The following is a 48,551-nucleotide window of genomic DNA, read 5'->3' as shown; positions in this document are numbered from 1 at the left end:
TCATGCTCAAGACCAGCCCCAGTGCGCCCGAGGTGCCCATGGCCAGCGCCCGCGTTTGGGCGCTGCGCCTGGCTGATGGCTACAAGGCCTGGGAAGGCTTTTCCGACGCGCTGGGTTACTACCACGCAACCGGTCTGGAAGTTGGAGTGGCCTACCAAGTTACAGCCATTGACCTGGCGGGAGGGCACAAATGCACCGCTGGCGGCCCCGTGATCGCAGTGAAGCCGTCCTAAATCCGTAGATTCTTCCAGCTTATAGGGGGTAGAGGTGGCTGTCTTCGATGGAAAACTCGTCTTTACTGCCCCAGCGGATGGGAGCGGGAAGCTGGTTTTTGGGGAGGAATTCCCCTCAGACTGGATGGTAGTTTCCAGTGTCAAAGTGTGGAATGGCAGCGCGTGGGTTCAACGGAATCTGCGAGTTTTTGATGGGGTGGCTTGGCAGACTGTGAGCCTAAAGATCTGGATCGGGGGCTAGCTCTGCTCTGCAGGCGTCCGCCATCTGATCCTCCCCCGCGTAGGGTTAGACGCAAGAGGCTGGGCCCGGGATCATGCGATCCATGCCCAACCAAATCCACGACTCCACATCTGATGTGGCAACCCCATGGCTGCAAGCGCTGGGCGCAAAGCTCAATGTTTACGCAGCCTGGTTTTTAAGCCTGTTCGGCACAATGACGCTGGACAAGCTGGTTGCTCTGTCTGGTCTGGTGCTGGGTGTGGCCGGCTACCTGATGAACCGGCACTACCGGCGCAAGGAGGACCGCCGCCAGGCGCTACGGGCCAAGCGCGACGACGAGCAGGCCCGACGCCTGCACATCAGTTGGGTGATGGATATGCGCTCCAAGCACTCGGAGTCGTACCTGGTGGCGCAGTTGGGTGAGAACTGGGCAGACTTCATCAAGCTGCCACCCAGCGGCGACACGGATCTGGGGGCACTGTCATGAGCCGCATTCCGAACGCTTTGCGCGCCGGCCTAATGGCCCTGGCCGTGCTGACTGCAGGCGGTGGCGGTTACGTGGCGCTCGAGCGCGAGCAAGCAGCCGCCCATGCCATGGCAGAGCGCAACGAGTACATCCAGGCTGTGGCGGCCGACCCTGGTACTTCCCAGGCGGTCAAGATCGCCATGGTGATGGGGAGCTACTACGAGAGCAGCTACCGCCACATTGGCACGCCCTACGTGGACAAACTGGGCAAGGGCCAGCCGCTGACTGTCTGCAACGGCATCACCGGCCGGGCCGTGGTGGCTGGTCGGTACTACACGCCGGCCGACTGCTACGCGCTCGAGCGCAGCCGCTACCTGGCGGCCGAGCGTACTGCCATGGGCATGTTCCGCCTATGGGCCACCTACACGCCGCTGCAGCAGGCCGTGTTCATCGACTTCATCCATAACAAGGGTGAGGGCGCGCTGTACACCTCGACCATGCTGCGCAAGGCCAATGCTGGGGACGTGATCGGTGCATGCCGCGAGAACCCGCGCTGGAACCGGGGCACGGTCAACGGTGTGTCTGTGGTGCTGCCCGGCCTGCAGGCCCGGGGCGACGCCAATGGCGAGATCTGCGAGGTGGGACGATGAAACCAGTGATGCGAAAAAACGATGAGCTGCTGCGCTTCAAGTGCCCGGGGTGCAAAACCTCGCACGCAGTCCAGCATGGAAGCGACTTCGGGCCCAGCTGGGGCTGGAATGGCTCGCTGGAGAAACCGACGCTTACGCCTTCGGTGCTGGTGACTTACCCGGGCGCGGATGCTGGCCGCGATGGCGCCCCGCCTGCTGTGTGCCATTCCTTTGTGACAGATGGCCGGATCCAGTTCCTGGGCGATTGCACGCATGCGCTGGCTGGCCAGACGGTGGAGCTGCCTGAGTGGCCTGAATGGGTGGCACCATGACCTCGCAGATCAAGCTCATCCTGGCCGCCGTCATCGCTGCGCTGGCCTTCTCCGCTGGCTGGACGGTCAAAGGCTGGCAGGCCAGCAAGACCATCGCCGAGCTGCGCGCCAAGCAGGCCCAGGGCACGGCCGCCCGGGCCGAAGCCGCCCGCACCGATGAAACCCAAACCGCGATCAAGGAGAGCAAGCATGCCCAAGACACGATCTACAACGCCGACAGCCTGGCGGCTTTCTATACCGGCATTGCTGATGTGCAGCGCCGTGAGCTTGCTTATGCTGAGCGGGTGCAGCGCGGCGCCGCAAGTCGAGCCGCCACTTACAACGCGCAAGCCCAGGCCGACGCAGCTGCCCGCAGCGATCTTGCAGATAAAACCGCAGCCCTCGACCGCCAGCTTGCAGAAGGCCTCGGCGTGGTCGCAGAACTCGGAGGTCATCTTAGACGGCGAGACGCCGAAGTAGCCGCGCTGTGCGACCAGGTGAACATCGAGCGCCGGCTGAGCGGTGACGACAGCGACCAGGCCTGCAGCCAGAAATAGAAAGAGCCTCCCCGGCGCCACTACGGCACTGGGGAGGCTCTTTTTTCGTTTACTCTTTTGGCCAAATGCCTTTAGTTTTGAGTGTGAATTCTGGGTAGCGTGGCGAGTTCCAACTGTCAATTTCAATGCCACAAGTACGGCAGTCAAAGCTGTCAGAATCCCTTGTCGGCATATGCCGGTAGACAACTCCATAAACCGCACCGCACTGCCGACATGTTACATCTGCACTAGGCGTTGAGCCCCACGTTGCCATAGTTGCCTCTTAAACACTATTGATGTGCATAACTATAACGCTGGCGTCCCTGCATTGCGCAATCATGTTGTCTGTGCCGCGACCACCAGGAAAGGCTACCAACCCGTCCAGGCCGTAGGCCACCATCTGACCATTGCGGATTGGTCCGGCGCCGCGCCCGTGCGCTTCCCAATTGGCTGGGAATTCTTTGGTTGGAACATTGCGAGACTTCGCCCACTGTCCAGCAAGACGATCCGCTCCAGGGGCGGCGCCATGGACTAATTCGGTGATTGGTCTCTTTGCATGGATACGGTCCAGTGTGTGGAAAGCCAGCTCTTGGTCGCTGAACACTCGGCCACCGCAAACGCAAAGGATAAATCTTGGGTGCATGGCCTGGGCCTCCAAAAGTTCTTTACAGGATCGCTTCGCGACTCTCAAAACGGCACATCAGGGGCGAGGCTGTCGTACAGATCTTGGTCCACCGCGACCGAAACGGTGTGCAGCACCATTGTGCCCAGGATCGGCATGGCCTCTGGACGATCCAGCTTGATGCCGTCCCAGCGCTCATGTTCCTGGGTCTCGGACCAATCATCCCCATCCTTAATGTGCCACCGCCAGTATCTTGATTGAAACATAGACACCTCCAAAAGACTGTATATTTATACAGTAAATGGAGCAAGCAATGGAAGCAGTCAGGAAATTTGAGCCGGAGGATTTGCCGGGCATCTACAGGACCGTGGCGAGCCCTGGAACGCCAACAGATCTTGATGGCAGGTCTAGGGTTGGGGTGGACCTATACGTGCTGCAGCTTCAGTTTTGCGGCGCGTACCTTTGCTCCTCGCTCTTGAGAGGCAGGGCGCCGACCTTTGGGGTGGTGATTTCATCGCAAACACCCTTTAACGGCTACCAGGCAGGGATCTACAAGCGCGGGGATCTGATGAAGCTGGTGAACTATCCGCTCGAGCAAGCGGAGGTTTGGAAGAAGCGAGAGGACGGCACCATGCTGCTGCGCGGGGAGCAATGGGATGAGGGGGAGTTCAGCCGGTGGCCGCAGACTTGGATATGCGGGCGCAACCCATCAGCGGTCACTGCGGCACTTCGTGGGATGTCAGCCTGGCTGGATAGGGAGTACGCGAAGGTGAAGCAGCCTCCCTATGCGAATGATCGACCGAGGTAGTGGGAATCCTGGGAATAAACCATCAAGAGCCGCATGGGTGCTGGGTCATATGGAGGAGAAATATTCCCATAATCGCCCGGCAGGCCGCGCCAGAGCTTGATTGTTTGGCGGACTTTTAATCCGTTGGTCGCGAGTTCGAATCTCGCAGGACCCACCATATAAAATTTAAAGAAATCAAGCCCCTGTGCGAATAGCGCAGGGGCTTTTTTCTTGGCGGCTGATCCGTAATGCTCGGCAGTGTTGCGCAAGGCGTTTGCCGCGTTTGATCAGGCGTGTGACGCGGAAAAAAAAGCCACCGGCTGGGGGGGCTTGAATGCCCGCAGGGTAACGGGCGGGAGGGAGCTGTGCAAAGGGCTGATGTGGCAGCCAGCCCGATGACTTCAGCTGATCCTATGCAAGCGCTTGGGCAGGAGTTTGTCCCGGGTGTGAAGCACCATGTAACTTTTTGAAACTTTGGCAGTTTGCCCGAAGGAGCCCCGTCTCGCCTGTGCATGGGCAAGGTTGCCGTGTTCAATATGGGAAAGTGCGCTAAGCGGAGCCGTGGGCGCTTGGGCGCAGTCAGGAGGGGCAACTGGTACGAGCCCTTGTCCATGAGCATGCCACGCGGAGGGTGGGCGTTGCAGTCCATCGGCGGTATGGAACGGCCGTGATGGCGGTGCAGGGATTTGCAATAGCCAAAGCCATGAATGCGATGGCAAGACAAGGGTGCGGGCTTGTAGATATTGGGTTGGCCGCAAAGCGCCGGTCTGCGCAAGGCCTCCAAGCGCTATCGCCCAAGCGCAGCCTTGGCTATTTGAGGTCGTGCCGCCTCAGGGCATTCTGGGTGCGTCTGAAAAAGGGCAGGGTTCTCGATGGCTGGTCCAGATCGGCCTGCGCAACATAGGCCTGCCGGGGGGGCGCATAGCGCTTGCCAGGAAACAGGCTTTCCTCTATTTTTCTAAAGGTCCTGGGGCCCACGCTGGGCATTTGCAGAAGCTTTTCCGGGTAGCTCTGGGCTACCTGTTCAATGGTGGTAATGCCATTTCTTGCGAGCACTCGCCACAAATGAGGCGGAAGCAAGCCTTGCAAGGTAGTGGCCGCATGGAACGATGGGTGTGCAGTGCTGGTATTCATCTCTCGCCATCCAACAAAGTGGAACTGATACTCAGCAGCCGCCTGCACGCGGAGGTGAAGGGCTGCTGAGTTTGAAGCATAGAGAGAGTGCGTAACAATTGTTATCACTGAAAATAGTGATTTTGTTATTGCCGGCGCAGAAAGACGCAGCACGCCCGGGCTGGGATGGGCACTGCGGACGCAGTGTGGCTGTGCGCACGCTGGAGGCTTTGCGGCGCTTGCCCGCAACGACGGACCGTCCACCACCGGTGCTGCCCAGCCTAAGGCACAAGTCGGCAACCCGCTCAGCAGGGCTTCGGTTTGTCGGTATCTAAGGCTCCAGCCTGGCAGATCGGGAGAGCTGGTCGGTCAGGGTCAGCAGCGATGGGATTCTGTGCGCGCCCGCCATGCTGGCGACCCAGGCACTGGCTACCTGCGGGCTGACGCCGATCGCAGTCACAAACAAGGGACGCTGCGACTGGCCACGGCGCACTTGAACCACATCCGGGCAGGATGCAACCCCATGGAAGGCGGTCTTTGCGACGCCGATGACCGGAGCCGCGCCATCCAGCGCCTGGTAAAGGTGGGCACCCAGGCCGGCACGCTTTTCATCACCCAGCCACACATAGCCGTCGATGACGATGGCCTGGGGCAGTGAGGGTAGCGCTTGCAGAACCCTGAGCAAACAAGGAAGCTCGCGCTTGTAAAAGGCGCCAGGTTCATAGTCGTGTATGGCGTCGATGTGGGCGATGTAGTGGTGCAGCGCGGCTGGCGATGACCAGCCGCTCGCTGTGGCACAGGCCGCTTGCGCTGTTTGGCCCTGGTAGTGGACATCCAAGATGGCAATCATCGAACGAGCTCTTAGGTTGCGCTACGACTATAGCTGATTGCTCGCATGCTTTGGATTGGCTTGAGCGCTGCGGAGCAAGCCCATCCCTTATCCCAGCTCCAGGCGCTGTTTGGCCGTGCTGGTACAAGCGGTGCGAGGGGCAATAGGGCGACGATTGGGCGCTTGATCACTGCGGAAGTTCTGCATACCCTGGCCGCAAAAAAAGGCCACCCGAAGGTGGCCCGAGGCGCTGTAAAAAGCCGTTCCTGATCGCTCAGGCATGTTCATGCAAATATAGAGAGGGAGGGAGGATGGTGCATGAATCCGGCAAAATCATTAGATATATTCTATAGATTGATATAAATCGATTTTGCAAGGGTATTCCCTTGGATTGCAAAAAAAAAGAGCCTGCGTTCAGCAGGCTCTCAAGGAATGACTAGCTAATACTTCGTTCTGGCACCCTCCCTATATCCATAAAATCATAAGCTATACCTATTGCCAGCGGGCCTTTGCAAAATAAACAACTGTCACGGCAAGCGTGTCAGAGTGTGAACTTGCGGCAGCGCAATGGCCGGCCTCACAGACCTTAGACTGCTTTCTCCGCTGAGGCCAGCCATTCCCAGGCCCCTTGGCACATCCATGCCGGTGGAGCTGGCTAGCGAGCCCTCGTGTACCCCTGGATGGGTAACAGCTCCTTGGCCTGGCTTGCGCCACCAGCAAACACGGTACTAGGCAAAAATCAACCCAGCAGCAAGCTGCCTGCGTCGAGGGCAGGCGGTCGCAAAAGATCGTCGTTGACCCCCATGGCCAGGCTTGCGCGCTCGATGGCCTGCCAGAGGTTGGGGGGCATTTGCAGAATTTCTTCGGGGGAGCTGGACTGGTCAATCCAGGCGCTGATCTCGCCATGTTGGTCGTGGGTGAGCAGGTCCAGGCTCAGCATTTCGTCGATGGTTTTCATAAGGCTCAAGCGGTGTGCATGGCGAGATAACCTGAGTCACTCGCCCGTCGCAATCAAAAGGGGAATCCGGGCGGCGCGGAGAAAGGGCTAGGCCTGCTGCGAGTGCCAAGGAGGTGCTGCGGACGCAGGCTGGTATCCATGTGCTTGCGTGTCCGGGCTGCGGTTGCGTTGCGCTTGGGTGACCATGGAATCCTCCTTGAGCTATGCCCCACTGTAACCGGTTCCGGCTTGCGTGCAGGCGCATTGGCTGCCATGCAACACAATCGGAGGCAGCGGCGTCTGGGAACGCTGGCGCCAGGCGCGATACAGACCCTGCGCTAGCGCAGGGCGATGCCCATGAACAGGTGGCATTTCGCCCGACAATAGCGGCTGTAGAAAGACAAGGAAAAGCTGTGAGCCCTTCCCAAGAACATGCTGCGTTGATGGCCAGCTACCAAAAGCTGGTGGCCGAGGTGAACCAGAAAACGGCCCTGGTGCGTGTCGCATCGCTCAAAGGGCCTCAAGCCATGCGTGCTGCGATGGCGACTGCTGCAAAGGCTGAACGCCGGCGCGATGTGCTGGCCTCCAAGCTGGCAGCGCTCGGGGTCGTAGTGGGTGACTGACGCCAAACTGGCGCGTGCAGCCAAAAATCTGCCCGTGCCGGCAATGAAGGCGGTGCTGCAGCAAAAGCGCATAGGCGCTTGCCTTGGCGCAGCGATGCGCAAGAGCGGCATGAGCCAGGCGCAGCAGACCGGCACTTGCGGCCAGCGCGCAATGCCCGCAGCGCTCAGGCTGGCGTGCGAAACGCCCGGTTGGGGTAGAGAATATCCGTGAGCACATGGTGTCCACGGGTCTGCAGCAGGTAGGTGCCTGGCCCGCCGTCAGCAATGGCCTGCTCCAGCAGTTGCAGGAATTGCTGGCGATGGTGGGCGTCATCGGGCAGCCAGGCAGAGGCGGCCACGGCGTTGTCCGCGCCGCTGCCTTTGGAATTGATCAACCTAATCTCTTTCATGTTGAACAATTCTCCATACGTGATTGACATTGTGCAAGCAGTTTTTGCTTGAGTTAGCAATGGTTAAAGAATCTCCGAATGAGAACATTCACATGCTGTCAGGTTGTGACAGCCCCATAAGCCCCTGTGTATTCAGCGTTTTTTGCGTTTTCTTGGTTTTTGATCAGCTTTCTGGGCAGTGATGATGGTGGTGGATTTTGATTGCGGATGTAACAATAAAATCTGTGGGCTGAACCCGCTATGCCGATCTTGGCTGGGCCTCAATGTGTTTGGGCAGCGCTGAATGCGCGCGCGGCAGGATTTTTCGCGCACAATGCTGCCTCTCGCAATGGCGTGCTTGTATTCTGGGCTTTGTGATGGCCGCTAGGCTGTTGGCAAGGGGGCAAGCACGCGGCGGATGCCGGGGTGCGCAGGGTTCCATCTGATGGATGCAAAAAATGCATCTAAAAGGAGAAGGGCTCAACCACTGCTTGCGGTGGCTTTAGAGGCATTTGCACACATTTGGTGCAAAGATGCCGATGGATGCCTCGCATAGGTGCAAAGGTCACTGTCTGCTAGCACATACGTGACATATTTGGCAATCCTTGGCATCCCTCTTGTGAGAGTTGGTTAGACCTATATGCTGTCTCCGCATCGCACTTGATAGTTGCTCTATTGGCAATGATTGCGATCCATAGCTTGATTAAAAAAAGGATTCCGATATGAAGGTACCGTTTCGCCTCAACTCGATGGTGGTTGCATTTGGTTTGGCCGGCAGCATGCTGGCTGGCGCCGCCCAGGCTCAAAATATCAAGATTGGCGTGGTGATTCCTGCGACGGGTCCGCTGACCCAGTACGGCGACATGGTCAAGGAGGGTGTGGATACGGCGCTGGAGCAGATCAATGCCGCTGGCGGCATCAACGGCAACAAGCTCGAAGCGGTGATCGTTGACGACGCCTGCGAACCCAAGCAAGGCCCAGTGGCTGCCAACCGCGTGGTCAACGCCAAGATCCATTACGTGGTCGGCCCCGTGTGCTCGGGCGCTGCCATTGCTGCAGCTCCGATCTACAACAACGAAGGTGTGGTGGTCGTGACCCCATCGGCCACGTCGCCCGCACTGACCGAAGGCAAGAACTTTAGCTCGATCTTCCGCACCATTGGCCGTGACGACCAGCAAGGTCCTTTCGCTGCCAAGTTCATTGCCCAGAACGTCAAGCCCAAGAAGGTTGCCGTGCTGCATGACAAGCAATCCTACGGCCAGGGCATTGCCACGGCCGTGCGTGACACGCTCAAGGCCGACGGCGTGAACGTCGCGCTGTTCGAGGGTATCAACGCCGGTGACAGCGATTACTCGGCCGTGATCACCAAGCTGAAAAGCGCTGGCGTGGACTTTGTCTACTACGGTGGCTACCACCCAGAGATGGGCCTGCTGCTGCGCCAGTCGGCCGAGCAAGGCCTGAAGGTCCGCATCATGGGCCCTGAAGGCGTGGGCAATCCTGAAATCAACGCCATCGCCGGCCCTGCCGTGGAAGGCATGCTGGTGACCTTGCCTGCGGACTTCGCTTCCAACCCCAAGAACGCCGCCATCGTGAAGGCCTTCAAGGACAAGAAGCGCGATCCTTCCGGCTCGTTCCAGATGGGTTCGTACACCGCCGTGCAAGTCATTGCTGACTCGATCAAGGCCGTGGGCAATGATGGCGCCAAGGTGGCCAAGCACCTGCATACCGCAACCTTCGAAACCCCACTGGGCAAGCTCGCCTGGGATGCCAAGGGTGACCTGAAGTCCTACGACTTCCAGGTGTTCAGCTGGCACAAGGACGGCAGCAAGTCGCCTGCAACCAAGTAAGTGTTTGGCAAAAGCATGGCTCTAAAACATAGAGCCATGCTTTTTTATTTTGGCGGCCACAAGCGCCAATGGAATTGGGTTGGTACGGTATGAACGATTTTTTGCCCCAATTCATACAACAGTTGTTCAATGGTTTGTCACTGGGCGCGATCTACGCGCTGGTGGCCATTGGCTACACGATGGTGTATGGAATTATCGGAATGATTAATTTCGCCCACGGCGAGATTTATATGATTGCGGCCTATATCGGCCTGGTGACCTTGTCGGCCATCGGCACGCAAAGCGGGCTGCCGGTCTTTGTGGTGATTGGTGCCATGCTGCTGGTGGCCGTGGTGCTCACCGGGGTCTATGGCTATGTGGTCGAGCAGGTGGCCTACAAGCCCTTGCGCAGCAGCCCCCGTCTGGTGGCCCTGATCTCGGCCATCGGTATGTCGATCTTCTTGCAGAACTGGGTGGCCCTGGGCCAGGGTGCGCGCGATATGGCGGTGCCTTCGCTGTTGCCTGGTGCATTCAACTTTCACATGGGTGATTTCGAGGTCTTTGTGCCTTACACCCGCGTCTTGATCATTGTGGTGGCCGTGGTGCTGATGGCCGCGCTGACCTTCTACATCCGCCACTCGCGCATGGGCCGCGCCTCGCGCGCCTGCTCGCAAGACATGCAGATGGCCAATCTGTTGGGCATTGACACCAACAAGGTGGTGTCGTTCACCTTCATCCTGGGCGCGGTGCTGGCTGCCGTGGGCGGCGTGCTGATTGCGCTGGCGATTGGCAAGCTCAACCCCTATATCGGTTTTGTCGCGGGCATCAAGGCCTTTACTGCAGCCGTGCTGGGCGGTATCGGCAGCATTCCGGGTGCGATGCTGGGCGGCGTGCTGCTGGGCATTGCCGAGACCATGGCTGCCGCCTATATCTCGTCCGAGTACAAGGACATCGTCGCCTTTGGTCTGCTGGTGCTGATCCTGCTCTTCCGCCCCACGGGCCTGTTGGGCAAGCCTGAAGTGGAGAAAGTCTGATGGTGAAAGCGAACATCAAGAACGCCATCATCTCGGCCGTGCTGGCCGCTTTGGTGGTGGTTCCCATCTTTGGCCTGCACCTGGAGCGCAAGGGCGGCCAGAACTACATTGAGCCGCACTGGAACCTGGTGATCTGGGGCTTTGTCATCGTGCTGGTGCTGCAGCTGGTCAAGCCACTGCTGGGTAAGCATATGGCCCGGGTGCAGGCGCCGCGCCTGCCCGAGGTCAGCGCCCGCATGCGCATGACATTGATGTGGCTGGTGATTGTGGCGGCCATTGCCTGGCCGTTTTTCAGCGGCCGCAACGCGGTCGATATCGCCACCCTGGCGCTGATCTATGTGATGCTCGGCCTGGGCCTGAACATCGTGGTCGGCTTTGCCGGTCTGCTGGATCTTGGCTTTGTCGGCTTTTATGCCGTGGGCGCCTATACCTACGCCTTGCTGTTCCACTGGGCCGGCTGGTCGTTCTGGGAAGCGCTGCCGCTGTCCGGCGCAGCCGCTGCCTTGTTCGGCTTTTTGCTTGGCTTTCCGGTGCTGCGCCTGCGCGGCGATTACCTGGCGATCGTGACCTTGGGCTTTGGCGAAATCATCCGCCTGCTGCTGGTCAACCTGGTGGACTTCACCGGCGGGCCGGATGGCATCTCGAGCATTCCCAAGCCCACCTTCCTGGGCTTTGAGCTGACCCGCTCGGCCTCGCAAGAGGGTGCGCAGACCTTGCAGCAGTTCCTGGGCATCGAGTTCAACACCATGCACATGGTGGTCTTTCTGTACCTGCTGGCGCTGGGCCTGGCCCTGGTCACCTTGTGGATCAGCAACCGCCTGATCCGCATGCCGATTGGCCGCGCCTGGGAAGCGCTGCGTGAAGACGAAGTCGCTTGCCGCTCGCTGGGCATGAACCCCACCAAGATCAAGCTCTCGGCCTTCACCTTGGGCGCGATGTTTGCCGGTTTTGGCGGTGCATTCTTTGCCGCGCGCCAGGGCATTGTCAGCCCCGAGTCGTTCAGCTTTATCGAGTCGGCGCTGATCCTGGCCATCGTGGTGCTGGGCGGCATGGGCTCGCAGATCGGCGTCGTCGTGGCCGCGATCCTGATCACGGTGCTGCCCGAGCTGGCACGCGAGTTCTCGGAATACCGCATGCTGATTTTCGGCCTGGTGATGATCTTGATGATGGTCTGGCGTCCGCAGGGCTTGTTCCCGATGAAGCGCCACCATGAAGAGTTGAAGCAATGACCGTAAACACGGAAAACGCAAACAGGGAGAAGTGTTTATGAGTCAAAGCATATTGAAGGTTGACGGCCTGTGCATGCGCTTTGGCGGCTTGCTCGCGGTCGACCAGGTCGCGCTCGATGTCAAGCCGCAAGAGGTGTTCGCCATCATTGGCCCCAATGGCGCGGGCAAGACCACCGTGTTCAACTGCATCAGCGGTTTCTACAAGCCCACGGCCGGTACCGTGTCGCTGGGCGGGCAGTCGATTGCCGGCCTTGCCAGCCATGAGGTGGCCAACCACGGCGTGGTGCGTACCTTCCAGAACGTGCGCCTGTTCAAGGGCATGACGGTGCTGGAAAACCTGCTGGTGGCCCAGCACCAGCAGATCAAGCGCAATCTGCTGTCGGGCCTGTTCAAGACCAAGGCCTACCGTGCGGCCGAAGAGCACGCCAAGGAGCAAGCGGCCCACTGGCTGGATGTGATGGGCCTGCGTGCCTTTACCAACCGCGAGGCGGGCAACCTGGCCTATGGCCACCAGCGCCGGCTGGAGATTGCGCGCTGCATGATCACCAAGCCCAAGCTGCTGATGCTCGACGAGCCTGCAGCGGGCCTGAACCCGCAGGAAAAGGTGGAGCTGCAGCACCTCATCGACCGCTTGCGCCGCGAATACGGCGTGACCGTGCTGCTGATCGAGCACGACATGAGCCTGGTGATGGGGGTGTCCGAGCGCATCCTGGTGATGGAGTATGGCAAGCCGATTGCACTGGGTGTGCCGGAGGTCATTCGCAATGACGAACGCGTGATCAAGGCATACCTGGGAGAGTCCTGATGCAGCCGATGTTGGAAATCAAGAATATCAGCACGCATTACGGTGCGATTTGTGCAGTCAACGATGTGAGCCTGCATGTCAATGAGGGGGAGATCGTCTCGCTGATTGGCAGCAATGGCGCGGGGAAGACCACCTTGCTGATGAGCGTCTGCGGCAACCCCTGTGCCACCACGGGCTCGATCAAGTTCGAGGGCGAAGAGCTGGTGGGCCAGTCCTCGCACCTGATCATGCGCAAGGGCATTGCGATCTCACCCGAAGGCCGCCGTGTGTTCAAGGACCTGACCGTCATGGAGAACCTGCAGATGGGCGCGTTCTTCTTGAACAAGCAGGAGATTGCGCACGGCATTGACTATGTCTACGGCCTCTTTCCCCGCCTCAAGGAGCGAGCCGACCAGCGCGCTGGCACCATGTCGGGCGGCGAGCAGCAGATGCTGGCCATTGGCCGGGCGCTGATGAGCAAGCCGCGTCTGCTGCTGCTCGATGAACCTACGCTGGGGCTGGCGCCGCTGATCATTGCGCAGATCTTCGAGATCATCAAGGCCGTTCGCGAGCAGGGCGTGACCGTCTTCCTGGTGGAGCAAAACGCCAACCAGGCGCTGCAGATCGCCGACCGTGGCTATGTGCTGGAGACCGGCAAGGTCACCTTGGAGGACTCTGGCGTCAACCTGCTGCGCAACCAGGACATCCGCAAGGCCTACCTGGGCGGCTGATCCGCGCAGCGGCACGCTCCCGCTACCCAAAGCAAAACCGCTGCTGACTGCATGGCCAGGAGCGGTTTTTTTATGGGCCGAACGCTGCTTTAGCGCTGGTAGTAGGCTTGGATGATGCGGCAGGCCTCATGCACATCGTCGGTGATGTGGAACAGCTTGACGTTCTCAGGCGAGATGGTGCCGTACTCGATCATCACATCGAAGTTGAGCATGCGCGACCAGAAATCCACGCCAAACAGCACAATCGGCACGCCCTTGGCCTTGTGGGTCTGCACCAGGGTCAGCACCTCGAACAGCTCATCCATCGTGCCAAAGCCGCCGGGAAACACCACCAGGGCGCGCGCGCGCATCATCAGGTGCATCTTGCGCAGCGCAAAGTAGTGGAACTTGAAGCACAGCGCCGGCGTGATGTAGCGGTTGCCCGACTGCTCATGGGGCAAGGTGATGTTCATGCCGACATTGGGTGCGTGCTCTTCGGAGGCGCCGCGGTTGGCCGCTTCCATGATGCCGGGGCCGCCGCCGGTACAGATATAGAGGCGGTCTTCGAGCTTCTGGGTTTCGCTGAACTTGGCCACCAGGCGCGCAAAGCGGCGCGCGGCATCGTAGTAGCGGCTGGTGGTGACGGCGCGCTGCGCCACGGCAATTGCCTGGGCATCGCCCTGGGCCTGGGCGGCAGCCAGCAGTACCTCGGCCTCTTCGGGCGCGACAAAGCGGGCGCTGCCAAACACCACCACGGTGTTGTTGATGCCCTGGGCGGTCAGCTCCAGATCGGGCTTGAGCATCTCGAGCTGAAAGCGGATCGAGCGGGTCTCGCGGCGGCTCAGAAACTCGGGGTCGGCAAAGGCCAGGCGGTAAGAGTCGCGCTTGGCAGCCTGCTCTGGCGGCATGTCGGCGCCGAACAGGTTCCAGTCATGCGCCATGACTTGTTCGTCGAGTTGGGTGTTGGCGTCCATGGTCTTCTCCAGCTTTCACAATGCCAGTGCCCGGCAGGCACCAGCGTTCACAAAAAACACAAGCAGCGCAAGCGGGGCCTGCGCTGCTACTGAATATAGAGCGATTTGGGCATGCGCTTGCGCCAATGCCTTAAAAAATACGCCTTGAGGATCCTCAGCGCCCGCCCCACAGCGCCTGGCCGGTCGCCAGGCCCAGGGCTGTCAAGGCCAGCGAGCCCAGCAGGTGCAGGCTGCATTGCAGCAGCGCCAGGCCGTAGCGCTGGGCCTGCAGCATCGATACCGTCTCGGCAGAGAAGCTGGAAAAGGTGGTGAGGGCGCCCAGAAAACCGGTGATCAGCACCAGGCGCCAGACCGGGTCAATGCCCGGTGCGTTTTGGAACAGGGCCACCAGCAGCCCGATGGCATAGCCGCCCACCAGGTTGGCTGCCAAGGTGCCCCAGGGCAGCAAGGCATAGGGCTGGTTGAGCCAGCGGCCCAGTTGCCAGCGTGCCAGCGCGCCCAGGCAGGCGCCAATCGATATGCCAAGTACATTCCACATGGCAGGCAGCTTAGCAGGGCGCAGCTGCACTGCGTGAAAATCGGTGCCAGGCCAGTGATGCTCACCAGCTCAGCGCGTTTGCACAATGTCCTGCCAGGCGGCATAGGCGGCCAGCACCGCAGCGCGTTGCACGGTATGCGCAAATACCAGCGCATCGCCCACCACCGTCTGGTCCGGGAACTCGGTGATCAGGCTCACGGGGGCCAGGCCATGGTTGTCGACCTGCATGGTGCAGGGCGTGCCGTGCCGCAGCTCAAATGGCTGGCGGCCGGAATGGCGTTGGTACAGCGCCAATTGGCGGCGGTTGTATTCTGGCAAACCTTCTACCTGCAGCAAGGCCTGCGCGACCCGCTCGGCGAGAGCCTCTGCCTGCGGCTGCCAGTCTTCCTGGTAGCGCAGAATCAGGAAAAAGCCCTTGGGAATGGTCCAGAGGTCAAAGCCCTGCGGTACATAGCCAGACAGGGGCCGCGTCCATTCATTGGCCGGGTAGCCATGCAGGCTCAGGTGCAACTGCGCGCCACTGGCGGCAATCGCATCACGCCGCAGCGCGCCTTCATACCAGGGGGCATGGTCGCGGTAGGCCAGGTCATCGCCCAGCGCGGTGTAGCGCGCTGCATGGTGCATCTGCTCGGGGGCATAGCGGCAGTACCACTGGTGCAGGTCGTAGCCGTCGGGGTTCTCGACGGGGATATAGGCAAAGTGGCTGTCCGCCTGCTGCGCCAGTGCCAGCGCACCGCGCAGCGCGCCTGTCACGCCCGATATCTCGTTGGCATGCTGGCCGCCACTCAGCACCACCGGGTGCTCGCTGCCCTTTTTGTAAGTGGCGGCAATGCGGCGGCCTTGCACGCTCTGGCCCTGGCAGGCGCTGCCATAGGCGGCAAACAGCGGCTGGACCAGCGCATCCATCTGGGCCAGGCTCGGCGCGCGCTGTAGCTGCGCTGCGGCTGCATCGGCCTGGGCCATGCTGTGGGGGCTGAGGGCAGCCGCTGGCAGGCCGTTATCCACCTCGGGCAAAGGCTCGCTCAGGGCCAGTGCGCGGATCTGCAAGCCCACCGTTGTCAGCTCCAGCGGATGGGACTGGGCGGCGATGCGGATATCGGGCACGATCTGGCCCGGTTGCAGGCGGCGGTCACCGGCTGCGCGGCCTGACAGCTTTTGGAAATGCTCCAGCAGCGAGAAATACAGGTCCTCGTGCATGGCTTCGGGCGTGCTCATGGTCTCGCCGGTGCCGGCAATCTGCTGCTCAAAACCAGGCAGCTGCATGGCAATGTGCAGGCGGCCAAAGAAGGGCTCGGTCTTGGGCCAGGCATGGTGCTCAATGGCCTGCATCGCTTGGGCATAGGCCGCTTCATAGTCGGTGAGTACAGCGGTATCGTGCACGATGCGCCCCTGGGCATCATGCGCCTGTTGCCAGCCGCAGGGGGTGATGCCGCTGCTGCCGTGCGCCGATTCGAAAGCCCGGTTGGGCGCGAACACCTGCAGGCTTTGTGTACGCCCATCCTGGTAGCGCAGCGCCAGTGTGTAGCTGCTGTTGGGCTGGCCAGCCTCCATCTGCAGATCGACACCGGGCGGCAGCATCGCGGCCAGCGGGTAGGCCTCCAGCATGAAGCGGTTGGCGGCAGCATCTGCATGCAGCGGGTAGTACAGCTGCAGGCTTTGCAGCCCGGTGGTGTCCAGATCTTCCAGCACCGCATGTACCAGCGGCTTGTAGGCGCTGCGGATGCGGGCGCTGATGCCCTGTTTGGCCAGTTGTTGCTCCGCCGCCCGGCGCGCATCAACGCCTTCAAAACACCAGAGCTGCCACGCCAGCTCGGGCTGCGGATGGACCAGGCGTTCAGCCAGCCATTGGCTGAGCGTGCGGTTGAGGGTGTGGGAGAGCAAAAGCGTCATGGCGGGGCCTGGGGTGTGGATGCGGGTGGTCCACCAGCATAGAACAAGCGCGCTCTTCCTGCTGTCCCCTGGCGCTTATTCCCCAATGCGCCTCGCCCGCCGTGGTGGCTTAGCCGTCTATCGCCATCGCGGGCTCAGGCGTCGTTGCCTTCCGGGTTGGCCGAGACGATGCGGCTCAGGCTGGGCGGCACATCCTTGCCCATGCGCCTGTCGCGGAACAGTGCCGCACGCATCAAGAAGATATTGGTGATGGGGACAGCCACCGACAGCAGCACGGCGATCAGCAAGGTGTGAAAGCTGGGCTTGTGCGACTGCAGGCTGAAGTAGAAGACGGAGCTCCAGACAATCAGCCAGCAGCCGGCGCAGGCGATGATCGACGGGGTGTGCACGCGTTCGTAGTAGCTGGGCAGGCGGAACAGGCTGAGCGCGCCGATCAGGGTGATCAGGCAGCCAGCGAGCACCAGCACCGACACGAGAATCTGCACCCAGATGGGCAGGTCGATTTCCGTCATTCGATCACCTCCCCGCGCAGCAGGAACTTGGCCATGGCTGTGGAGCTGACAAAGCCAAACAGCGCGATGAGCAGGGCCGCTTCAAAGTAATTGACCGATGCATAGTGGATGCCCAGCACCAGCATGGCGAGCATGCCGATCAGGTACATGCAGTCCAGGGCCAGCACGCGGTCCTGTGCCTGCGGGCCCTTGAGCAGCCGGATCATCGCAAACAGCATCGCCAGCAGCAGGATGAACAGGGCTGCCGGCATGGTCCAGGCAAGAATATTGTTCATTCAAAAATCTCCATGAGGGGCCGTTCATAGAAGGCCTTGATGTGGTCGATGACGCCCTGCGGGTCATCTGCCTCCAGCACATGCAAGAGCAGGATGGAGCGGTCACGCGATATCTCGGCCCAGGCGGTGCCCGGGGTGATACAGACGATCATCGCCAGTACCGCCAGACCATTGGGGTCGCGCAGTTGCAGGGGCACATGCACAAAGCCGGCGGGCTTTTTGCGGCTGCCCGGCATCAGCAGCAGGCGCAGCACGGCGCCATTGGAGCGAATCGAGTCGGCCGCCACGCGCAGGCCCAGGCGAATGATGGTCCAGGGCTTTTTGATGCTGACCGAGCGGGGGCGCAGGCCTTGGGTCAGCACCGGGATCAGCAAGCCGAACAGCACGCCCAGGATGATCTGCCCGGGGCTGATGCTGCGGTTGAGCAGCAGCCACACCAGGCACAGCAGTACGGACAGCAGGGGGGCAGGGAAAAGGCGCTTCATCGCTCGCTACCTCCTGCAGGGGCTGCATCTGGCGCCGCTGTAAAGCCTGATTCAGGCAGCACGGTCGGGATCTCGGGCGCAACCACGGGCTTGGCCGTGGGGGAGGGCTTGGGGCTGGTCTCCAGCACCGCGCGGATGTAGTTGCCGGGAGAGTGGAGGTTGTCGGCCGCGCGCTGGGTAAAGCGCATCACGCTGGCGCCATGGGTCACCATCAAAATGCAGCAGCCCAGCAAAATGGCCAGGGGCAGGCCTTCGATCACCTTGAGCTCGGGCGTGTTGCGGCTGATGCTGGACCAGAACTCGCGAATGCCGATGCGCACCAGGGCCGTCAAGGCCATCAGGCCCGTGGCGATCAGGATGGCCATGAACAGCCAGCCCAGCCAGCCGATCTGTGTGCCCGCCGACGAGCCCAGACCCAGCGGGTTTAGCAGCGCCGAGAGCATCGCGAACTTGCCGATAAAGCCCGACAGCGGGGGCAGGCCGGAAATCACCAAGGTGCAGACCATGAACGACAGGCCCAGGAAGGCCATCGCCGCCGGAATGGCCCGGCCAATCAGCACTTCCTCGTCCTCGTCCAGGTTCAGGCCCTCGCGCGGCAACAGCTCTGCCGTCAAAAACGGCGCCTCCTCATCCTCAAAGCGCACACTGGCGCCGTCGGTCGTGCGCCAACGCTCGATCAGGTCGGTGACCAGGAACAGTGCGGCCACGGCCAAGGTGGAGCTGGGCATGTAGTACAGCAAGGCGCTGGTCATCAGGTTCTGGCCAAAGCCGGCCGCGGCGAGCAAGGTGCCGGCCGACAGAATGGCTGCATAGCCCGCCACATAGCCCAGGCGCTGCGTGCCCAGGATGGAGACGGCCGCGTACAGCATGGTGGCGAGCCCGCCCAGGATCAGCCAGGCGCTGCCAAAATGGGCCGACGGCCCGGCCTCGCTGCTGAACATCAAGGTCCACAGGCGCACAATCGTGTAGATGCCCACCTTGGTCATCAGCGCAAAAATGGCACCCACCGGCGCGGTGGCCGAGCCATAGGCGGGCACCAACCAGAAGTTCAGCGGCCAGACCGCCGCCTTGATCAGAAAGGCGGTCGCCAGAATGCCGGCAGCGGTATGCAGCAAGCCCCGGTCTGCGCTGCTGACGCTGGGGATGATGCGCGCCAGATCGGCCATGTTCAAGGTGCCGGTGATGCCGTAGAGCATCGACACGCCAATCAGGAACAGCGACGAGGCCGCCAGGTTGATGGCGATGTAGTGCAGGCCATGCTGCACCCGTGATTTGCCCGAGCCGTGCAGCAGCAAACCGTACGATGCCGCCAGCATGATCTCGAAGAACACGAAGAGGTTGAACAGGTCACCGGTCAGGAAGGCGCCGGCCAGGCCCATCATCTGGAACTGGAACAGCGGGTGAAAATGCACGCCCACCCGGTGCCAGCGCGCGCCGGAATACACCACGGCGCAGAGCGCGACCACGCTGGTAGTCAGCAGCATCAGGGCCGAGAGCCGGTCGAGCACCAGCACAATGCCAAACGGCGCGGCCCAGTTGCCCGAGAGGTAGACGCTCATCGAGGTGGCCATGCCATCCTGGTTGCTCCATTTGACCAGGGCCATCGCAATGACCAGGCCGATCAGGCAGGAGCTGATGTTCATCAGCAGTTTGGTGCGTTGGTACTTCTCGCCCAAGGTCAGCATCAGCGCTGCGGTCAGCATGGGCAGCAAAATCGGTGCCAGCAACAGGTGCGGCATCAGGCGCTCAGTCAGCATCATCAGCGACATCAAGGCGCCTCCTGCACATCGTTGGACAGGGAGCCGTCCACGTGGTCAGTGCCCGTCATGCCGCGCGAGGCGAGCAGCACCACCAAAAAGAGCGCGGTCATCGCAAAGCCGATGACGATGGCCGTCAGCACCAGGGCCTGCGGCATGGGGTCGGCGTAATGCATCAAATCGGTGGGCACACCGGGCTGCAGTATCGGTTCGCGGTCGATCGCCAGGCCCACGCGGCCCATGCTGAAGATAAACAAATTGACCGCATACGACAGCAAGAGCAGACCCATGATGATCTGAAACGTCCGTGGGCGCAGCAACAGCCAGACGCCGGAGCCGGTCAATACGCCAATGGCAATGGCCAGTACGATTTCCATTTGGTATTGTCCTTAGGGTTGAGAAGCGGAGTCGCTGCGCTCGCCTTGCTGGCGCTCGTGGAAGCGGAATCCCCGGACGGATTGGTGGGCAATGCTGGTGAGCATCAGCATGGTCGAGCCCACGACCAGCGAGAACACCCCAATATCAAAGAACAGCGCGCTGGCGACATGGATCTCGCCTACCACGGGCAAGGTCAGGTGTGCGGTGTGGCTGGGGAGGAAGGGGTAGCCAAAGTACCAGCTGCCCACACCCGTGCCCAGCGCAAACAGCAGGCCGGCGGCGATCCAGCGGCGCGGGTAGATCGGCAGATGCGATTCGACCCAGTGCGTGCCGGAGATGATGTACTGCAGCAGCAGGCCAATGGCCAGGGTCAGGCCGGCCACAAAGCCGCCACCGGGCTCGTTGTGGCCGCGCATGAACAGGTACATGGCCACAATGGCGGCAAATGGCAGCAGCAGGCGCACCAGCACCGCCGGCACCATCAGGTAGCCCACAGCGGTATCGGTCGCGCTGCGCGGGTTGAGCAGGTCGGTCTGCAAGTCAGCTGGCAAAAAGCGCTGCTGCTCGGGCACATCCATGGCCTCTGGTGCGGGGCGGAAGCGGCGCAGCAGCGCATAGACGGTGAGCGCCACAATGCCGAGCACAACAATCTCGCCAAAGGTATCAAAGCCCCGGAAATCGACCAGCATGACGTTGACCACGTTGGTGCCGCCGCCCTCGGGCAGGGCGCGCTCCAGGAAGAAGGTCGAGGTGCTCTCCGGGAAGGGCCGGCTCATCATCGCAAACGACAGCCAGGCCATGCCGCCACCAGCGAGCAGCGCAATGGCCAGGTCACGCCAGCGGCGCAACGTGACCAGTGCACCATGCTGGGAGACTTTCTTGAGCTTCTTGTCGCGCTTGGGCAGCCAGCGCAGGCCCAGCAGCAGCAGCACGGTGGTAACCACCTCGACCACCAACTGGGTCAAGGCCAGATCGGGTGCAGAGAACCACAGGAAGGTCATGCAGGTGGCGAGACCCGCGCCACCCAAGGTGACCAGGGCCGCCAGACGGTGGTACTTGACCAGGAAGGCCGCTGCCAGCGAGCAGCTGATACCGATCAGCCACAGAATGCCAAAGGCGGGCGACAGCGGCTGCAGGCCCCGGTTGCCCAGTTGCAGGCCGTGGATCAGCAAGGGCAGGGTGGCGGTCAGCAAGGCGGCCAGCACCAGCCACAGCGCCTGCCACTGCCAGCGGCGCGTGCCCAGCCAGCGGCGCATATGGCGCGCGCCATTGGTGATGATCGCCATCACCGCCTGGAACACCCATTGGCCATTGACGCGGCCAACCAGCGGCGCATCATCGAGGTATTGCTTGGATCGCAACAGGCGCAGCAGCAAGTACAGCAGGATGCCCGCCAGCATCGCGATGATGCTCATCACCAGCGGTGCATTGATGCCGTGCCACAGCGCCAGGCTGAACTCCGGCAAATTGCCGCCCACCACCGGCGAGGCAGCTGCATCCAGGTAGCTGCCCACCGCCCAGGCCGGGAAGATGCCCACCAGCAGGCAGATCAGCACCAAGAGCTCGACCGGCACACGCATCCAGTGTGGTGGCTCATGGGGCTCATGGGGCAGATCGGTAGCGGGCGGGCCAAAAAACACATCGACCGTGAAGCGCAGCGAGTAGGCCACGCTGAAAATGCCGGCCAAGGTGGCGGCCACTGGCAAGGCGGTGGTCAGAAACGGCGTGGTGTTGATGTACACCGTCTCGGCAAAAAACATCTCTTTGGACAAAAAGCCGTTGAGCAGCGGCACACCGGCCATCGCCGCGCTGGCCACCATCGCCAAGGTGCCGGTGATCGGCATCATCTTTTGCAGGCCGGAGAGGCGGCGGATATCGCGGGTGCCGGATTCGTGGTCCACAATGCCGGCGGCCATGAACAGCGAGGCCTTGAAGGTCGCATGGTTCATGATGTGGAACACGGCAGCGACAGCGGCCAGCGGGCTGTTGAGGCCCAGCAGCAAGGTGATCAGGCCCAGGTGCGATAAGGTGGAGTACGCCAACAGCGCCTTCATGTCGTGCTGGAACATGGCGATATAGCCACCCAGCAGCAAGGTGATGGCGCCGGCACCGCCAACGAGCCAGAACCATTCCTCGGTACCGCTCAGTGCAGGCCAGAGGCGGGCGAGCAAAAAGACCCCCGCCTTGACCATCGTGGCCGAGTGCAGGTAGGCCGAGACCGGGGTGGGGGCTGCCATCGCGCGCGGCAGCCAGAAATGGAAGGGGAACTGCGCGCTCTTGGTGAGCGCGCCGAGCAGGATCAGCACCAGGGTGACGCGGTAGAGCTCGTGGTTGCGGATCTGGTCGCCTGCGGCCAGCACATTGTCGAGCTCATAGCTGCCCACAATGTGGCCCAGCAGCAGCACACCGCCCAACAGGCACAAGCCCCCGGTGCCGGTCACGGTGAGCGCCATGCGCGCGCCCATGCGGGCATCCTTGCGGTGGTGCCAGTAGCCGATCAGCAGGAAGGAGAACAGGCTGGTCAGCTCCCAGAAGAACACCAGCTGGATCAGGTTGCCCGAGAGCACCACGCCCATCATCGAGCCCATGAAGGCCAGGAAGAACGAGAAAAAGCGCGGAACCGGGTCGGCTTGCGACATGTAGTAGCGCGCATACAGCACGACCAGACTGCCAATGCCCAGCACCAGGATGGAGAACAGCCAGGCAAACCCGTCCATGCGGAAGTGCAGATCCAGACCCAGCTGGCCCAGCCAGGCAACGTTGTGGTGCACGACGCCGTTGTTCTGCGTTTCCGGGAAAAGCATGGCGACCTGAACCACACAGAACACCGCGATGGCCCCTGCCAGCGTGGACTCGGTGTTACGCGCGTTGGCAGGCAGCAGCGCTGCAATTGCGCTGCCGATGAAGGGGAGGAGGATCAGGTATGAAAGTGCCATTTCTTTGTAAATTCTACAAGCTGGCCCGATCCCAGCTGCTACTAAAACCCGAGCAAGTTCAGGATATTGGTCATGGCTTATCGATAGTCAATACCCCATGTTAGTGACTGCAAATGCGCGAGCAAAGGTGTTTCTTGATGCCTGTTTTGAGTATGCGCCCATGCATGCTTTGCATGAATAGCCCGGCGCTTGCCCATAGCACAACACTGCAGGCTTGCTGCAGTGTCGGGTGGCTGGTTCAGGGGGAGGCGATGGCGGCGCCGCAGGCTAAAAACACCAGTTGGGCGTGGTGGAAGCGTGCGTTGCACCGCTGCTGGCGCGTGGCAGCAGAGCGGTGCGGGCGGGGCTGGGCTGCGTGGGGTCCGGTGCCGTGGCATATCAGGGCTCCTGCGCCCCAGGGCAGGGCGTTTGTGCATCCTAGCAGAAGCGACTGGGAAGTCCTATCGCTGTTTGGATAGGTTTAGAACAGGCGCTTACTGCTCTTCCACCCGGCGCGGCGGGTAGCTGTCCCAGGATTGGCAGCCGGGGCATTGCCAGAAATGCTGGCGCGCCTCAAAGCCGCAGGCGGCGCAGCGGTAGCGGGTGAGAGGCTTGGCGGCATTGTCCAGCGCGCGCTGAATGGCAGGGTGGTGCTCTTCGTGGCTGAGCGATTCCTGCGCGAGCCAGCGGCCGGCCGCGACCAGCGAGGGCTCATGGCGCAGGTGCTCGATGTACCAGTCGCGCCCGACCGGGCCCTCGGCTTGCTCCGCGCCGGCAAATTCGTCCAGCTGCACCAGGCTTTGCATCACATCCAGCGATGGCGCGCTTTGGTAGTTGGCCTCCAGCAGCGCACGCACCTGGGGCTTGCGCTCGTCGCTCTTGACCAGCTCCAGCATCAGCGGTGCGACCAGGGGTACCGATGAGGGCGACACCGAGGCCAGCTCCATCAGCGAACCCAGGGCCAGCGCGGGATGGCCGCTCTTGTGCTGCAGGTGGGCCAGCTCGATACGGGGGCGCGGCGCGTGCGGCGCCTCGGACTGGGCTTGCTGCAGCAAGTCCTGCGCGGCGTCGAGCTGGCCATGGGCGAGTTGGCCCAGCGCCTGCTCGCACAGGTAGTGGGCAATGCGCACGCTGTAGTCGCCCTGGTTGTGGCTGTGCATCAGGCGCGCGATCTGCACGGCTTGGGGCCAGTCATGGGCGCGCTCATAGATCGCCAGGCGCGAGAGGCGTGCCTCGTTCTCGTAGGGGGTGTTCTCCAGCCGGGCCAGCGCATCTTCGGCGCGGTCCAGCAGGCCCGCTTTCATGAAATCCAGGGCCAGCGCATGCTGGGCGCGTTCGCGCTCGGGCTTGCTGATGTCGGCGCGCGAGAGCAGGTGCTCATGCACGCGCACCGCGCGGCTGTATTCGCCCCGGCGGCGGAACAAATTGCCCAGCGCAAAGTGCAGCTCGGCGGTATCGGGGTCGTTCTGCACGGCCTCGATAAAGGCATCGATGGCCTTGTCCTGCTGCTCGTTCAAGAGAAAGTTCAGCCCCTTGAAGTAGGCCTTGGGGGCGCTGCGGTTCTCGCGGCGGATCTGGCGCAGATCAAAGCGCGAGGCCAGCCAGCCCAGCACAAACGCTGCAGGGAAACCCAGCAGGATCCAGGAGATGTCAAATTCCATGAGGTGGCAGCGGGGTGGTCTCGTCCGCAGGGGCGTTGGTGGAAAGGGTGGGCTCGCCCGCAGCGGTTTGCGCCGCCGCTGCACGCTGCGCGGCTTTGCGGTGCTTCCACCAGCGCGGCACCATGCCGATGATGCCGACAATCACGCCCGCGCTGAAGGCGAGCAGCACCACCAGAACCAGCGGCGCCTGCCATTGGGTGCCAAAAAACAGGTGCACCACCACATCCCGCTGGTTATTGAGCGCAAATGCAAACAGGGTGAAGAAGATGACAGCTTTGAGCAGCCACAGCAGGTATTTCATGGCAGTGACAGGAATGGCTTGGGCGCCATTCTACGTGGATTCCCACGCCTGGCCTGGAAAAGCAAATGCCAGCACGAGGCTGGCATTGGTCAAAAGAAGGTGACGAGCCTGACCCCGGCACTGGATCCACAGTTAGGGCTGCTTGGTTCCCCACCTGACCCGGTTGGCCGCTTCCCCATGCGAGGAGGCCCGTCAGCAGTCGATTGTACCTAAAGAATGGGACCCCCTTGGCCAAGCTGGCCAAAAAGTCCTTGTTCGCCTATGCGGCCAGGGCGCAGCGGCCAAAAGTATTGCAAGCTGCGCGCAGCCAGTGCCGCCCATGGCCGTGACTGACCGTAGAATGCGATGCTATGTCTTATCTTGTTCTCGCTCGCAAATACCGTCCGCGAAATTTCTCTGAAATGGTAGGCCAGGAGCATGTGGTGCAGGCGCTGTCCAATGCGCTGGTGCAGCAGCGCTTGCACCATGCCTATCTGTTCACGGGAACCCGGGGTGTGGGCAAGACGACGGTCTCGCGCATTCTGGCCAAGTCGCTCAACTGCACGGGCGCTGACGGCCATGGCGGCATCACCGCTGCGCCCTGCGGCGTGTGCCCGGCCTGTACCGAGATCGACAGCGGACGTTTCCCCGATTACACCGAGCTCGATGCCGCCTCCAATCGCGGCGTCGATGAAGTGCAGGGCCTCCTGGAGCAAGCGGTGTACAAGCCGGTGCAGGGGCGCTTCAAGGTCTTCATGATCGACGAAGTGCACATGCTCACCAATACCGCCTTCAATGCGATGTTGAAGACGCTGGAAGAGCCGCCCGCGTACCTGAAGTTTGTGCTGGCGACGACCGACCCGCAAAAGGTGCCGGTCACGGTGCTGTCGCGCTGCCTGCAGTTCAACCTGCGCCCGATGGCGCCAGAGACCATCCAGGAACACCTGGGCCGCGTGCTGGTGCAAGAGCAGATTGCGGCCGAGCCGCAAGCCTTGCGGCTGCTGTCGCGCTCGGCCCGTGGTTCGATGCGCGATGCGCTGTCGCTGACCGATCAGGCGATTGCCTTTGGTGGCGGCCAGCTGCAGGAAGCCAGCGTGCGCCAGATGCTGGGCGCCGTCGATTCCAGCCATGTGTTTCGCCTGATCGATGCGCTGGCGCGCGGTGATGGCGCCGAGGTGGTCGATACCGTCAACCAGCTGCGCCACCAGGGCTTGTCGGCCGCGTCAACCCTGGAAGACATGGCCGTGCAGCTGCAGCGCATGGCCGTGTTCCAGGCCGTGCCGGACAAGGCCCAGGCCGCCGGCGCGCAAGACGATGCCGAGCAGCAGGAGCTGCTGCGCCTGGCCCAGCAGATGCCTGCGGACGAGACCCAGCTGCTCTACAGCATTGCGCTGCATGGCCGGGGCGAGCTGGGTTTGGCACCGGATGAATATGCGGCCTTGACGATGGCGCTGCTGCGGCTGCTGGCCTTCAAGCCTGCGGGCTCGGCTGAAAAAAAAACTCTGAATAGTGGGGCTGTGGCCCCGGTGGCTGCTGCGCCCAAGCTAGCAGCTGCGCCGATTGCTGCGCCTGCCGTGGCTGTTGCTCCGCCCGTGGTGACGCCGGTTGCCGCGTCTCCAGCGCCGCAGGTCGCCCCTGCGGTGGATGCGCCCGTGGCCGTTGCGGCGCCTGTTGTTGCTGCTCCGCCATCGGCAGCCATTTCTGCGCCTGTTTCTGCACCGGTTTCAGCGCCCACACCTGTGTTCGCGCCTGTGCCCACACCGGCACCTGTGGCGGCTCCTGTGGCCCAGCCAGCAGCTCCGGCTTCCGAGCCTATCGCCGTCACGCCGGCAGTGGAAGCCGTCAAGCTGCCGGTGCGCAGCGCAGAAGATTTGATTCCCGCGCGCGCCGCAGCCACAGTGGCGCCTGCCGCAGTCGAGCCGCCAACCCCCGCCCAGACCGAGAAGGAGCTGGTGGAAGAGGAGCAGCCGCAGTCCCATGACGACGATGCCCCGTCCGAGCCGGACAGCGATGCCGAGGACGAGACCGCAGCGCCGTACTTTGACGAGGTACCGATGGAGGCCTATGCGGATGACGAGCCAGCAGCGCTGGCCGATCTGCCCGATGCAGCGCCTGCTACTCAGCCGCCAGCTGCAGCGGCCCCTGACCGTGCCAGTCTGATCGCCTTGCCGGTGCAAACGCCGCAAGCCAGTGAGCTGGACCGGCCAGCGGCCAACTTTGGCGAGAATCTGGGCCGTGTGCCGCCCGAATTCGAGGACACCGAAGAGGGCCGATTCTGGAACGACACGGTCACCGGCCTGGTGCAGGCCGAAGCCATCACGGCGGTGGCGCGCCAGTTGGCGCTGCGCTCCCAGCTCATCAAGCGCGAGGCCGATGCCTGGTGGCTGCGGGTGGACCTGGAGTCGCTCGCCCAGCCCGGCACGATCGAGCGCCTGCGCACCGCGCTGGTGGCCGCCGGTCTGGTGGGCAAGATCCAGGTGTCGGTGGGCGCCGTGAGCGACTGCCCGGCGCGGCGCAAGGCCCATGCCGTGCAGGCCCGCCAGCGCGCGGCCGAGGACACCGTGCGCCAGGATCCCTATGTCCAGTCTTTGATACAGCAATTTGGCGCGAAAATAGTGCCCGGTAGCATTCAGCCTCTATGATGCGGCGTTCGCTGGCAGATGGGCCTCCCCGCCTGCCGCAGGTTTTTATACAAAAGGATTTTCCATGTTCAACAAAGGACAACTCGCTGGTTTGATGAAGCAAGCCCAGGCCATGCAGGACAACCTCAAGAAGGCCCAGGACGACCTGGCCAACATCGAGGTCGAAGGCGAGTCCGGTGCCGGTCTCGTCAAGGTGCTGATGACCTGCAAGCACGACGTCAAGCGCGTGACCATTGACCCCAGCCTGCTGTCCGAAGACAAGGACATGCTCGAAGACCTGGTGGCTGCCGCCTTCAACGCTGCCGTGCGCAAGGCCGAAGAGACCAGCAACGAGAAGATGGGCAAGATCACCGCTGGCATGCCAGGCCTGCCCGGCGGCATGAAGTTCCCGTTCTAAGCTAGTCACTTTGTCGCAAGCTTTTATCGCTACCAAGCCCTTGGCTGCTCTGCACGGCCAAGGGCTTGTCTGTCTGGTGCAGCTGCTGATGGGCCCTGGCCATGTCTGATACCGGCACCCTGGAGGCGCTGGTGCAAGCGCTGCGCCGCCTGCCAGGCGTGGGGGTGAAGTCGGCATCGCGCATGGCGTTTCACCTGCTGCAAAACGACCGCGAGGGCGCCGAGCTGCTCTCGCGTGCCTTGCACGAGGCCAGCAGCCGGGTGCAGCACTGCGAGCGCTGCCACACCTTTACCGAAAACAGCATCTGCGACACCTGCCTGGACGAAGGGCGGGATGCCGCGCGCCTGTGCGTGGTGGAGACCCCGGCGGACCAGGCGGCGCTGGAGCGCACCGGCGCGTACAAGGGCTATTACTATGTGCTGATGGGGCGCCTGTCGCCGCTCGACGGCATTGGCCCGCGCGACATCGGTGTGCAGCAATTGCTGCAGCGCGCGAGCGACGGCGTGGTGCAGGAGGTGATCCTGGCCACCAATTTCACCGCCGAAGGGGAGGCCACCGCCCATGTGATCAGCGAGGCCTTGCAGCGCAAGGGCATTGGCTTTACGCGTCTGGCGCGTGGGGTGCCTATCGGCAGCGAGCTCGAATATGTGGACCTGGGCACCATTGCCCACGCATTGGCCGATCGCCGCTAAGGCCTTGGTGACTGGTGCGGTCAGCGCCTTTTCCCAGTAATTCAGGGGTTTGCGCCGCCTTTGGCGCAGGCCTCCCGCAGACTGGGAAACGGGGTTTTCCTGCACCGCCGGCAGGGCTAAATCCGGTTGCGGCGCCCGGCGCGCTGCTTGCGACCGATTACAATTCAATGCTGATCTTTATGGTTATTTATGCATTTCATGCATGAATCGACCCCGGTGCAGTCTGTGTTTTCCTGGATTTGCCCGCTTTTCTGTCTCGCACGCCTGCTTCTCTGGCCGCACCGTTGCAAAGATCATTCTCCGTTCTCGTTATTGCATCTAGCCGTGTTGCTGCCGGCTGTGCCTCGTGTTTTTTAGGATTTTTGCGTGCAATCTACTGCTGTATCCAAGCGAAATATTCTGGCCGCTGTCATTGGCAATGCGCTCGAATGGTATGACTTTCTGGTCTTTGCCTTCATGACGCCCATTGTGGCCAAGCTGTTCTTCCCCTCCAACCCCAACGATCCCAGCGATGACCTCAACCGCATCCTGATGACCACGGCCGTGTTTGGCGTGGGCTTCTTCATGCGCCCAGTCGGCGGCATTCTGCTGGGCCTGTACGGCGACCGCAAGGGCCGCAAGGCGGCGATGGTGATGGTCACCGGCATCATGGCCGTGGCCATTGCACTGATCACCTTTGCGCCCACCTATGAGGGCGTAGGTATCTGGGCGCCGATCTTCATCGTGCTGGCGCGCCTGCTGCAAGGTTTTGCCGCAGGGGGTGAGTTTGGCACCTCGACCGCCTTGCTGATCGAGCTGGCGCCCAAGGGCAAGCGGGGCTTCTATGGCTCCTGGCAGATGACGGGCCAGATGGCGGCGCTGCTGATCGGTGCAGCCGTGGGTACCTTGATCACCGACTTCTTTACCCAGGAGCAGCTGATGTCCTGGGCCTGGCGCATTCCATTCGCCGTGGGCCTGTTGATCGTGCCGGTGGCCATCTATATCCGCCGCCATGTGGAAGAGCCAGAAACCTTTGTGAAGATGCAGGCCGCGCAAAAGGCCGGCACGGTCAAGCAAGTCGGTGTGCTGGAGATGCTGCGCACCCATGCACGTGAAACCCTGGTCGGCATGGGCCTAGTGGTAACGGCCACGGTGTCGATCTACATCACCTTCACCTACCTGGTGACATACTCCACCGTGACCTTGAAGCTGCCGCTGCACGATACCTTCATGGTGCAGATGGCCGGCGCTGCGCTGATGGTGGTGCTGATGCCCTTCATGGGTGCCTGGTCGGACCGTGTGGGCCGCCGCCCCTTGATGATTGGCTCGCTGCTGGGTTATCTGCTGGTGCTGTACCCGCTGTACGCCTGGCTGACCGATGGCCCGACCATTGCCAAGCTGATGACCGTGCAGGTGGTTGTGTGCCTCTTTGTGTCGGTGTTCTTTGGCGTCTTCAGCACGGTGATGGCTGAGCTCTTCCCCGCCAATGTGCGTTCTGTCGGCATGTCCATGGCCTACAACATCGCCGTGATGGTGTTTGGCGGCTTTGCCCAGTTCATCGTGACCTGGCTGATCAAGACCACGGGCTCGACCATGTCGCCTGCCTTCTATGTGATGTTTGGCGTGACCCTGGGTCTGATTGCGGCGTTCTTTATCCGTGAGCGCGCACACGACGACAACCTGGACGGCGAGATGGTCTGATCACCTGGCCCAGCACCCGCTGCGGTGTGGGCAACGGTGCCAAAAAAAAGCCCGGTGCTGCATCAGCATCGGGCTTTTTATCTGGGGGCTATGTAGCCTAGGCCAGCACGGGCAGCAAGGCCTGCCACTCCTGCGCCAGCAGGCACGCCGATGGGGCCAGCGCGCCGGGCAGCAGCTGGTTGGCGGATTGCGCAACGCCCATGCCCAAAATATGGCCGAGCAGCAAGGCGCCGGCCACCAGTTGCAGGTTGCCGGCGGGCACTTGCGGCCACTGCGCCTGGGCCTTGGCTGCCAGCTCTGCGCTCAGGCGCGGGTAGAGCTTTTCGCAGTGCTGGATCTGGGGCAGCTGCGGAATCTTGGCCGCCACGGCCTGCAGCATGGTCTCCCAGGCCTTGAGGTGCTCGGCCGGGTAGGCCTGGACCAGCTCGGGCAAGGACAGGTAGGGCGCGCGCGCCTCCAGGTTTTGCGACTGCGCCATGCGCAGCAGATTGAATAGCAGGGCGGGGCGGTGCTGCAGCAGCTCGACCAGGGTGGCGGTATCGGCCTTGTTGTTCAGCGCCTGCGCCAGTGCGGCGACATCGGCGGTGCTGGGCAGCACGACCCGGGCGGGAATGGGCTCGGGCCGGCTGACCGCATAGCCTTGGAGCAGATGGGCCTTGTTCTCCTGCGCCAATTGCAGCTGCGCAGCGGACTCGATCTTGTCGGCGATCAAGGTGGCCCCAGAGATGCGGCGCGCCCACTGCAGCATCAGTACCGCGCGCTCGGCAGACAGCACCGAGAAATCGATCTTCAGGTAGTTGACCAGGTCGTGCCAGGGCGCGTAGGCCGAATCGAGCACCGAATGGTCGAACGCGAGCGCAAAGCCCTTGGCACGCAAGGCTTCCAGCGCAGGGCGGCGTGCCAGTGCCTCTGACGATGCGGCATGGCCCAGCGACGGGATCTCCAGCACCACCTGGCTTGCAGGCAGCAGATTCAGATGGCTGCCGCGCAGGCTCTCGAACGTGGTGTTCAGAAACAGCAGGCCGTCGCCCAGCAAGGGGGCGGGCTCGATGTGCGAGAGCACGGCATGCGTCAGCGCCAGGTCCGATTCCAGCGTATGGGACGACGCGGTGCGTGAGCGGTTGAATATCTCGTGGCCGATGACGGCACCGTCGGCATCCTTGATCGGCTGCCAGGCAATGGGGGGTGCGGGTGACGTGAACACCATGGCAGCTGCCATGGAGGGGGGTGTTGAAGGAGGCGCGCTCGTGTGTTGCATGTACGGCTGAACCATTGCATGCATCAGTGGTGCCTCACCAGCAACTGGCGCAAGCAATGTCTGCATTTCGTTATCTCGGGATCGACGTGCATTGTCCTTCATATCAGGCATTTCACGCGTCTGTGGAGAGAGTGAACCTGCTGGTTTTGTAGCAAACTGCACACGCTTTTGGCGTATAAAAAGCGTCTGTTTGTTACAGTTGCCCCTGCAGCCAGTCCAACTCGCTCTGGCTGAACCCGGCTTCGCGGCGGGCAGACAGGTTGATCGGCGGGCGGGGGCGAGGTGCCTCGTAGTGGCTCATAAGCCAGCTGTAGTGCCGTTCCGGGTCCAGATCGCGCTGCGCGCAAAGAAACCGGTACCAGTGGTTGCCGATCGCCACGTGACCCACTTCTTCGCGCAGGATGATGTCCAGGATCGCGACTGCCTCCAGGGCGTCTGGCGCAGCCGTTTGTTGCAATTTTGACTGGATCTGGGGAGTTGCATCCAAACCACGGGCCTCCAGGGTGCGGGGCACCAAGGCCATGCGCGCAACGATGTCATCGGCGGTTTTCTCGCACATGGTCCACAGGCCCTGGTGCGCCGGGTAGTCGCCATAGTCATGGCCCCATTTGCGCAAATGGGCGCGCAGCAGCCGGAAATGCCTGGCTTCCTCGCCCGCCACCTGCAGCCAGTCCTGGTAGAAGGCCTCGGGCATGCCGCCATAGCGCCAGATCGCATCGAGCGCCAGGTTGATGGCGTTGAACTCGATATGGGCGATGGCGTGCAGCAAGATGGCGCGGCCCTCGGCCGTGGCGGGCGAGCGCCGGCCCATGGCGGTGTGGACCTTGAGCTCAGGTCTGGCCGGGTGGCCGGGCAGGCTGGTGCCCTCGGGAACAGCCAACTGCGCCTGGGGTGCTATTGAAATAGTGGCTCTTTGCGCATACATGGCAAGGGTGAGCGCGGATTTTTCCTCGGCATCGGCCACACACAGGGCCTGCAAGGCACATTGACGTAATTCCATCCCTACAATTATGAGGCTGGCGCCCCCATGGCGGCGTGCAAGGCAGGCATGGCCCGCGCTGCTGCGAACACCAAGGGGGTGCTTGACCCAGAACCATAACCCGATGGAGACATGATGGCGAAATATGAACTCGATGGTGTGCAGCCGCAGGTTGCCGCCTCGGCATGGATTGCAGACAGCGCGCAGGTGATCGGCCGCGTGGAGATGGCCGCAGGCAGCAGTGTGTGGTTTGGTGCCATCCTGCGTGGGGACAATGACCCGATCCGCATTGGCGAGGGCAGCAATATCCAGGACGGCAGTGTGCTGCACACCGACAAGGGCAAGCCCCTGGACATCGGCAAGCACGTCACCATCGGCCATAACGTCATCTTGCATGGCTGCACGATTGGCGATGCGTCGCTGATCGGCATGGGCGCCATTGTGCTCAACGGTGCCAAAATCGGCCGCCATTGCCTGGTGGGTGCTGGCGCGGTGGTGACCGAGAACAAGGAGTTTCCTGAAGGCAGCTTGATTGTGGGCAGCCCCGCCAAGGTGGTGCGCCAGTTGAGCCAGGAGCAGATCGAGGGACTGCGGCGCAGCGCAGAGGGCTATATGGCCAATGCGCGGCGTTTCAAATCGGGTCTGCGAAAATTGCCGGATTGAGGCGCTGTGGCCCCGGGTGTGAAGCCCGGGCGCAGCAGGCCTGCATGTATTGAATTGGAAGAATTACAGTGTCTGAACTGCATAAATTTTTGTTTGATGGGCTGCCCGTGCGGGGAGCCATTGTTCGACTGACCGATGCCTGGCAAGAGATCTTGCAGCGCCGCGCAGTCAATACCAGTACCGGCCCGTACCCGCTGCCGGTGCAGGAGATGCTCGGCGAGATGACCGCCGCTGGCGTGCTGATGCAGTCCAACATCAAATTCAACGGCGCGCTGGTGTTCCAGATCTCGGGCGATGGCCCGGTGAAGCTGGCCGTCACCGAGGTACTGACCAACCTGAGCGTGCGCTCCACTGTCACGATGATTGGTGATCTGCCCGCCGATGCGACCTTGACCGATATGGTCAATGTGCATAGCAAGGGCCGCTGCGCGATCACCCTGGACCCCAAGGACAAGCAACCCGGCCAGCAGCCCTACCAGGGCGTGGTGCCGCTGGTCGATGTGGATGGCCAGCCGCTCGAGAGCATGGCCGCCATCTTGCAGCAGTACATGCGCCAGTCCGAGCAGCTCGACACCGTGCTGGTGCTGGCAGCCAACGACAAGGTGGCCGCTGGCCTCATCGTGCAGCGCATGCCGATCAAGGGCGAGGCCAATCTGGCAGCGGGTGCGCAGAATACCGAAGAGGTCGACCAGATCGGCCTCAACGAAGAGTACAACCGCATCGCCCACCTGGCGGCCAGCCTGACCCGCGATGAGCTGCTGAACCTCGACGTCGAGACCATCCTGCACCGCCTGTTCTGGGAAGAAAAGCTGCTGCGCTTTGTCCCTGAAGACGGCGAAGGCGGCCCGCACTTTGCCTGCACCTGCAGCCGCGAGCGCGTGGGCAATATGCTGCGCAGCCTGGGCCAGGAAGAGTCCGACAGCATTCTGGAAGAGCAGGGCATGATCGAGGTGGGCTGCGAATTCTGTGGCCAGCAGTACCGCTTTGATGCGGTCGATGTGGCTCATCTGTTTACCGAGCGCGGCAATGACCCGCCGGCCTCCAACCTGATGCAGTGATGCCGGGCGCCGCTGGCCGCGCTTAGCTGGCTGGCGGTGTGATCAGGCCCTGAAACAGGCGCAGCTCGCAATCGGGGTCGCTGCATTTTTCGCAGTTCCAGCGCGCACGCGCGCCGGGGTTGCTCTGCCGCAATGCCATGCGCAAGGCCTGCAGGCCCGGCGCCAGGGGGAACCAGTTGCACAGCGCCGCAAGTGCTTCCTGCTCCAGCCGGTGCCCCTGGCTGAACAACAATTGAAACGCCTGCCCCTGGGCCACCAGGTGCAGGCGTGCTTGCATCAGCAGGGTCTGCGCCGGATCGGTTTGGCTGGCGCTGTCACGCATTGGTGGCGCCAGCAGCAGCACGGCGTCATGCCGCGCCAGGACAGCGGCTGGCATATCTGACGTTGGCGAGGCGGTGAGTTGCGCAAAGCTGCAGGCCTGCAGCACCCATGCCGGGGGCGATGCCGTATCGCCCTGTGCCAGATAATGCGCCAGTTGCTGCGCGAGTTGTGCTGCATCCTCACACGCTGCCGAGGCCAGATAGACCGTCGGTGGCAAGCCCTGGGGGCTAGGCATCATGGCAGAGGAGGGCGTCGCAGGCATGGCGGCGATGATAAGGCCAAAGCCGGGGGCGGGCGACAAAAAAGCGCCTCCGAAGAGGCGCTTGCTGGGGCTGGGGGCTGCGCTGCTTTATTTGCGCGTGTACTGCACAAACACTTCATTGGGCTTGACCATGCCCAGCTCATTGCGGGCCTTGCCTTCGACCATGTCCATGCCCTGCTTGAGGTCGTTGACCTCGGTCTCCAGGCGCACGTTCTCGCGTGTGGCCGCTTCGTTCTCTGTTTTCTGCGTGGCGATTTGCTGCTTCATGTCCTTGACGTAGGGCACGCTGCCGCGCCCACTCCAGAGCTGGGCATGGATGCTGACCAAAATGGCCAGCAGCACAAAGGGAACAATGCGAGAGATCATGGCAAACAGGGCTCGAAAGGGCTGGCGGGGCAGGGCCTGAGGCCATGCCCCGCAGCAGGCTTAGCGCAGATTGTAGAAGGCGGCGCGGCCAGGGTACACGGCCACTTCGCCCAGGTCTTCTTCAATGCGCAGCAGCTGGTTGTACTTGGCCATGCGGTCCGAACGGCTCAGCGACCCGGTCTTGATCTGGCCCGCGTTCAAGCCCACGGCGATGTCGGCGATGGTGCTGTCTTCGGTCTCGCCCGAGCGGTGCGAGATCACGGCGGTGTAGCCGGCGCGCTTGGCCATCTCGATGGCGGCAAAGGTTTCGCTCAAGGTGCCGATCTGGTTGATCTTGATCAGGATGGAGTTGGCGATGCCCTTGTCGATGCCTTCCTTGAGGATCTTGGTGTTCGTCACGAACAGGTCGTCACCCACCAGCTGTACCTTCTTGCCCAGGCGCTCGGTCAGCACCTTCCAGCCATCCCAGTCGCCTTCGTGCATGCCGTCTTCGATGGAGATGATGGGGTACTTGTCGCACCAGGCGGCCAGCATGTCGGTCCATTGCTCGGCCGTCAGGCTGATGCCGCCTTCGCCTTCGAGCACGTACTTGCCGTCCTTGTAGAACTCGGAGGCAGCGCAGTCCAGCGCCAGGGCGATCTGCTCGCCGGCGGTGTAGCCGGCCTGGTCGATGGCTTCGAGGATCAGCTGGATGGCGGCTTCATGGTTCTCGACCGATGGCGCAAAACCGCCTTCGTCACCCACGGCGGTCGGCATGCCACGGCTGTCGATGATCTTTTTGAGCGCGTGGAACACTTCTGCACCCCAGCGCAGCGCTTCGCGGAAGCTCGGCGCGCCCACGGGCACGATCATGAACTCTTGCAGGTCCAGCGAGTTGTTGGCGTGGGCGCCGCCGTTGATGACGTTCATCATCGGCACGGGCAGCTGCACACCGCCCATGCCGCCAAAGTAGCGGTACAGCGGCAGACCGGCTTCTTCGGCAGCGGCGCGGGCCACGGCCATCGACACGGCCAGCATGGCATTGGCGCCCAGGCGGCTCTTGTTGTCGGTGTTGTCCAGGTCGATCAGGGTCTTGTCCAGGAAGGCCTGCTCGGCGGCATCCAGGCCCAGAATGGCTTCGGAGATTTCGGTATTGATGTGCTCGACGGCCTTGAGCACGCCCTTGCCCAGGTAGCGGCTCTTGTCGCCGTCGCGCAGCTCGATGGCTTCACGCGAGCCGGTGGAGGCGCCCGAGGGGACGGCCGCGCGGCCCATCACACCCGATTCCAGCAATACATCACATTCCACGGTGGGGTTGCCACGCGAATCCAGAATTTCGCGGCCAACGATATCAACAATTGCACTCACTTTAGAGCCTTTCAGAGATTGAGAAAAGGGTTGGTGCGCTGCAAACGGGTGGACTGCAACTGCACGGAATCAAGGGGTTTGGCAGGGCGATGCAGCGCTTAAACGCCTTCGACCAGCACCATGCGCATGATGGCAGCGCCGGCACGTGCCTCGCGCGCCTTGCTGTATTCGGGGGAGTCGTAAAAACGGCGGGCTTGCTCGCTGTCCTTGAACTTCAGGATCACGGTGCGACCGGGGTTCCAGTCGCCCTCGATCACCTCGACCTTGCCGCCGCGTACGCATACCTCGGCGCCATAGGTTTGCATGGCGATGGTGCTGTACTTGCGGTACTCCTCGTACTGCTCGGGGTTGGTGACGGTGACCGATGCAATGATGTATGCGCTTGGCATTTAAGCTCCAAAATTGTTTTCCAGGAAACCGTTCTTCTTGGTGATGCTGTCCAGCGCCACCATGGTTTCGAGCAAGGCCTTCATGTGCTTGAGCGGCACGGCATTGGGGCCATCGCTCAGGGCGTTGCAGGGGTCGGGATGGGTTTCCATGAACACGCCAGCGACGCCCACAGCAATCGCTGCACGGGCCAGCACGGGCACCATCTCGCGCATGCCGCCACTCGACGTGCCATTGCCGCCGGGCAGCTGCACGCTGTGCGTGGCGTCAAACACCACGGGCGCATTGGTTTCGCGCATGATGGCGAGCGAGCGCATGTCGCTCACCAGGTTGTTGTAGCCAAAGCTGGCACCGCGTTCGCAGGCCATGAAGCTGTCTTCGGGCAGACCCACTTCCTTGGCGGCAGCGCGGGCCTTGTCGATGACATTCTTCATGTCATGCGGGGCCAGAAACTGGCCCTTCTTGATATTCACGGGCTTGCCCGATTGCGCGACCGCACGGATGAAGTCGGTCTGGCGGCACAGGAACGCGGGGGTCTGCAGCACATCGACGATGCTGGCCACGTAGGGCACTTCGGCTTCGGTGTGCACATCGGTGAGGATGGGCACATTCAGCTCTTTTTTCACCTTGGCCAGAATCTCCAGGCCCTTTTCCATGCCGGGGCCGCGAAAGCTCGTGCCCGAGCTGCGGTTGGCCTTGTCAAAGCTGCTCTTGAAGATAAAGGGGATGCCCAGGCTGGACGTCATTTCCTTGAGCTGTCCGGCCACATCCATCTGCAGCTGCTCGGACTCGACCACGCAGGGGCCGGCGATCAGGAAAAACGGTTTATCAAGCCCGATATCAAATCCGCACAATTGCATGGACGGTGTTCCTTAAGGATGGGGTGAGAGCAAAGACGCCATGAAAAACGCAGCGTTGGTGGATGCTTTGTTTGTCATGGCTTCTGTGTGTGCCGCAGCGTGGCCGCAATTTTACTTGGCTGCCTGCTTCTTGCGATCGACTGCCGCCTTGATGAAGGCATTGAACAGCGGATGGCCGGCCCAGGGGGTGGACTTGAACTCGGGGTGGAACTGCACACCGATGAACCAGGGGTGCACCGCCTTGGGCAGCTCGACAATCTCGGTCAGGTGCTCGCGCTGGGTCAGCGCCGAGATCACCAGGCCCGCCTTGCGCAGCTGGTCCAGGTACTGGGTGTTGGCCTCGTAGCGGTGGCGGTGGCGCTCGGTCACTACATCGCCATAGATGCTGTGGGCCAGCGAGTCCTTTTGCACATCGGACGATTGCGCGCCCAGGCGCATCGTGCCACCCAGGTCCGAGTTCTCGTCGCGGGTCTTGATGGTGCCGTCGGCATCCTTCCACTCGGTGATCAGCGCGATCACAGGGTGGGGGGTCTGGCGGTCGAACTCGGTGGAGTTGGCGTTGTCCAGGCCCGCCACATGGCGGGCGTATTCGATGGTCGCCACCTGCATGCCCAGGCAGATACCCAGGTAGGGCACCTTGCCTTCGCGGGCAAACTTGGCCGTCGAGATCTTGCCTTCGACACCGCGCGAGCCAAAGCCGCCGGGCACCAGGATGCCGTCATAGCTCTTGAGCAGCTCGGCCGCATCGCTGTCATGGATGGTTTCCGAATCCACGTGCGTGATCTTGACGCGCACATGGTTTTGCATGCCAGCGTGCTTGAGCGCTTCGTTGACGGACTTGTAGGCGTCCGACAGCTCGACATACTTGCCCACCATCGCGATGGCCACTTCGCCCTTGGGGTGCTCGGTCTCGTAGACCAGGTCATCCCAGCGCTTGAGGTTGGCCGGTGGCGTGTTCAGGCGCAGCTTGTCGCAGATGAGGCCATCGAGGCCCTGCTCGTGCAGCATGCGCGGCACCTTGTAGATGGTGTCCACATCCCACATGCTGATGACGCCCCAGGACTGGACGTTGGTGAACAAGGAGATCTTGTCACGCTCTTCCTCAGGGACGGCATGCTGGGCGCGGCACAGCAGCGCATCGGGCTGGATACCGATTTCGCGCAGCTTTTGCACCGTGTGCTGGGTGGGCTTGGTCTTGAGCTCGCCGGCCGCTGCAATGTAGGGCAGGTAGGTCAGGTGCACAAAGGCCGAGTTGTTCGGGCCGAGCTTGAGCGACAGCTGGCGCACCGCTTCCAGGAAGGGCAGCGACTCGATATCGCCGACCGTGCCGCCGATTTCGCAGATGGCGACATCGACTGCGTGGTCGGTGCCGATGCCGGCGCCGCGCTTGACGTATTCCTGGATCTCGTTGGTGATGTGCGGGATGACCTGCACGGTCTTGCCCAGGTAATCACCACGGCGCTCTTTTTCAAGAACGCTTTGGTAGATACGGCCGGTCGTGAAGTTGTTGGTCTGGCGCATGCGCGTTTCGATGAAACGCTCATAGTGGCCCAGGTCCAGGTCGGTCTCGGCGCCATCGTCCGTCACAAACACTTCGCCGTGCTGGAAGGGGGACATGGTGCCCGGATCCACGTTGATGTAGGGATCCAGCTTGATCAGGGTGACTTTGAGTCCGCGCGATTCCAAAATCGCTGCAAGGGAGGCTGAGGCGATTCCCTTGCCCAGGGAAGACACCACACCGCCAGTAACGAAGACAAATTTGGTCATGTCTTTTAGGGAGGTGGGAAATTCTGATTATAAAGGCGTATGCCCGCCTGTGCGGACAGCTGCGGTAAATGGGCTTCAACGGCCACGGGTTTGCGGCGCAGCAACCGCCGCCAACATAGCCGCTCTGCCACTGCTCTCTTGTCTGCTGCAGTGCAGCGGCCGCGCTGTGCCTCTGCTACATTGGCGGGCATGAACCAGCTCCATGGAAAACATATTGTCCTCGGCATGTCGGGTGGCGTTGCCGCATTCAAGTCTGCCGAGCTGTGCCGCCGACTGACCAAGGCGGGCGCGACCGTGCAGGTGGTCATGACCGAGTCGGCCACCCAGTTCATGACGCCCGTCACCATGCAGGCGCTCTCCAACCGCCCGGTTTATACCTCGCAGTGGGATGCGCGCGAGCACAACAATATGCCGCACATCAACCTGAGCCGCGAGGCCGATGCGATTGTCGTGGCGCCTTGCAGCGCCGACTTTATCGCCCGCCTGGTGCAAGGCCGCGCCGATGAGCTGCTGAGCCTGTTGTGCCTGGCGCGGCCCATTGATACCGTGCCCTTGATCCTGGCCCCCGCGATGAACCGCGAGATGTGGGCCCACCCCGCCACGCAACGCAACCTGCGCCAGGTGCAGGCCGATGGTGCCGTGGTGCTGGGCGTGGGCAATGGCGACCAGGCCTGCGGCGAGACTGGCGACGGCCGCATGCTGGAGGCCGCCGAGATTGAGGAAGAGCTGCAGTATTTTTTCAGCGCCAAGGCGCTGGCAGGCAAAAAACTGCTGATCACCGCCGGCCCCACGTTTGAAGCGATTGACCCGGTGCGGGGCATCACCAACCTCTCGAGCGGCAAGATGGGCTTTGCGATCGCGCGCGCCGCTCAGGCTGCTGGCGCCGAGGTCACCCTGGTAGCCGGCCCCGTGCATGTGCCCACGCCGCGCGGCGTGCGCCGCATCGATGTGCAATCGGCGCAAGACATGCTGCAGGCAGTGCTGGCCAGCGTTGAAGGCGCCGATGTGTTTGTCGCCACCGCTGCAGTGGCCGACTGGCGCCCAGCCCACGCGGCGGATCAGAAGATCAAAAAAGACGGCAGTGGCGAGGTGCCGCAACTGGCCTTTGTCGAGAATCCGGACATTCTGGCCACGGTCGCGCAGCTGCCTCGCGCCAAAAGCGGTGCTCTGTACTGCGTGGGTTTTGCCGCGGAGAGCGAAAACCTGTTGGCTAATGCCCAGGCCAAGCGCCTGCGCAAGCAGATTCCGCTCTTGGTTGGCAATATTGGCCCCGCCACCTTTGGCAAGGACGATAACGCCTTGCTGTTGGTGGACGCGCAAGGCCACAAGGAGCTGCCCCATGCCAGCAAGGCAGTCTTGGGCGAGCAGCTGGTCGCCGAGATTGCCAAGCGCATCGCGCGCTAGTCCATCCTAAAGCGCATCACACCGCAGCCGCCACCATAGGGCAGCTGTTTGATTTGCCTCAGTCCAACAAGGCCAGGATCTCGTCGTGCAGTTGGCGCGGTAGGCGGATGCCTTGCTGCGCACTCAAAGCCCGCGCGGCATAGCGCCGCTCGGAGGGCAGGCGTGCCCCTTGGCCTTTGATCGCGGCAAACAGGGCCTCGGCACGCGCCTGGTGGCCGGGCCAGTCTTCGCCAGCAAAGCGTTCAGGGTCAAAAGCCAGCACCAGGTGGCCATGGCAGGGCATGCCGCCGGCACCGGCGTCCAGCGCCATCGATTCCTGGCTGCCCAGATCTCCAATCAGCATGCCGGCCATCAACTCGACCATGGTGGCCAGGGCCGAGCCCTTGTGGCCGCCAAAAGGTGCGCATCGCGCCCTGGGCCACGGCGGCCGGGTCGGTCGATGGCTGGCCCTGCGCATCGATGCCCACGCCTTCGGGCAGCGGGGTGCCGGCGCGGCGGTGCAGGTCCAGATCGCCGCGCGCAATGGCGCTGGTGGCGAAGTCAAATACATAAGGGTAGGGGCCCGGCCGGGGCCAGCCAAAGGCGATCGGGTTGGTGCCAAACACCCCTTTGCTGCCGCCGGCCGGGGCGACCCAGGCATGGCTGGGTGTCATCACCAGCGCGGCCAGGCCTTGGTCGGTGAGCATCTCCACCTCCGGCCACAGCGCCGTGAAGTGGCAGCAGTGGTTGATCACCAAGGCGCCCATACCCAGCTTGCGCGTGGCTGCCACCAAGGGCGGCAGGCCCACTTCCAGCGCCCAGGGCGAGAAGCCGCGCTGGGCATTAACCCGGGTGATCGCGCCTTGCGTGGGCTGCAGCAGAGGAGGGGCTTGCAGGTCCACCAGGCCGGTGCGGATGGTCTGGGCCGCGCTCAGGATGCGGTAGGCGCCATGGCTTTGGCAGGCATCGCGCTGGCCTGCGACCACGATGCGGGCAATGGCCTGGGCATGGTCTGCGCTCAAGCCCAGGTGCTGCAATACCTGCAGCGCCAAGAGGTGCAGGTCGCTCTCGCTGATCAGCAGGCAGTCTTCTTGTCCTTGATCCATTCTTTTGCCGCCTCAGGCCTTGCTGCGGGGAATGCGGCCCATCAGATAGAACTCGTCATTGGGCTGCATGCCGGCAAAGCTGGCCATGCGGTTGCTCAGGCCAAAGAAGGCGGTGATGGCCGCAATGTCCCAGATGTCTTCGTCATCAAAGCCATGGGTGTGCAGGGCGCTGAAGTCCGCCTCGTCAATCTCCTGCGAGCGGGTGCAGACCTTCATCGCAAAATCCAGCATCGCGCGCTGGCGAGCCGAGATATTCGCCTTGCGGTAGTTGACGGCCAACTGGTCGGCCAGCATCGGGGCCTTTTCGTAGATGCGCACCAGCGCACCATGCGCGACCACGCAGTACAGGCACTCGTTGTGCGCGCTGGTGACGGTGACGATCATCTCGCGCTCGGCCTTGCTCAGGCTGCTTTCCTCGCGCTCCATCAGCGCATCGTGGTAGGCAAAGAAGGCGCGCCATTCGGCCGGGCGGCGTGCAAAGGCCAAAAACACATTGGGGATGAAGCCGGCCTTCTCCTGCACCTGGGCGATGCGGGCCTGGATGTCTTGGGGCAGGCTCTTGAGGTCAGGCAGGGGGTAGCGCGCAGTTGCAGCCATGGTCTTGTCTCCACAGGGTTGTTCTGCGGACCATCATAGAGGCAAGCCCTGCGCTAGGCCTGCCTGTTGGTGACTACTGCAGGGGATGGTCAGTTTGCGCTAAAAGGGCGGCCGCGCAGCTTGGTGCCGGGCGCAATGCCCTTTTGCTTGAACCAGCCCTGGTTCATCTCCAGCACATAGCGCACCGGCTTGCTCGAGCAGTGCGAGTCTTCCGTCATCGGCTGCATATCGGCCAGGTTGACGATGGTGCCGTCGTCACTGACAAAGGCGGCGGTCAGCGGCAGGATGGTGTTCTTCATCCAGAAGCACTGGGTGCCGGGGCGGTCAAACACAAAGAGCATGCCTTCGTTGGCCGGCATCTCCTTGCGGAACATCAGGCCGATTTCCTTCTCGCGTGCCGTCTGCGCCACCTGCGCATGGATGCGGTGCATGCCGGCTGTCAGCTCGGTGCGGGCCAGCTGCATCTGTGGCTCCCCGGTGGGCGCCGCCTGCTGCGCCGCAGCCGGCAAGGCCGCAGCCAGTGCGCAGGCCAGGGCCGATGCGGCAAGGCAGCGCTGAGCGAGGCGGGAAGAACGGATGGCCAAGGGGGTGGGGAACATGGTGGTCAGGACTCTCACAAAGCAGGGTGCACGAGATGTGCCGTGGCGGCGCAGCGCGCCATAGCCGGTTTTATACACCATGCCAGCCTTGCTGCACGCCCGCTGTGCCATGCCCGGTGCCGGGTTCAGATGTCACAGTTTGTGCAGCCGGGCCCGGCCGGTATTTGTCGATAGAATCGTTGGCGGTAACACATGCGCCTGGTGCCTGGTGTGGGGCTGGGCGAAGAATCAGATTGGGAGATTTGTGACAATGCGTGCTCAACATATCCAGCAGCCCGAGGGCGGACAGGCCATCACGGCCAATGCAGACCACAGCCTGTGCGTGCCCGACCAGCCCATCATCCCCTTTATCGAAGGTGATGGCGTGGGCCGCGACATCACGCCGGTGATGCGCAAGGTGGTGGATGCAGCGGTGGCCCAGGCCTATGGCGAGGCCCGCCGCATTGCCTGGATGGAAGTGTTTGCCGGTGACAAGGCAGTTGGCCTGTATGGCGAGGGCCAAAGCCTGCCCCAGGAAACCATGGATGCCATCGGCCAGTACCTGGTTGCCATCAAGGGACCATTGAATACGCCGGTGGGCGGCGGCATCCGCTCGCTCAACGTTACCCTGCGCCAAACGCTGGACCTGTATGTCTGCCTGCGGCCGGTGCGCTACTTTGAGGGCGTGCCTTCGCCAGTGCGCGAGCCGCACAAGACGCATATGGTGATCTTCCGCGAGAACTCCGAAGACATCTATGCCGGTATCGAGTTTGCCGCAGGCTCGGACCTGGCGGTCAAGCTGATCGCCTTCTTGCAGCAGGAGATCGGCTCGCAGAAGATCCGCTTTCCGCAAAGCTCGGGCATCGGCATCAAGCCCGTCTCGCGCGAAGGCACCGAGCGCCTGGTGCGCCAGGCCATCCAGTATGCGATCGACCATGACAAGCCCAGCGTGACCTTGGTGCACAAGGGCAACATCATGAAGTTCACCGAAGGCGCGTTCCGTGACTGGGGCTATGCGCTGGCCAAGAAGGAATTCGGCGCCGAGGTCATCGACGGCGGCCCCTGGATGCGCCTCAAAAGCCCCAAGGATGGCTCCGAGATCATCATCAAGGATGTGATTGCCGATGCCTTCTTGCAGCAGGTGCTGCTGCGCCCGGCCGATTACTCGGTGATTGCCACCCTCAACTTGAATGGCGACTACATCTCGGATGCGGTGGCCGCGCAGGTGGGTGGCATCGGCATTGCGCCGGGTGCCAATCTGTCGGACCGGGTCGCGGTGTTCGAGGCCACGCATGGCACGGCGCCCAAGTATGCGGGCAAGGACTATGTCAACCCCGGCTCGCTGATCCTGTCGGCCGAGATGATGCTGCGCCATATCGGCTGGAGCGAAGCGGCGGACCTGATCATTGCCGCGATGGAGGCCACCATTGCCTCCAAGCGCGTGACCTATGACTTTGCGCGGCTGATGGATGGCGCCACGCAGGTCAGCACCTCGCGCTTTGGCGATGAGATGATCAGCAATATGCAAGCTGCCTGACCTTCCACCGGTGGGGCGCGCATCTGGCCGCGCCCCGCCTCTTACCTTGTTGCCCATGGCCATGGACACACCGCACATCATCGACACTGCGCGCCAGGTGCTGGAGATCGCGGCGACGATTGCGTTTGCGCTGTCCGGGGTGATCAAGGCGGCGCACAAGAAGCTCGATGTCGTCGGCGTCTGCGTGGTGGCCTTTGTGGCCGCGTTTGGCGGCGGCACCTTGCGCGATCTGCTGCTGGACCAGCGGCCCTTTTTCTGGGTGCGGCAGGAGACCTTTGTCTGGGTGATCCTGGGCATCAGCCTGCTGGCCATCGTGTTTTTGCGGCAGCGCCATTTTGCGCTGACCGAGCGCGCCATGCTCTGGCCCGATATGCTGGGTCTGGGCCTGTTTGCCGCGGTGGGTGTGGACATGGCCGCCGAGCAAGGGCTGCCCGCGCTCATTTGCGTGATGATGGGCGTGATCACCGGGGTGTTTGGCGGGGTGTTGCGCGATGTGATGTGCGGCGAGATCCCGCAGGCTTTCCGTGACCACCAGCCGTATGCGGTCTGCGCTTTTGTCGGCGGCTGGGTGGATCTGCTGCTGCGCAGCTCGCCCGTGCCCGAGATGGCGCCGATGCTCGGCTGCGTGTTCGTCACCGCCGGCCTGCGCGCGATTGCGCTGTGGCGGCACTGGCGGCTGCCGAGCTGGCGGGTGGAATAGGCAAGGTTGTAGCAAGAGGAGTTGTGCAGGCATGGGAAAAAAATTTGCATGGTCACTGCTGGCGCTGCTGGCCTTGGTGGGCGCCGCTGCCATCTGGTACCTGGCGGGCAAGACCTATGAAATCCGCATCAGCCAGGCGCAGCTCGAGCAAAAGCTCGCCGAGCGCCTGCCGCTGACCCAGCGCTACCCGCTGGTCTCCGTCACCATGGCGCAGCCCCGGGTGCATTTGAATGAGGACAGCGAGCGGGTCGACTTCGGGCTGAACATGACCGTCACCACCAACACGAGCGGCAGCCAGCTGCTGGGCGCGCAGATCGATGTGTCTTCCTCCTTGCGCTATGACGCCGAGCGCGGCGCGATCTTTCTGGACCAGCCGGTGATGGACAAGCTGGTGGTGCAGGGCCTGGATGAGCGGCGCACGGCGATGGCGCAGGTGGCGCTGGAGGCCGCCATGGCCTCGTACCTGGCCCAGCAACCGATCTACACGCTCAATGCATCGGACACGCGCCAGCGCGTTGCGCGCATGGCGGTGCGAGACATCAAGGTCGACAAGGGCGTGCTCGTCATCATTCTAGGCCTGTGATGCCGCGCTTTTTCTATATTCTCAAAACACCATAAATTAACAAAAATATATTCGTTTGAGTTTTAAGTACAAAAGTCCACAATTTGCTACATCACTTCATACAAACGGGTAGCAGAACATGAAACTGGGTGGATTGAAATCTTTGGTGGTTGCCGCAGCGGTGGTGGCCAGTGGTTCGGTGCTGGCACAAAACCAGCTGCTCAATGTCTCATATGACGTGGCCCGCGAGTTCTACAAGGACTACAACACGGCCTTTATCGCCCATTACAAGAAGACCAAGGGTGTCGACATCAAGGTCGACCAGTCCCATGGTGGCTCGAGCGCCCAGGCGCGTGCCGTGTCCGAAGGCCTCGCCGCCGATGTGGTGACCTTCAACACCACGACCGACGTGGAGTTCCTCGCCGAAAAGGGCGTGGTTGCCAAGGACTGGGCCAAGAAGTTTCCCAACGACGCATCGCCCACCACCTCGACCATGCTGTTTCTGGTGCGCAACGGCAACCCCAAGGGCATCAAGGACTGGGATGACCTGATCAAGCCTGGTGTGCAGGTGGTGGTCGTGAACCCCAAGCTGGGTGGCAATGGCCGCTACGCCTATCTGGCCGCCTGGGGCCAGGCCCGTGAAAAGGGTGGGTCGGACGCCGATGCGCAAGCCTACATCAGCAAGCTCTACAAGAACGTGCCGGTGCTGGCCAAGGGCGGTCGCGATGCGACGGCCGCCTTCTTGCAGCGCAATGTGGGCGATGTGCTGATCACCTTTGAATCCGAAGTGGTCTCCATTGACCGTGAATTTGGCAAGGGCAAGGTCGATCCGGTCTACCCATCGGTGAGCATCACCGCAGAAAACCCGGTCGCCGTGGTCGAACGCACGGTCGAGAAAAAGGGCACGGCCGAGCTGGCCAAGGCCTACCTGGACTTCCTCTACTCCGATGAAGGCCAGGAAATCGCCGCCAACCATGCGATCCGCCCCCGCAGCGAAGCGGTGCTGAAAAAGCACGCCGACGTGTTCAAGCCGATCAAGCAGTTCACCGTGGGCAAGTACTTTGGCAGCCTGGGTGAAGCGCAGAAGACCCATTTCAGCGACGGCGGCTACTTCGACAAGCTGTTCACCGAACCCAAGAAGTGATGAGCCAGCAGCAGCGCCCGCCAGCCGGGCGCTGACTGCGTATTTCCTGTAGATTTTTGCCGATCGGAATCCATGTCAGCTGCCATCACTGCCCCGGCCAACGCCGTGCCCAGTGCCAAACGCCGGAGTGCCAAACGGGTACTGCCAGGCTTTGGGCTCACCCTGGGCTACACCATTTTCTACCTCAGCATCATTGTGCTGATCCCGCTGGCGACCTTGCTGTTCAAGACCTTTGAGCTGACCTGGGACCAGTTCTGGACCACGATCTCCGCCCCCATTGCCGTGGCCGCCTACAAGGTCACCTTCGGCGCCTCACTGATCGCCGCGCTGGTGAACCTGGTGTTTGGCATGCTGATCGCCTGGGTGCTGGTGCGTTACAAGTTTCCGGGCAAGAAGATCGTCGATGCGCTGGTCGATCTGCCTTTTGCGCTGCCCACGGCTGTCGCAGGTATCTCGCTGACCGCCTTGCTGGCCGACAACGGCTGGATTGGCCAGTACTTTGCGCCGTTGGGCATCCAGCTGGTGTTCAACCGCGTGGGTATCGTGTTTGCGCTGATCTTTATTGGCCTGCCGTTTGTGGTGCGCACAGTGCAGCCGGTGCTCGAAGATTTTGAAAAAGAGCTGGAAGAGGCTGCCGGCAGCCTGGGCGCCTCGCGCTGGCAAACCTTTTACAAGGTGATCCTGCCTGCGATCGGGCCCGCCTTGCTGACCGGCTTTGCGATGGCCTTTGCCCGCGCGGTGGGCGAGTATGGCTCGGTCATCTTCGTCTCCAACAACATCCCGATGGAGTCGCAGATCACGCCGTTCGTCATCATGGCCAAGCTGGAGCTGCATGACTATGCCGGTGCCACCGCCATTGCGATGGTGATGCTGGTGATCTCATTTGTGCTGCTGCTTCTCATCAACGGCCTGCAAAGCTGGCAGCGCAAGCGTGCGGGGATTTAAACCATGCCAACCATGTATCTCGTATTGATTGCCATCGTGGTGGTGGTGCTGGGCACGGTGCTGGCGCGCTACCAGTATGTGGCCCGCCATGAGCCCGAAGTGCAAAGCACCGTGACCGAGCCGCGCTGGGTGCGCTGGACCCTGACCGGTATTGCACTGACCTTCATGCTGCTGTTTTTGCTGCTGCCACTGGTGGCCGTGTTTGTCGAGGCGCTGCGCAAGGGTTGGGACACCTATGTGGCAGCGCTCACCGAGCCCGATGCCTGGTCGGCCATCAAGCTGACCTTGATCACTGCGCTGATTGCGGTGCCGCTGAACCTGGTGTTTGGCGTGGCAGCCGCCTGGGCGATTGCCAAGTTCGAGTTCAAGGGCAAGGCCTTGCTGACATCGCTGGTGGA

The 48,551-nt window shown here is 62.3% G+C and carries 51 protein-coding genes, 1 tRNA gene, 1 other RNA gene and 2 pseudogenes; 26 read left to right on the top strand and 29 right to left on the bottom strand.

The window, feature by feature from the left end; translation table 11 throughout:
* The 5 genes from H928_RS32590 to H928_RS29115 form a co-directional block, all read left to right on the top strand.
* Positions 1–233 (top strand): hypothetical protein (locus H928_RS32590; RefSeq protein WP_027011206.1); only part of this gene is annotated, 233 nt, incomplete at its 5' end.
* A gap of 323 nt (positions 234–556) precedes the next feature.
* Positions 557–940, top strand: a complete 384-nt coding sequence (locus H928_RS0121095; RefSeq protein ID WP_158400604.1) for a holin — start codon at positions 557–559, stop codon at positions 938–940.
* A complete protein-coding gene (locus tag H928_RS0121090; protein ID WP_021028282.1) occupies positions 937–1,569 on the top strand; it encodes a glycoside hydrolase family protein in 633 nt (210 codons plus the stop codon). The genes H928_RS0121095 and H928_RS0121090 overlap by 4 nt, the downstream gene beginning before the upstream one ends.
* Positions 1,455–1,880, top strand: a complete 426-nt coding sequence (locus H928_RS33735; protein ID WP_306729963.1) for a DUF6527 family protein — start codon at positions 1,455–1,457, stop codon at positions 1,878–1,880. Before H928_RS0121090 ends, H928_RS33735 begins: the two co-directional genes overlap by 115 nt.
* Positions 1,877–2,416, top strand: coding sequence for a hypothetical protein (locus H928_RS29115; RefSeq protein WP_148293258.1), 540 nt, complete (start codon positions 1,877–1,879; stop codon positions 2,414–2,416). The genes H928_RS33735 and H928_RS29115 overlap by 4 nt, the downstream gene beginning before the upstream one ends.
* Positions 2,417–2,678: 262 nt before the next feature.
* Here the strand turns inward: H928_RS29115 and H928_RS34145 are convergent, their stop codons facing one another.
* Both H928_RS34145 and H928_RS0121070 read right to left on the bottom strand, forming a co-directional pair.
* Positions 2,679–3,038 carry a DUF2493 domain-containing protein gene (locus H928_RS34145; protein ID WP_043341372.1) on the bottom strand — a complete coding sequence of 120 codons (360 nt, stop codon included), beginning with the start codon at positions 3,036–3,038 and terminating at the stop codon, positions 2,679–2,681.
* Between the two features lie 44 nt (positions 3,039–3,082).
* The gene (locus tag H928_RS0121070; protein WP_148293257.1) at positions 3,083–3,283 is read right to left on the bottom strand and encodes a hypothetical protein; all 201 of its coding nucleotides are present in this window, start codon (positions 3,281–3,283) and stop codon (positions 3,083–3,085) included.
* Positions 3,284–3,330: 47 nt separating this feature from the next.
* On the opposite strand from H928_RS0121070, the gene H928_RS0121065 reads away from it, so the two are divergent.
* Together H928_RS0121065 and H928_RS31815 are read left to right on the top strand one after the other, a co-directional pair.
* The gene (locus H928_RS0121065; RefSeq protein WP_148293256.1) at positions 3,331–3,825 is read left to right on the top strand and encodes a hypothetical protein; all 495 of its coding nucleotides are present in this window, start codon (positions 3,331–3,333) and stop codon (positions 3,823–3,825) included.
* Positions 3,826–3,867: 42 nt separating this feature from the next.
* Positions 3,868–3,982: transfer RNA gene (locus H928_RS31815), tRNA-Ser, on the top strand.
* A gap of 632 nt (positions 3,983–4,614) precedes the next feature.
* On the opposite strand, the gene H928_RS29105 is transcribed toward H928_RS31815, so the two are convergent.
* From H928_RS29105 to H928_RS0121050, 3 genes are all read right to left on the bottom strand, one after another.
* Positions 4,615–4,938, bottom strand: coding sequence for a helix-hairpin-helix domain-containing protein (locus H928_RS29105; protein ID WP_148293255.1), 324 nt, complete (start codon positions 4,936–4,938; stop codon positions 4,615–4,617).
* 310 nt (positions 4,939–5,248) lie between these two features.
* Complete coding sequence (locus tag H928_RS0121055) at positions 5,249–5,767, bottom strand: endonuclease V (protein ID WP_021028275.1); 519 nt, start codon at positions 5,765–5,767, stop codon at positions 5,249–5,251.
* Between the two features lie 718 nt (positions 5,768–6,485).
* Positions 6,486–6,704, bottom strand: coding sequence for a hypothetical protein (locus H928_RS0121050; RefSeq protein ID WP_021028274.1), 219 nt, complete (start codon positions 6,702–6,704; stop codon positions 6,486–6,488).
* Between the two features lie 392 nt (positions 6,705–7,096).
* Here H928_RS0121050 and H928_RS0121045 point away from each other — a divergent pair, with 392 nt between their 5' ends.
* Positions 7,097–7,306, top strand: coding sequence for a hypothetical protein (locus H928_RS0121045; protein ID WP_021028273.1), 210 nt, complete (start codon positions 7,097–7,099; stop codon positions 7,304–7,306).
* A gap of 164 nt (positions 7,307–7,470) precedes the next feature.
* Here the strand turns inward: H928_RS0121045 and H928_RS0121040 are convergent, their stop codons facing one another.
* On the bottom strand, positions 7,471–7,695 hold the full coding sequence (locus tag H928_RS0121040; RefSeq protein WP_148293254.1) for a hypothetical protein: 225 nt from the start codon (positions 7,693–7,695) through the stop codon (positions 7,471–7,473).
* 701 nt (positions 7,696–8,396) lie between these two features.
* On the opposite strand from H928_RS0121040, the gene H928_RS0121035 reads away from it, so the two are divergent.
* The 5 genes from H928_RS0121035 to H928_RS0121015 all read left to right on the top strand — a co-directional run bounded on the left by H928_RS0121035 (position 8,397) and on the right by H928_RS0121015 (position 13,278).
* On the top strand, positions 8,397–9,521 hold the full coding sequence (locus tag H928_RS0121035) for a branched-chain amino acid ABC transporter substrate-binding protein (protein WP_021028271.1): 1,125 nt from the start codon (positions 8,397–8,399) through the stop codon (positions 9,519–9,521).
* 89 nt (positions 9,522–9,610) lie between these two features.
* The gene (gene livH, locus H928_RS0121030; RefSeq protein ID WP_027011204.1) at positions 9,611–10,534 is read left to right on the top strand and encodes a high-affinity branched-chain amino acid ABC transporter permease LivH; all 924 of its coding nucleotides are present in this window, start codon (positions 9,611–9,613) and stop codon (positions 10,532–10,534) included.
* Positions 10,531–11,763, top strand: coding sequence for a high-affinity branched-chain amino acid ABC transporter permease LivM (locus H928_RS0121025; RefSeq protein WP_373604934.1), 1,233 nt, complete (start codon positions 10,531–10,533; stop codon positions 11,761–11,763). The genes livH and H928_RS0121025 overlap by 4 nt, the downstream gene beginning before the upstream one ends.
* A gap of 37 nt (positions 11,764–11,800) precedes the next feature.
* Positions 11,801–12,568 (top strand): high-affinity branched-chain amino acid ABC transporter ATP-binding protein LivG, encoded by a 768-nt coding sequence (gene livG, locus H928_RS0121020; RefSeq protein WP_021028268.1) that lies wholly within the window; start codon positions 11,801–11,803, stop codon positions 12,566–12,568.
* A gap of 8 nt (positions 12,569–12,576) precedes the next feature.
* A complete protein-coding gene (locus H928_RS0121015) occupies positions 12,577–13,278 on the top strand; it encodes an ABC transporter ATP-binding protein (RefSeq protein WP_027011203.1) in 702 nt (233 codons plus the stop codon).
* Positions 13,279–13,367: 89 nt separating this feature from the next.
* Here H928_RS0121015 and H928_RS0121010 read toward each other — a convergent pair whose 3' ends face one another.
* From H928_RS0121010 to ffs, 12 genes are all read right to left on the bottom strand, one after another.
* A complete protein-coding gene (locus H928_RS0121010) occupies positions 13,368–14,231 on the bottom strand; it encodes a TIGR00730 family Rossman fold protein (protein ID WP_021028266.1) in 864 nt (287 codons plus the stop codon).
* A gap of 154 nt (positions 14,232–14,385) precedes the next feature.
* Positions 14,386–14,769 (bottom strand): fluoride efflux transporter CrcB, encoded by a 384-nt coding sequence (gene crcB / locus H928_RS0121005; protein WP_027011202.1) that lies wholly within the window; start codon positions 14,767–14,769, stop codon positions 14,386–14,388.
* Between the two features lie 69 nt (positions 14,770–14,838).
* Positions 14,839–16,659, bottom strand: coding sequence for a peptidase M14 (locus tag H928_RS0121000; protein WP_021028264.1), 1,821 nt, complete (start codon positions 16,657–16,659; stop codon positions 14,839–14,841).
* A 134-nt stretch (positions 16,660–16,793) separates the two neighbouring features.
* A complete protein-coding gene (gene mnhG / locus H928_RS0120995; RefSeq protein ID WP_021028263.1) occupies positions 16,794–17,171 on the bottom strand; it encodes a monovalent cation/H(+) antiporter subunit G in 378 nt (125 codons plus the stop codon).
* Positions 17,168–17,446: a K+/H+ antiporter subunit F gene (locus H928_RS0120990; RefSeq protein ID WP_021028262.1), complete on the bottom strand. Its 279-nt coding sequence runs from the start codon at positions 17,444–17,446 to the stop codon at positions 17,168–17,170. Before H928_RS0120990 ends, mnhG begins: the two co-directional genes overlap by 4 nt.
* A complete protein-coding gene (locus H928_RS0120985; RefSeq protein ID WP_021028261.1) occupies positions 17,443–17,931 on the bottom strand; it encodes a Na+/H+ antiporter subunit E in 489 nt (162 codons plus the stop codon). The genes H928_RS0120990 and H928_RS0120985 overlap by 4 nt, the downstream gene beginning before the upstream one ends.
* On the bottom strand, positions 17,928–19,700 hold the full coding sequence (locus tag H928_RS29100) for a monovalent cation/H+ antiporter subunit D (RefSeq protein ID WP_021028260.1): 1,773 nt from the start codon (positions 19,698–19,700) through the stop codon (positions 17,928–17,930). Before H928_RS29100 ends, H928_RS0120985 begins: the two co-directional genes overlap by 4 nt.
* The gene (locus H928_RS0120975) at positions 19,700–20,065 is read right to left on the bottom strand and encodes a Na+/H+ antiporter subunit C (RefSeq protein ID WP_021028259.1); all 366 of its coding nucleotides are present in this window, start codon (positions 20,063–20,065) and stop codon (positions 19,700–19,702) included. The genes H928_RS29100 and H928_RS0120975 overlap by 1 nt, the downstream gene beginning before the upstream one ends.
* A gap of 12 nt (positions 20,066–20,077) precedes the next feature.
* A complete protein-coding gene (locus tag H928_RS0120970; protein WP_021028258.1) occupies positions 20,078–23,002 on the bottom strand; it encodes a monovalent cation/H+ antiporter subunit A in 2,925 nt (974 codons plus the stop codon).
* Between the two features lie 473 nt (positions 23,003–23,475).
* On the bottom strand, positions 23,476–24,642 hold the full coding sequence (gene lapB, locus H928_RS0120965; protein ID WP_021028257.1) for a lipopolysaccharide assembly protein LapB: 1,167 nt from the start codon (positions 24,640–24,642) through the stop codon (positions 23,476–23,478).
* Positions 24,632–24,943: a lipopolysaccharide assembly LapA domain-containing protein gene (locus H928_RS0120960; protein ID WP_021028256.1), complete on the bottom strand. Its 312-nt coding sequence runs from the start codon at positions 24,941–24,943 to the stop codon at positions 24,632–24,634. The genes lapB and H928_RS0120960 overlap by 11 nt, the downstream gene beginning before the upstream one ends.
* Positions 24,944–25,041: 98 nt before the next feature.
* An RNA gene (ffs, locus tag H928_RS31120) (signal recognition particle sRNA small type) lies at positions 25,042–25,137 on the bottom strand.
* Positions 25,138–25,293: 156 nt separating this feature from the next.
* Between ffs and dnaX the strand changes: the two genes are divergently transcribed.
* The 4 genes from dnaX (at position 25,294) to H928_RS0120940 (ending at position 30,333) form a co-directional block, all read left to right on the top strand.
* Entirely contained in the window at positions 25,294–27,564 is a 2,271-nt protein-coding gene (gene dnaX / locus H928_RS0120955; RefSeq protein WP_021028255.1) for a DNA polymerase III subunit gamma/tau, read from the top strand.
* 64 nt (positions 27,565–27,628) lie between these two features.
* Positions 27,629–27,961: a YbaB/EbfC family nucleoid-associated protein gene (locus tag H928_RS0120950; protein ID WP_021028254.1), complete on the top strand. Its 333-nt coding sequence runs from the start codon at positions 27,629–27,631 to the stop codon at positions 27,959–27,961.
* Positions 27,962–28,062: 101 nt separating this feature from the next.
* Positions 28,063–28,653: a recombination mediator RecR gene (recR, locus tag H928_RS0120945; protein WP_021028253.1), complete on the top strand. Its 591-nt coding sequence runs from the start codon at positions 28,063–28,065 to the stop codon at positions 28,651–28,653.
* 366 nt (positions 28,654–29,019) lie between these two features.
* A complete protein-coding gene (locus tag H928_RS0120940; RefSeq protein ID WP_021028252.1) occupies positions 29,020–30,333 on the top strand; it encodes an MFS transporter in 1,314 nt (437 codons plus the stop codon).
* Positions 30,334–30,430: 97 nt separating this feature from the next.
* Here H928_RS0120940 and H928_RS29095 read toward each other — a convergent pair whose 3' ends face one another.
* Together H928_RS29095 and H928_RS0120930 are read right to left on the bottom strand one after the other, a co-directional pair.
* Positions 30,431–31,552 (bottom strand): EAL domain-containing protein, encoded by a 1,122-nt coding sequence (locus H928_RS29095; protein WP_021028251.1) that lies wholly within the window; start codon positions 31,550–31,552, stop codon positions 30,431–30,433.
* A 232-nt stretch (positions 31,553–31,784) separates the two neighbouring features.
* A complete protein-coding gene (locus H928_RS0120930) occupies positions 31,785–32,591 on the bottom strand; it encodes a ferritin-like domain-containing protein (RefSeq protein ID WP_021028250.1) in 807 nt (268 codons plus the stop codon).
* Between the two features lie 114 nt (positions 32,592–32,705).
* Here H928_RS0120930 and H928_RS0120925 point away from each other — a divergent pair, with 114 nt between their 5' ends.
* Positions 32,706–33,233: a gamma carbonic anhydrase family protein gene (locus tag H928_RS0120925; RefSeq protein ID WP_027011201.1), complete on the top strand. Its 528-nt coding sequence runs from the start codon at positions 32,706–32,708 to the stop codon at positions 33,231–33,233.
* A 68-nt stretch (positions 33,234–33,301) separates the two neighbouring features.
* The gene (locus tag H928_RS0120920; RefSeq protein WP_021028248.1) at positions 33,302–34,291 is read left to right on the top strand and encodes an Hsp33 family molecular chaperone HslO; all 990 of its coding nucleotides are present in this window, start codon (positions 33,302–33,304) and stop codon (positions 34,289–34,291) included.
* A 22-nt stretch (positions 34,292–34,313) separates the two neighbouring features.
* On the opposite strand, the gene H928_RS0120915 is transcribed toward H928_RS0120920, so the two are convergent.
* From H928_RS0120915 to H928_RS0120890, 6 genes are all read right to left on the bottom strand, one after another.
* Positions 34,314–34,850, bottom strand: coding sequence for a hypothetical protein (locus tag H928_RS0120915; RefSeq protein ID WP_148293253.1), 537 nt, complete (start codon positions 34,848–34,850; stop codon positions 34,314–34,316).
* A 111-nt stretch (positions 34,851–34,961) separates the two neighbouring features.
* Entirely contained in the window at positions 34,962–35,240 is a 279-nt protein-coding gene (locus H928_RS0120910; protein WP_021028246.1) for a septum formation initiator family protein, read from the bottom strand.
* Between the two features lie 60 nt (positions 35,241–35,300).
* Positions 35,301–36,587 (bottom strand): phosphopyruvate hydratase, encoded by a 1,287-nt coding sequence (gene eno / locus H928_RS0120905; protein WP_021028245.1) that lies wholly within the window; start codon positions 36,585–36,587, stop codon positions 35,301–35,303.
* A 98-nt stretch (positions 36,588–36,685) separates the two neighbouring features.
* A complete protein-coding gene (locus H928_RS0120900; RefSeq protein ID WP_021028244.1) occupies positions 36,686–36,976 on the bottom strand; it encodes a DUF1330 domain-containing protein in 291 nt (96 codons plus the stop codon).
* Entirely contained in the window at positions 36,977–37,834 is an 858-nt protein-coding gene (kdsA, locus tag H928_RS0120895) for a 3-deoxy-8-phosphooctulonate synthase (protein WP_021028243.1), read from the bottom strand.
* A gap of 111 nt (positions 37,835–37,945) precedes the next feature.
* Positions 37,946–39,601: a CTP synthase gene (locus H928_RS0120890; RefSeq protein WP_021028242.1), complete on the bottom strand. Its 1,656-nt coding sequence runs from the start codon at positions 39,599–39,601 to the stop codon at positions 37,946–37,948.
* 189 nt (positions 39,602–39,790) lie between these two features.
* On the opposite strand from H928_RS0120890, the gene coaBC reads away from it, so the two are divergent.
* Entirely contained in the window at positions 39,791–41,005 is a 1,215-nt protein-coding gene (gene coaBC / locus H928_RS0120885; RefSeq protein WP_021028241.1) for a bifunctional phosphopantothenoylcysteine decarboxylase/phosphopantothenate--cysteine ligase CoaBC, read from the top strand.
* Between the two features lie 58 nt (positions 41,006–41,063).
* Here the strand turns inward: coaBC and H928_RS29090 are convergent.
* The 3 genes and pseudogenes from H928_RS29090 to H928_RS0120870 form a co-directional block, all read right to left on the bottom strand.
* Positions 41,064–42,090: pseudogene (locus H928_RS29090) on the bottom strand (Ldh family oxidoreductase).
* A 12-nt stretch (positions 42,091–42,102) separates the two neighbouring features.
* Positions 42,103–42,687, bottom strand: coding sequence for a peroxidase-related enzyme (locus H928_RS0120875; RefSeq protein ID WP_021028240.1), 585 nt, complete (start codon positions 42,685–42,687; stop codon positions 42,103–42,105).
* Between the two features lie 89 nt (positions 42,688–42,776).
* On the bottom strand, positions 42,777–43,286 hold the full coding sequence (locus H928_RS0120870; protein ID WP_021028239.1) for a DUF192 domain-containing protein: 510 nt from the start codon (positions 43,284–43,286) through the stop codon (positions 42,777–42,779).
* A 250-nt stretch (positions 43,287–43,536) separates the two neighbouring features.
* Here H928_RS0120870 and icd point away from each other — a divergent pair, with 250 nt between their 5' ends.
* The 6 genes and pseudogenes from icd to H928_RS33730 all read left to right on the top strand — a co-directional run.
* Positions 43,537–44,802 carry an NADP-dependent isocitrate dehydrogenase gene (gene icd, locus H928_RS0120865; RefSeq protein ID WP_021028238.1) on the top strand — a complete coding sequence of 422 codons (1,266 nt, stop codon included), beginning with the start codon at positions 43,537–43,539 and terminating at the stop codon, positions 44,800–44,802.
* Positions 44,803–44,863: 61 nt separating this feature from the next.
* On the top strand, positions 44,864–45,502 hold the full coding sequence (locus H928_RS0120860; protein ID WP_043341364.1) for a trimeric intracellular cation channel family protein: 639 nt from the start codon (positions 44,864–44,866) through the stop codon (positions 45,500–45,502).
* A gap of 31 nt (positions 45,503–45,533) precedes the next feature.
* Entirely contained in the window at positions 45,534–46,085 is a 552-nt protein-coding gene (locus H928_RS0120855; RefSeq protein WP_021028236.1) for a DUF1439 domain-containing protein, read from the top strand.
* A gap of 133 nt (positions 46,086–46,218) precedes the next feature.
* Positions 46,219–47,208 (top strand): sulfate ABC transporter substrate-binding protein, encoded by a 990-nt coding sequence (locus H928_RS0120850; RefSeq protein WP_239645038.1) that lies wholly within the window; start codon positions 46,219–46,221, stop codon positions 47,206–47,208.
* A gap of 72 nt (positions 47,209–47,280) precedes the next feature.
* A complete protein-coding gene (gene cysT / locus H928_RS0120845; protein WP_021028234.1) occupies positions 47,281–48,153 on the top strand; it encodes a sulfate ABC transporter permease subunit CysT in 873 nt (290 codons plus the stop codon).
* A 12-nt stretch (positions 48,154–48,165) separates the two neighbouring features.
* Positions 48,166–48,551: pseudogene (locus H928_RS33730) on the top strand (sulfate ABC transporter permease subunit CysW); the annotation flags it as partial.

Origin of the sequence: Comamonas sp. B-9, assembly GCF_000410635.1 — a bacterium.
Taxonomy (GTDB): domain Bacteria; phylum Pseudomonadota; class Gammaproteobacteria; order Burkholderiales; family Burkholderiaceae_C; genus Comamonas.
The sequence above is the reverse complement of the archived record's forward strand: the minus strand, read 5'-3'. Positions and strand labels throughout refer to the sequence as shown.

Bases quoted from the DNA above. Each gene is read 5' to 3' on its own strand.
- H928_RS0120915 (WP_148293253.1), bottom strand. From the start codon at position 34,850: ATGATGCCTAGCCCCCAGGGCTTGCCACCGACGGTCTATCTGGCCTCG.
- H928_RS29095 (WP_021028251.1), bottom strand. From the start codon at position 31,552: ATGGCAGCTGCCATGGTGTTCACGTCACCCGCACCCCCCATTGCCTGG.
- cysT (WP_021028234.1), top strand. From the start codon at position 47,281: ATGTCAGCTGCCATCACTGCCCCGGCCAACGCCGTGCCCAGTGCCAAA.
- H928_RS0120970 (WP_021028258.1), bottom strand. From the start codon at position 23,002: ATGGCACTTTCATACCTGATCCTCCTCCCCTTCATCGGCAGCGCAATT.
- H928_RS0121090 (WP_021028282.1), top strand. From the start codon at position 937: ATGAGCCGCATTCCGAACGCTTTGCGCGCCGGCCTAATGGCCCTGGCC.
- mnhG (WP_021028263.1), bottom strand. From the start codon at position 17,171: ATGACGGAAATCGACCTGCCCATCTGGGTGCAGATTCTCGTGTCGGTG.
- H928_RS0121065 (WP_148293256.1), top strand. From the start codon at position 3,331: ATGGAAGCAGTCAGGAAATTTGAGCCGGAGGATTTGCCGGGCATCTAC.
- H928_RS0120930 (WP_021028250.1), bottom strand. From the start codon at position 32,591: ATGGAATTACGTCAATGTGCCTTGCAGGCCCTGTGTGTGGCCGATGCC.
- H928_RS33735 (WP_306729963.1), top strand. From the start codon at position 1,455: ATGCCGCGAGAACCCGCGCTGGAACCGGGGCACGGTCAACGGTGTGTC.
- H928_RS0121000 (WP_021028264.1), bottom strand. From the start codon at position 16,659: ATGACGCTTTTGCTCTCCCACACCCTCAACCGCACGCTCAGCCAATGG.
- H928_RS0121035 (WP_021028271.1), top strand. From the start codon at position 8,397: ATGAAGGTACCGTTTCGCCTCAACTCGATGGTGGTTGCATTTGGTTTG.
- H928_RS29115 (WP_148293258.1), top strand. From the start codon at position 1,877: ATGACCTCGCAGATCAAGCTCATCCTGGCCGCCGTCATCGCTGCGCTG.
- H928_RS0121055 (WP_021028275.1), bottom strand. From the start codon at position 5,767: ATGATTGCCATCTTGGATGTCCACTACCAGGGCCAAACAGCGCAAGCG.
- H928_RS0120985 (WP_021028261.1), bottom strand. From the start codon at position 17,931: ATGAAGCGCCTTTTCCCTGCCCCCCTGCTGTCCGTACTGCTGTGCCTG.
- H928_RS0120875 (WP_021028240.1), bottom strand. From the start codon at position 42,687: ATGGCTGCAACTGCGCGCTACCCCCTGCCTGACCTCAAGAGCCTGCCC.
- H928_RS0120975 (WP_021028259.1), bottom strand. From the start codon at position 20,065: ATGGAAATCGTACTGGCCATTGCCATTGGCGTATTGACCGGCTCCGGC.
- H928_RS0121010 (WP_021028266.1), bottom strand. From the start codon at position 14,231: ATGGACGCCAACACCCAACTCGACGAACAAGTCATGGCGCATGACTGG.
- H928_RS0120960 (WP_021028256.1), bottom strand. From the start codon at position 24,943: ATGAAATACCTGCTGTGGCTGCTCAAAGCTGTCATCTTCTTCACCCTG.
- H928_RS0120900 (WP_021028244.1), bottom strand. From the start codon at position 36,976: ATGCCAAGCGCATACATCATTGCATCGGTCACCGTCACCAACCCCGAG.
- H928_RS0120910 (WP_021028246.1), bottom strand. From the start codon at position 35,240: ATGATCTCTCGCATTGTTCCCTTTGTGCTGCTGGCCATTTTGGTCAGC.
- H928_RS29100 (WP_021028260.1), bottom strand. From the start codon at position 19,700: ATGTCGCTGATGATGCTGACTGAGCGCCTGATGCCGCACCTGTTGCTG.
- H928_RS0120890 (WP_021028242.1), bottom strand. From the start codon at position 39,601: ATGACCAAATTTGTCTTCGTTACTGGCGGTGTGGTGTCTTCCCTGGGC.
- lapB (WP_021028257.1), bottom strand. From the start codon at position 24,642: ATGGAATTTGACATCTCCTGGATCCTGCTGGGTTTCCCTGCAGCGTTT.
- livH (WP_027011204.1), top strand. From the start codon at position 9,611: ATGAACGATTTTTTGCCCCAATTCATACAACAGTTGTTCAATGGTTTG.
- H928_RS0121040 (WP_148293254.1), bottom strand. From the start codon at position 7,695: ATGAAAGAGATTAGGTTGATCAATTCCAAAGGCAGCGGCGCGGACAAC.
- H928_RS29105 (WP_148293255.1), bottom strand. From the start codon at position 4,938: ATGAATACCAGCACTGCACACCCATCGTTCCATGCGGCCACTACCTTG.
- H928_RS0120860 (WP_043341364.1), top strand. From the start codon at position 44,864: ATGGACACACCGCACATCATCGACACTGCGCGCCAGGTGCTGGAGATC.
- H928_RS0121015 (WP_027011203.1), top strand. From the start codon at position 12,577: ATGTTGGAAATCAAGAATATCAGCACGCATTACGGTGCGATTTGTGCA.
- kdsA (WP_021028243.1), bottom strand. From the start codon at position 37,834: ATGCAATTGTGCGGATTTGATATCGGGCTTGATAAACCGTTTTTCCTG.
- H928_RS0121095 (WP_158400604.1), top strand. From the start codon at position 557: ATGCCCAACCAAATCCACGACTCCACATCTGATGTGGCAACCCCATGG.
- H928_RS0121050 (WP_021028274.1), bottom strand. From the start codon at position 6,704: ATGAAAACCATCGACGAAATGCTGAGCCTGGACCTGCTCACCCACGAC.
- H928_RS0120855 (WP_021028236.1), top strand. From the start codon at position 45,534: ATGGGAAAAAAATTTGCATGGTCACTGCTGGCGCTGCTGGCCTTGGTG.
- H928_RS0120990 (WP_021028262.1), bottom strand. From the start codon at position 17,446: ATGAACAATATTCTTGCCTGGACCATGCCGGCAGCCCTGTTCATCCTG.
- dnaX (WP_021028255.1), top strand. From the start codon at position 25,294: ATGTCTTATCTTGTTCTCGCTCGCAAATACCGTCCGCGAAATTTCTCT.
- livG (WP_021028268.1), top strand. From the start codon at position 11,801: ATGAGTCAAAGCATATTGAAGGTTGACGGCCTGTGCATGCGCTTTGGC.
- recR (WP_021028253.1), top strand. From the start codon at position 28,063: ATGTCTGATACCGGCACCCTGGAGGCGCTGGTGCAAGCGCTGCGCCGC.
- H928_RS0120950 (WP_021028254.1), top strand. From the start codon at position 27,629: ATGTTCAACAAAGGACAACTCGCTGGTTTGATGAAGCAAGCCCAGGCC.
- H928_RS34145 (WP_043341372.1), bottom strand. From the start codon at position 3,038: ATGCACCCAAGATTTATCCTTTGCGTTTGCGGTGGCCGAGTGTTCAGC.
- H928_RS0120925 (WP_027011201.1), top strand. From the start codon at position 32,706: ATGGCGAAATATGAACTCGATGGTGTGCAGCCGCAGGTTGCCGCCTCG.
- H928_RS0120870 (WP_021028239.1), bottom strand. From the start codon at position 43,286: ATGTTCCCCACCCCCTTGGCCATCCGTTCTTCCCGCCTCGCTCAGCGC.
- H928_RS0121070 (WP_148293257.1), bottom strand. From the start codon at position 3,283: ATGTTTCAATCAAGATACTGGCGGTGGCACATTAAGGATGGGGATGAT.
- crcB (WP_027011202.1), bottom strand. From the start codon at position 14,769: ATGTGGAATGTACTTGGCATATCGATTGGCGCCTGCCTGGGCGCGCTG.
- icd (WP_021028238.1), top strand. From the start codon at position 43,537: ATGCGTGCTCAACATATCCAGCAGCCCGAGGGCGGACAGGCCATCACG.
- coaBC (WP_021028241.1), top strand. From the start codon at position 39,791: ATGAACCAGCTCCATGGAAAACATATTGTCCTCGGCATGTCGGGTGGC.